We start from the raw sequence: 57,671 nt of genomic DNA, 5'->3' as shown, positions 1-57,671 counted from the left end.
AACGTGCCCGACCGCGACTACGTCGAGGAATTCGCCCGCCGCGTCTCCGACGCGATCCAGCTCCCGTATTCGCACGAGGGGCAGACGCTGCAACTGTCGGTGCGCATCGGCGCCGTGCTGTTTCCCGACCGGGCCAACGGCTGCGACCAGCTGCTCCACCACGTGGACGAGGCGCTGGCCCAGGCGGGCCGCAATCGCGGGTACAGCTTCGCCTTCTATGAACGGCGCGCGGCCGGCAACCGGCCCGACACTCTCAGGCTGGAATCCGACCTGCACAGCGGCATCCGCAACGGCGAGTTCTCGCTGCACTACCAGCCCATCGTCGAGGCGCGCAACGGCGAGGTGACGGGGATCGAGGCCCTGATGCGCTGGCATCATCCGGTCCTGGGCGCCGTCTCGCCGGAAATATTCATCTCGCTGGCCGAGTCGGCCGGCCTGATCAACTTCCTGGGCGGCTGGGCCCTGAAGAACGCCTGCATGCAGCTCATGCAGTGGGACGCGCGCGGCATCCACCTGCAATACGCCAGCGTCAACGTCTCGGCCCAGCAGTTCCGCGACAAGCGTTTCCCGGCGGCGGTGCGCGAGGCCTTCAAGCTGACGGGGCTGGCGCCCCGGCGCATCGTGCTCGAAATCACCGAAAGCGTGCTGATGGAGGATCCGGCCCACGCCAAGACCCTGCTCGAGGAATTGACCGATCTTGGCGTGCGCTTCGCCGTGGACGACTTCGGCACCGGCTATTCCAGCCTGGCCTACCTGCAGAGCTTTCCGCTGGCCGCGCTGAAGATCGACCGGCGTTTCATCAGCAACCTGCCTTCCTCGCGCAACGACCAGGCCATCGTCGATGCCATCGTGGGCCTGGCCGGCACGCTGGGCCTGGACCTGGTGGCCGAGGGCGTCGAAACCCAGGCCCAGCGCGACCTGCTGGTGGCCAGCGGCTGCGAATTGATCCAGGGCTGGCTGGTCTGCAAGGCCCTGCCCATCAACGAACTGGCGCACAAGTTCGAAACCGGCGAGCTGCGGCCGCTGGCGAGTTGACGCCGGAACACGGATTTTTCATGCCGGACATCCAACAACGCCATGCGTTGACCCGCAAGCTATGGTCGCGCATCAACGAGCGCGGCGACTTTCCGCTGCTGTCCGACTCCCTGCGCGCCACCATCTCGGCCATGAAGGGGGACGACCACGACATCACGGCGCTGGCCCAGATCGTGCTGTCGGACTTCACGCTGACGCAGCGCGTCATCCGCCTGGCCAACTCGGCCATGTACATGGCCTTCGGCGGCAACATCACCACGGTGTCCCGCGCGCTGGTCGTGCTGGGCATCGAGGCCGTGGGACACCTGGTGCTGGGGCTCAAGCTGGTCGACCATTTCCAGCAGTCGCACCTGCAACTGCAGCGGCTGGACGCCAAGCTGGAGCTGAACCGGGCGATGCTGGCCGGCTGCGTGGCGCGCCGGGTGTGCGAGGTGCGCGAGCTGCTGACCAGCGAGGAGGCCGTGGTCTGCACGCTGATGCGCCAGCTCGGCAAGCTGCTGTGCATCTTCTATCTCGAGAGCGAGTGGACCCAGATCCGCGAACATGCCCTGGAATACCGCCGCACCGAGGATGAGGTGTCGGCCGAGGTGCTGGGCATCAGCTTCGAGGAACTGGCCGAGGACGCCGCCGAGCGCTGGGGGCTGCCGGCGGTGATCCGGCGCGGCATGGAGCCCTTCGACCTGGCCGGCCTGCCGGCCGACCAGGACATCGTGCTGGACCACGACCCATGGCTGTGCGCGGTGGCCAGCTTCTCGGTGCAGATGTCGCGCAGCATGACCATCGCCGGTGGCGACGTCGAGCTGCGCGAGCGCCGGATGCGCGAGACGGTGCAGCGCTATGCGCGCGCGCTGGCGGTCGAGCCCGAGCCGCTGTACGAGATCATGGAGGAACTGACCCGCGAGCGGGCCAGCCAGCGCTTCATCCAGGAAATCGACGACCTGCACGCCGAATCGACCCAGGGCGGCTCGCACAACGCCGAGCGCACGCTGCGCGAGGGCATGCGCGACCTGCGCTCGCTGCCGTCCGAGCACCACCTGGGGCCGGTGCTGGCCATGGCGTCCGAGGCCATGCTGGCCGGCATGCAGTTCTCGCGCACCATCGTTTTCGTGCGGGATCCCCGTCGCCATACCTTCGAGGCGCGGCTGGGATTCGGCCGCGGCATCGAACAACTGCTCCCCCAATTGCGCTTCAATGAGATATTCTCGGTAGACGTCTTCCACCTGGCCATCACCAATTCAGTGGGAATCTTCATCGAGAACGCCTGCGATCCCAAGTTCAGCGTCCACATCCCGCGCTGGTTCCGCGAGGCCGTGCCCGATTCGCACGCCTTCGTGCTGCTGCCCGTGCGCGCCGACAAGGACACCGTGGCGCTGATCTACGGCGACTGGAACAGCGCACAGCTGGCTCGCAAGATCCTGCCCGAGGAAATGGCCGCCCTGAACGAGCTGGCGCGGGAATTGGGCCGATTCTTCGGCCATGCCCGTACGGCGGCTCGCGAAGCGCCTTGAACGGCGGCCGCAGCATCGTGCATCGCCAGTTGATCGAACTGGCACGGAGAAAGGTGTTGTCGGCCCAGGCGGCCGAAGAAGGGCTGCGGTTGGCGGCGGTGCTGCCCGACGGGCCGGCCTGGCGGCGCTTCCTCGAATACGTATGCGCCTATGGCGGCGCGCTGGCTTGCGCCGCCGGCATCATTTTCCTGGTGGCCTTCAATTGGCAGGAATGGCCGCCCATCGCCAAGTTCGCCCTGTTGCAGGCCTTGCTGGCGGCGTCCGCCGCGGTGGCCTGGCGCCTGGGTACGGCGCGCCCGGCGGGCCGGGTGGCGCTGCTGTTCGCGATGATCCTTTGCGGCGCGCTGCTGGCCTATCTCGGCCAGCACTATCAGACGGGGGCCGACAGCTACCAGTTGTTCCTGGCATGGGGATTCCTCATCCTGCCCTGGGTGGCCGCCTCGCGGTCGGCCGCGGCGTGGGCGCTGCTGCTGGTGCTGGCCAACCTGGCCGTCCAGCTCTACGTGGGGCGCTTCTCTCCTTTCCTGCTGGCTGCGCTGGACGGCGGATGGCCGCATCCCTGGCTGTTCTGGCTGGACCTGGCCGCCGTCGCGGCGGCCGAAGGGCTGGGCGGCCGGCTTGCCGACGGTGGCCGGCTGCGTTTCCTGCCCCGGCTGGCCGGCGTGCTGGCGCTAGCCATCATCGTCAGCGCGCTGGTCGGCGCCATCCTGGACCAGGCGCGCGGCGGAGGCATCCTGGCCTGGACCACGTTGGCCGCGATGGTGCTGGTCCTGGCCGGCGGTTTCCTGTTCTACCAATGGCGCCGGGACCTGCCCATGCTGACCCTGTGCTGCCTGGCGGCGATCGCGGTGGCGACGGCGGGGCTCGCGCGCCTGCTGGCTGAAGGCGATCCGGGGGAGCTCTCGCTGCTCGTCATCGGCGGCTTCCTGATCGCGGCTTCGGCGGGCGCCGCCGTCTGGCTGCGGCGCCTGCAGGCCCGGTGGGCGGGAGAATCCGCATGAACGGCCTGCCGCAGGTCTGGGACGCGTTGCGCCGGCAGGGGCTGGCCGAAGGCGACGTCCCGCCCGCGATGCCGGACGAAGCCGCGACGCCCTGGCATGTGCGCCTGATGCTGGGCGTATGCGGCTGGCTGGGCGGCCTGCTGCTGCTGGTGTTCGCGGGATTGGTCATGCCGGATCCCTTCGATTCGCACAGCCTGGTGGTGGTGGGCGCGCTGTTGCTGATCGTCGCGCGCATGCTGCTGCACGGCCAGCCGCCCGAACTGCGCGAGCAGTTCGCGCTCAGTCTTTGCCTGGCGGGCTACGGTGCCGTCGCTGTCGCGGGCGCGGCCTGGTTGTCCGTATGGGGGACTTTCCTGGCGGCAGCGGGACTGGGGCTGGTCCTGGCGGTCGTCATGCCGAATGCGATCGCCCGCTGTTTCGGCGTCCTGGCCTTGCTGCTGGCGGGCGAGGGGTGTTTGCGCGAGCTGGGCTGGCCCAGTCCCGTGCCGGCCATCGCGGCCTGGACCTGCGCGGCGGCCTGGCTGGAAGAGACCCGGTGGGCGCATCGCCTGGGACAGAGCCAGGCACCGCTGGCCTGGGGCGCGACGCTGGCGCTATGGGGGCTGGGCCTGGCCGGCGCGCTGCTGCCCGGCATGGACCTGTCGGTGCCGCCCGCCTGGCGTGGCCTGGCCTGGGCGGCGTATCTGCTGGCGGCGCTGCCGCTGGCCTGGGTCGCCTGGCGCCTGTCGGCCCGCGCGCGCCCGGCCGTCCGCGGCTGGGCCGCCGGCACCGCGTGCGTTCTGGTGCTGGTCGGGGCCTGGGTCCCGGGCGCGGCCTTCGGCCTGATGACCGCGCTGCTGGGCCATGCCCGTGCCCGTACCCCGCTCTGGGTGGGCGGGCTGCTGGTGGCGCTGTGGAGCATGGGGTGGTTCTACTACGCGCAGGCCTGGTCCCTGCCGCGCAAGGCAGCCGTGCTGCTGGCGCTGGGGGGCGTGCTGCTCCTGGCCTGGCGCGGCATCGTCCGGCTGGGCGCGCCCGAGGCCGGCCATGAGTGAACGCATGGTCCGCTGGCTGATCGCCGCCGGGCTGGTCCTGGTGCTGGGCCTGGTCAATGCCTCGATCTGGCGCAACGAATCGCTGCTGGCCCGGGGGACGCTGGTGTCGCTGGAACTGGCGCCGGTCGACCCCCGGTCGCTGATGCAAGGCGACTACATGGCGCTGGACTGGGCCGTGGCGCGCGAACTGCGCCAGCGCCTGGGCCAGGGACTGCCCGCCTCGGGAAGCCTCGTGGTCCGGCGCGAGGCCGGTTCCAGCCGCGCCGGACTGGCCAGGCTGGACGACGGCACGCCGCTGGCCGAGCGCGAAAGCCGGTTGGCCTATACCGTGCGGGACGGGCGGGTCAGGATCGTTACCGACGCCTATTTCTTCCAGGAAGGGCACGCCGCGGACTACGAGCGCGCCCGCTACGGCGCGCTGCGCGTGGGCGAGGACGGCCGCGCGCTGCTGGTCGGCCTGCAGGATGCCGACCTGGGCTGGCTGGGCCCTCGCGGCAAGCAGCCGTAAGGGTCCGCCGCCCGGCAGCGTCAGTCTTCCTGGTTCTTGGCCTGGTTGACGTTGGTGCCGGCGGGCACGCTCTGGGTCAGCCAGACGTTGCCGCCGACCGTCGAGCCCCGGCCGATGGTGATGCGGCCCAGGATGGTCGCGCCGGCGTAGATGACCACGTCGTCCTCCACGATGGGGTGGCGGGCGATGCCCTTGGTCAGCTTGCCGTCGGGATCGGCGGGAAAGCGCTTGGCGCCCAGCGTGACGGCCTGGTACAGGCGGACGCGTTCGCCGATGATCGTGGTTTCGCCGATCACCACGCCCGTGCCGTGGTCGATGAAGAAGCTGGCGCCGATCTGCGCGGCCGGGTGGATGTCGATACCGGTGGCCGAGTGGGCGATGTCCGAGATCAGCCGCGCCAGGAAGGGGGCGCCCAGCTTGTGGATGGCATGGGCCAGCCGGTAGTGGATGATGGCCTTGATGCCGGGATAGGACAGCAGGATTTCGGAAATGCTGGTGGCCGCCGGGTCGCCCTGGTAGGCCGCGTGCAGATCGCTGACCAGGACGGCGCGGATGGCCGGCAGCTGCGCGGCGAAGCGGCGGGTGAGCTCGACCGCCTTGCCCTGCAGGTTCTGCTTGTCGTGGGTGTCCGGCGCTTCCGAGAAGTACAGCGCGCGGCGAACCTGTTCACAGAGCAGATTGAGCGTGGCGTTCAGCGTGTTGCCGACGAAATAGTCGATGCTGTCGTCGGTCAGCTTGCAGCGGCCGTAATGCGTGGGGAAGAGCGCGGCCGACAGGCCGTCCAGCACGGTGACCAGGGCCTCGCGCGAGGGCAGCTCGCGCACCCGGTCCAGGTAGCGGATCTTGTGCTCGATCTCGCGCGAGGTGCGCAGCTGCTCGACGATGTCGGCCAGGTGCCATTCGGGAGCGATGTCCGGGGACGGCGTGTGCGGTAGGTTCATGACGGAAAAATGGGTTGCGTGGGCAATGCCTCCAAGCATAGTCGAAGCGGCTTTCCCCGCTAGGGGAAACCCTTTCGACTCGTCTGGTATGGCTCGAAACGGTAGAATATCGCCCCAAGTCGCCCGCGCATGGGGCTCGCGCCGGCCCGCGCCGCAGGAGTCCACGCACAAACGCGACACCTAAAGGGACACTCAAATGAACCGCATTCTCAGTCAATCGCTGGTGGCAGCGGCCGCCCTCGGCGCCGCTGCGTTCGCCCAGGCCGCCGAAGTCAAGATCGGCCTGGCGGCCGCCCTGTCCGGCGGTGCCGGCCAGTACGGCGCCGCCATCCGCAACGGCTTCCAATTGGCCGCCGACGAACTCAACGCCGCCGGCGGCGTCAACGGCAACACCATCAAGCTGGTCATCGAAGACGAACAGGGCAAGAAGGAAGAGGCCATCAACGTCTTTAAGAAACTGGTGTTCCAGGACAAGGTCGTGCTGATCTTCGGCCCGACGCTGTCCAACTCGGCCCAGGCCGCCGACCCGATCGCGCAGGCCGCCAAGACCCCGGTGTTCGGCACCTCCAACACCGCGGACGGCATCACCTCCATCGGCAACTACGTCTTCCGCAACTCGGTCACCGAGGCCGACGTGCTGCCCGAGACCATCCGCGTCGCCGCCAAGCACAACGGCATCAAGAAGGTCGCGGTGTTCTACGGCAACGACGACGTCTTCACCAAGAGCGGCTACGACAACTTCAAGAAGGCCCTGGAAGACCTGAAGATCCCGGTCACCACGACCGAGACCTTCGCCAAGGGCGACGTCGACTTCAAGGCCCAGCTGACCAAGATCAAGGCCACCAACCCCGACGCCGTGGTGCTGTCGGCGCTGATCGCCGAAGGCGGTCCCATCATGGTGCAGGCGCGCCAGCTGGGCCTGAACGTGCCCTTCATCGGCGGCAACGGCATGAACTCGGTCAAGGTGTTCGACCTGGCCAAGGAGCGGGCCGACGGCCTGTGGGTCGGCAGCCCCTGGTCCATCGAGAACGGCACCCCCGAGAACACCAAGTTCATCGCCGCCTACAAGGCGAAGTACAATGTGGCCCCCGACCAGTTCGCCGCCCAGGCCTACGACGCGATGCACATCGTGGCCGAAGCCCTGAAGAAGGTGAAACTCTCGGGCAAGCTGCAGGCCGACCGCGACGCCCTCCAGGCGGCGCTGCCCGCGGTGAAGATCACCGGCGCGACCGGAGCCTTCCAGTTCCGCCAGGCCAAGGGCGCCGCCGGCAAGCCCGGCGGCTACGATGCGGTCCAGACCCCCATCGTGATGGTCACCCGCGGCGGCCGCTACGTCATCGAGAAATAAGCGGCACCCGCGGAACCCGCCGGCCTTGCGCCGGCGATCCGAAAGGGCGCGGGACTCCCGCGCCCTTTGTAATAGCAAAGTAGGGCTCGTGCCCATTTTCCATTGGTAATCTTGCTGCTTCGCTCCTGTATCCGGCCCTGGCAAAAAGTAGGCCGCCCGATCCAGGGCGCCGAGGATCCGGCTCCGCCGGTCCTCCAGCGCCGCCCCCTGGGGGGCGCGCGAAGCGCGTAGGGGGGGGCATGTTTCAACAGCAACTCGTCAACGCACTATCGCTGGGGTGCGTTTACGCTCTGTTCGCGCTCGGTTTCACGCTGGTATTCGGCGTGCTGGGCGTCATCAATCTTTCGCACGGCGCGGTGTTCATGGTGGGCGCCTACGTGGCGCTGCAACTGATCACCCAGTTCGATCTGCCCCTGTGGGCCGGCCTGGCCGCGGCGGCGGCGGGCAGCGGCATCGTCGGCATCCTGATCGACGTGCTCGTCCTGAAGCGCCTGCGCAAGCGCAACGCGCCCCACCTGATACCCATGATCGCCACCATAGGCGTGGCCATCGCGCTCAACAGCGGCATGCAGGGCATCTACGGCGCCGCCAACATGCGCTTCCCGGCGGGCCTGGTGCCCGACGATGCCATCGAGATCGCCGGGCTGCACATGACCGTGATCGAGTTGGTCATCATCTTCCTGTCGTTCGCGCTGATGGCCGCGCTGATGGTCGTCATGAAGCGCACCCAGCTGGGCAGGGGGCTGCGCGCCATCGCCGAGTCGCCCAAGGCGGCCTCGCTGCTGGGCATCAACGTCGAGGGGCTGTTCATGCTGACCTCCTTCGCCGCGGCCGCCCTGGGCGGCGTGGCCGGCGTGCTGATCGGCCTCTATTCCAACGCGGTGTTCCCGCTGATGGGCCAGCCCATGCTGCACAAGGGCATCGCCGTCATCATCCTGGGTGGCATGGGCGACATCCGCGGCGCCATGATAGGCGGCCTGTTCCTGGGCTTCGCGGAAGTGCTGTCGGTGGCCTACATCGGTTCGACCATGCGCGACGCGGTGGCCTTCGGCCTCCTGTTCCTGATCCTGCTCGTCCGGCCGCAGGGCCTGTTCGGCAAGGTGCTGGAACGCAAGGCATAAGGACGCAGACAAGAAATGGAATGGTTCGATAACTTCTGGTCGATCTACAGCAACCTGGTGCTGACCCTGGGCACCAACGCCTTGCTGGCGCTGTCGATCTACCTGACGCTTTCCTGCGGCATGCTGGCCATGGCCAATGCCGCCTTCATGGGGATAGGCGCCTATACCGCGTCCATCCTGACGATGAACTTCGAGATGTCCTTCCCCGTGGCGCTGCTGGGCGGCATGGCCGCGCCCATGCTGGTGGCCTTCGTCATCGGCAAGCCCACGCTGCGCCTGTCCGGGGTCTATCTGGCCATGGCCACGCTGGGTTTCGGCGAGGTGGTCCGGGTCGTGATCCTGAACACGGAATCGTGGACGGGCGGCGCGCTGGGCCTGAACGGCATCCCGCAACTGACGCAGTGGTGGCACATCGCGCTGGCCGTGGCGCTGGCGCTGGCGGTCCTGTTCCGGCTGCTGCGCTCGAAGGTCGGCCGCGCGTTCGAGGCCATCAAGGAGGACGAGACCGCCGCCGGGCTGATGGGCATCGACGTCAACAACACCAAGATGCTGGCCTTCGTCCTGGGCGCGCTGCTGGCGGGCCTCGCGGGCGCGCTCAATGCCCACCTGACCTTCTTCATCGGCCCCAACGAATATGGTTTCGACCGGGGCGTCGAGATCCTGACCATGACCATCCTGGGCGGCATAGGCAGCCTGGCCGGGCCGGTGGCCGGCGCCGTGATCCTGACGCTGCTGCCCGAGACGCTGCGCGCGTTCAACGATTTCCGCCTCGTCATCAACGGCGTGATCCTGGTCCTGATCGTGCTGTTCCTGCCCAAGGGCATCTGGGATCCGGCGCTGCTGCGCAGCTGGTTCCGCCGGCGGAGCCACTGACATGCTGAAACTGCAATCCATCTCCAAGAGCTTCGGCGGCCTGCACGTGCTGCAGGACGTCAACATCGAGGTGCCGCAGGGGACGATCTTCGGCTTGATCGGCCCCAATGGCGCGGGCAAGACGACGGTGTTCAACCTGATCACCGGCCTGCTCGAGCCCACGGGCGGCTCGCTCACCTTCGACGGCCAGGATCTCGTGGGCGCCAAGCCGCACCAGATCACCCGGCGCGGCATCGCCCGCACGTTCCAGAACATCCGCATCTTCAAGGAAATGTCGCTGCTCGAGAACGTGGTGGTCGGCATGCACCGCCACCTGGACTACGGCCCCGCCGGCCTGCTGCTGGCACTGCCCGGCTTCCGTGCCCAGGAGCGCCGCGCGCGCGAACGGGCGCTCGAGCTGCTGTCCTGGGTCAAGCTCGAGCACAAGGCGCACCAGACCGCGGACAACCTGTCCTACGGCGACCAGCGCAAACTGGAGCTGGCGCGCGCGCTGGCGACCGAGCCCAGGCTGCTGCTGTTGGACGAGCCCGTGGCGGGCATGAACACCGGCGAGAAAGTGGACCTGATGGCCGAGATCGAGAACATCAAGGCGCGGGGCTACACCATCTTCATGATCGAGCACGACATGCGCTTCGTGATGGGCCTGTGCGACCGCATCGCGGTGCTGAACTTCGGGCGTATCATCGCCGAGGGCCTGCCCGAGGAAATCCGCAGCAACCCGATGGTGATCGAGGCCTACCTGGGCCGCGAGGACGACGTGGCGGACGAGGTGCACGCATGAACCCGCTGCTGAAAGTCGACGGCCTGAAGGTTTCCTACGGCCACATCGCCGCGGTCAAGGGCATCGATCTCGAATTGCGCGAGGGCGAGATCACGACGCTGGTCGGTGCCAACGGCGCCGGCAAGTCCACCACGCTGCTGGCGCTGTCGGGCCTGATCCCCAAGGAAGCGGGCACGGTCACGTTCCAGGGCGAGGACATCTCGCGCATGGCGCCGCACCGCATCGTCTCCAAGGGCATCGTGCAGGTCGCCGAGGGGCGCGCCATCCTGACCACGATGACCGTGCGCGAGAACCTCGAGCTGGGCGCCTACACCCGGCGCGACAAGGGCGGGATCGGCGCCGACCTGGACCGCGTGTTCGAACTCTTTCCCCGGCTGAAGGAACGCCTGAACGGCATGGCGGGCAACCTGTCCGGCGGCGAGCAGCAGATGCTGGCGATCGGGCGGGCGCTGATGGCCAAGCCGCGCCTGCTGCTGCTGGACGAACCGTCCATGGGGCTGGCGCCCATCATCGTGCAGGAGATCTTCCGCATCCTGCGCGAGATCAACCGGCAGGGGCTGACGATCTTCCTGGTCGAGCAGAACGTGCGGCAGGCGCTGAAGATCGCCCATCGCGGCTACGTGCTCGAGACGGGCGGCATCGCCTTGTCCGGCTCCGGCAAGGAACTGCTGGGCGACCGCCGCCTGGTGGAAGCCTACCTGGGCGGCTAGCCCCGTGATGCCGTGAAGCTGCCCCTGCCTCCGATGAAGTCGCTGCGAGCCTTCGAGGCTGCGGCGCGGTTGATGAGCTTCACGGCGGCGGCCGACGAACTCTGCGTCACGCAGGTGGCGGTCAGCCGCCAGGTCCGCGGCCTGGAGGATTTCCTGGGCGTCGAACTGTTCGACCGGCGCGGGCAGTCGATCGCGCTGACCAAGGCGGGCAGCCGCTACTATCCCGCGGTGCGCCGGGCGTTGAACGACCTGGCGTTCGCGACCTCCCAGCTCAGCCGGCGCGGACAGCCCCAGGTGCTGTCCATCCTGGCCTACAACACCTTCGCGCAGTGCTGGCTGATTCCCATGCTGCCGGCCTTCCACGAACAGCATCCCACGGTGGAGATCCGGCTGTCGGCGTCCTCGGCCCTGGTCGATTTCAACCACCAGGATTTCGACGCAGCCATCCGTTTCGGGGTGCCCGACATCCCGGGAATCGAAGTCGACATGCTGGCGCCGATCGAACTCGTGCCGGTCATGAGCCCGGAACTGTTGGGCAAGGCCGGCGGTTCGCCGGGCATATCGGCCATGCTCGAGCTGCCGCTGCTGCATTCGCTGGCCCGTCCGGGGGACTGGGAGGGCTGGTTCCGTCACGCGGGGCTGGCCAGCGACCATGCCGGCCGGGGCCACAAGTTCGAGAGTTCGCTGATGGCCTACGAGGCGGCGATACGCGGCCTGGGCGTGGCGCTGGGCGTCCGCATCCTGGTCGAGGGCTACCTGGCCTCGGGGCAGCTCGTCGCGCCGTTCGACGCCTCTTATCGGCCCGCGGGCGGCTATTTTCTCGTGCATCCCAAGGACCGCGCCCCCACCGCCGCATTCCGGGCCTTCCGCAGGTGGCTGCTGACCGAGCTGGGCTCGCGCGCCGACGACGTGATGGATGAGGCGCCCGTGCCGCCCAACCCTACAAAATAGTTGGCCTGATCCGCCCGAAAAGTCATTTCCCCGCCGCCTCGCGAGTGCGCAGAATGCAAGGCACGACTTTGCGCAGGAGGAATCGACGATGGCTGAATTGGCGGACCTGGGTATCGCATCCATGCGGTCCCGATGTTCCGAGGCCGAATGGGAGGCCCGGGTCGATCTGGCGGCGTGCTACCGCCTGATCGAGTTCTACGGCATGGCCGACATGGCCGCCAACCACATCTCGGCCCGGGTGCCCGGCGAGGAAAACGCGTTCCTGATCAACGCCTACGGGTTGTTGTACGAGGAAATCACCGCGTCCAGCCTGATCAAGATCAACGCCGACGGCGAGATCCTGAGCGCGCCCGATTTCGGCCCGGACCTGAAGTACGGCGTGAACCGCGCGGGCTTCGTCATCCACAGCGCGATCCACCAGGCCCGGCACGAACTGTCGTGCGTCATCCACACGCACACCTGGCCCGGCATGGCCGTGTCGGCGCTCGAATGCGGCCTGCTGCCGCTGGCGCAGACCTCCATGCGCTTCGTCAACATCAGCTACCACGACTATCAGGGCGTGGTGCTGGACGAGGCCGAGCAGGCCTCGCTGGTGGCCGACCTGGGCGGAAACAACGCCATGATCCTGAGGAACCATGGATTGCTGACCGTCGGGCGCACGATACCCGAGGCGTTCAACGCCATGCACCGCCTGGAGCTGTCCTGCAAGCTGCAACTGGCGGCCATGGCCTGCAACAGTCCGCTGAACCCCGTTCCCCGGGATGTCCTGGACAAGACCTACATGAACTACCAGCCGCAGACCCGGCGGCCGTACGGCGTCATGGAATGGCCCGCGCTGCTGCGCAAGCTGGACCGGATCGATCCGAGCTACCGGCTGTAGCCCGCATCGAGGCCAGACAGAATCAAGACAACGGAGACAACATGACTTTCCTGGCATCCCCCTGGCGCGTGCGCCTTGGCGCCGCGTGCGTGGCGGTCGCGGGTCCGCTGCTGGCCGGACCGGCCCTGGCGGCTTCCTTTCCCGAGCGGCCGCTCAAGCTCGTCGTTCCCTTTCCGCCTGGCGGGGGGACGGACCTGGTCGGGCGCATCGTCGCCGAGAAGATGGGCGAGTATTTCGGCAAGCCGGTCATCGTCGAGAACCGGCCGGGCGGCGGCACGGTGATCGGCACCGACTACGTCGCCAAGAGTCCGCCCGACGGCTATGCCATCGTGATGGGTACGTTCGCCTACGCGGTCAATCCCAGCCTGCAGGAGAAGCTGCCGTATTCCAACGAGACCTCGCTGGTTTCCGCGGGCATGGTAGCCAAGGCGCCGAACGTGCTGGTGGTGAATCCCGAGCGCCCCTACAGGACGGTCGCGGAGCTGATCGCCTACGCGAAGGCCAACCCCGGGAAGATCAACTACGGGTCCAACGGCAACGGGACCTCCGCGCACCTGGCGGGCGCGCTGTTCGCGACGCTTTCCGGAACGGAGCTGACGCACGTGCCCTACAAGGGAGCGGCGCCCGCGTTGAACGATCTGATCGGCGGGCAGATCGACGTCATCTTCTCGACCATTCCCGGTGCCCTGAGCTACATCAAGGCGGGCAAGCTGCGGGCGCTGGCCGTGACCTCGGCCGACCGGTCGGCGGTGCTGCCGGACCTGCCCACCGTGGCCCAGGCCGGGGTGGCGGGGTACGATGCCCAGGCCTGGTACGGCTTTCTCGTGCCGGCCGGTACGCCGGCGCCTGTCATCGACAGCCTGAACCGGGCGATCAACCATGCGGCCGAGACGCCGACGTTTCAGCGCCTGGTGAAAGAGGAGGGCCTGATCAAGGTGACGGGCGATCCCGCGTCGATGGACCGCTACGTGCGCGCCGAGGAGAAGCGCTGGCGCAAGATCATCCGGGACGCCGGCCTGCAACCGAACTGAGCAAAGCACGATATCCTCCGCTCTTTGGCGCCCCGGCTGATCCGGGGCGCGCATCAGCCAGGAGATCGCTTCGTGCAAGCAAGGCATTCCCCGCCGACCCGGATCGCACTGCCGGTCGGCTTCATCGTCGTGCTGGGCATGCTGGCCGGCCTGCCGCCCCTGTCCATCGACATCAGCCTGCCGGGGCTGCCGGCCATCGGCACTGAACTCGGCGCCACCGACTCGCAGATGCAGGCCACGCTGGGCGCCTTCATGCTGACCTTCGGATTCGGCCAACTGGCCTGGGGACCCTTGTCCGATCGCCACGGGCGCCTGCGTGTCATCCTGCTCGGCCTGGCCGTGTACGTGGTGGCGGCCATCGCCTGCACGCTGGCCGCGGACGGCGCGGCGCTGATCGGCTGGCGGGCGGTCCAGGGCTTCGGCGCGTCGGCCGCGTCGGTGGCCGGCATCGCGCTGGTCCGCGACGTCTTTCCCCAGCCGCAGCAGCGGGCCACCATCCAGTCCTTCATCGTCGCGGTGCTGAGCCTGGCGCCCATCGTCGCGCCGCTGATCGGGGCGTTCGTCATTCATGCGGTCGGTTGGCGCGGACTGTTCGCGGTGCTGGCCGGGGCGGGGCTGCTGCTGGCCGTCATCGTCGGGGTCCGCCTGCGGGCGGGCCGCTTGCGCGCGCTCCGGGGCGTGCAGCCCGCCGGGCCCGAGTCGGCAGGTTCCGGGGCCGGACAGCCGCCGCGCGAAGGAGGCGGGCGCCCGGCGGGCTATCGCGGCTTTCTTGCGCTGCCGCACGCGCGCGCCTTGTCGTGCGCGCTGGGCGTGGTGTTCTGCGGCATGTTCGTCTTCATCAGCGGTTCGCCTTTCGTGCTGATCGACGGCATGGGCGTGTCCAGTTCGGTCTACGCCATCGCATTCGCGCTGGCCTCGGCCGCGGTGCTGGCGGGATCGCTGACGACCGCGCGTCTGTCGCAGCGGGGCGTACCGCCCCAGCGCGTCCTGTACGCGGGCGTGCGCGGGGCGGCCTGCGCCGGACTGGCCGCGCTGGCGGTCGGACTCGCGCTGCGCGGCGCGCACGGGCAATGGTGGGAGATCGCCGTCTTCGTCGTGGCGATGGCCGCCAGCCTTTTCTTCGGCGGCTTCATCATGCCGACCATCTTCGCGCTGGGCTTGCAGGATGCCGGAGCGATGGCGGGCGTGGGTGCCGCGGTGCTGGGGGCATCGCAGATGCTGGGAGGCGCGCTGGGCAGCACGGCGGTGGGCGTGCTGCCGGTCGCGCCCGTCGTCGCGGTGGGAGCGCTGGCCGCGCTGTGCGGCGTGGCGATATGGATCATCGCGCGTGCGACCTTCGGCCGGACGTCGTCGTGACGATCATGCACGATGCGATGACGTGACATGGCGCGTGGTGCCGGCGCAAAAATTTTTGTCGTTGGCATCTAAAAGGGTTGACATTGTTTTGAGCACCATTAACACTTCGGGCCTCGACTTTTAGAGATTGATATGGTTAAGAAATCGCAACCCGTTAAGGCAGCTGCCAAGCCGGCAGCCAAGAAGCCGGCCGCGAAGGTCGCCAAGAAAGCCGCTCCGGCCAAGTCGGCCGGCGTGCTGGCGAAGCTCGAAGCCGCCGCCGTGCGTCTGGGCGATGCCGCCAAGAAGGCGCTCGAGCGTTCGGAGAAGGCCCGCAAGGACGCCGCTCAGCGCGTGAGCCTTTACGAGAAGGCCGTCAAGGCCGCCGTGAAGGAAGCCAAGGCTGTCGTGGCCGCAGGCGACAAGAAGCCTGCTGCCAAGAAAGCCAAGGCCGCCGCTCCGGCCAAGAAGGCGGCTGCCAAGCCCGCCGCCAAGGCCGCCAAGCCCGCGGTGAAGCCCGCCGCCAAGCCCGCCGCCAAGCCGGCTGCCAAGCCTGCCGCGAAGAAGCCCGCCGCCAAGCGCGTGGCGAAGAAGGCTGTTGCTCCGGTTGCCGCTCCGGCCGCCGCCGAGCAGTCGGCCGCTTCGGCTCCCGCCGCCGCCTGACAGGCTGCCGGATGAAAAATGCCGCCCCTCGGGGCGGCATTTTTTTTGCCTGAGACTACGTCAGAACGGATAGTGCCGGGGCGTGGTCTGGACGGTGATCCATCGCAATTCGGTGAATTCGTGGATGCCCGCCTTGCCGCCGAAGCGGCCGTAGCCGCTGGCCTTGACGCCGCCGAACGGCATCTGCGCCTCGTCGTGCACGGTGGGGCCGTTGATGTGGCAGATGCCGCTCTCGATGCGCTTGGCCACTTCCATCGCCCGCGCGATGTCGCGGCTGAACACGGCCGACGATAGTCCGTACTCGCTGTCGTTGGCCACGCGTATCGCTTCCTCGGTGCCGCTGACACGGACGATGCACACCACCGGGCCGAAGGATTCCTCGCTGTAGATTTCCATCGCCGGGGTCACCTTGTCGAGCACGGTGGCCGCCATGACGTTGCCGTCGATGCCGCCGCCGGCGATGAGTCTGGCGCCCTTGGACACGGCATCGTCGATCAGCCGCCGGATGCGCTGGATGGCCTCCGGCGTCACGACCGCGCCCAGCACGACGTCCTCGCGGCGCGGGTCGCCCGCGGGCAGCGAGGCGGCCTTGGCGGCGAATCTGGCGGCGAAGGCGTCGGCGATGGCGTCGTCGACGACCAGGCGTTCGGTGGACATGCAGATCTGGCCCTGGTTCATGAAGGCGCCGAAGGCCGCCGCCGCGACCGCGGCATCGAGATCGGCGTCGTCCAGCACCAGCAGCGGCGCCTTGCCGCCCAGTTCCAGCAGGACCGGCTTCAGGTGGCGGGCGGCGCTCTGCGCGATGATGCGGCCGACACGGGTCGAGCCGGTGAAGTTGACCCGGCGGATCGCCGGATGGGCGATCAGCGCCTCGACCACCGCGGGGGCGTCGTCGGGCGCGTTGGCGACGACGTTGACGGTGCCGGCCGGCAGGCCTGCGTCGCACAGGGTCCGGGCGATCAGGTGGTGGGTGGCGGGGCAGAGCTCGGACACCTTGAATACGACCGTGTTGCCGCAGGCCAGCGGCATGGCGATCGAGCGCGTGCCCAGGATGATGGGCGCGTTCCAGGGCGCGATGCCCAGCACCACGCCCACCGGCTGGCGCACGGCCATGGCCAGGCTGCCCGGCACGTCGGAGGGGATCACCTCGCCGGCGATCTGCGTCGTCATGGCGGCGGCCTCGCGCAGGATGCCGGCGGCCAGGTGCGCATTGAATCCGGCCCAGCCGCGCGTGGCGCCGGTTTCGGCGATCATGCGGGCGATGAATTCCGGCGTGCGCTCGTCCAGCAGATCGGCAGCGCGGTTCAGCAGGCGCCGCCGCTCGTTCGGGCCCAGCGCAGCCCAGGCGGGAAAGGCGGCCGCGGCGGCATCGGCGGCGGCGCGGGCATCGGCCACGGTGGCCGCCGCGGCGCGCGTGCTGTCGGCGCCGGTGACCGGGTCGCGCCGCAGGAACGTGGCGCCGCCGGTGGCGTCGCGGTCTTCGTTGTCGATCAGGAGCTTGATGTCGAACATGGGTATGACTCCAGTAATGGCGGCCCTGCGGCCGCCTTGATTCGTATCAGGCGGTTGCCATGCCGAGGTAGGCTTTCTGCACGGCCGGATCGTTCATCAGCGCGCCGGCTTCGCCTTCGCCGGCGATGGCGCCGTTCTCGATCAGGTAGCCGCGCTGGGCGATCGCCAGGCTCAGGCGGGCATTCTGCTCGACCAGCAGGATGCCGACCCCGTCCTGCCGGATGGCGGCCAGGGATTTGAACAGCTCGGCGCTCATCAAGGGGGACAGGCCCAGCGACGGTTCGTCCAGCAGCAGGATCTCCGGCCGCGACATCAGCGCCCGGCCGATGGCGACCATCTGCTGCTCGCCGCCGCTCATGGTGCGCGCGGTCTGGCCCAGGCGTTCCCCCAGCCGGGGGAACAGGGTCAGCACGCGTTCCAGCGTCGCGGCCTCGCTTTCCCGGGCGCGGCGCGCATAGGCGCCCAGCCGCAGGTTCTCGCGCACGGTCAGTTCGCCGAAGATGCCCCGTCCCTCGGGGACCAGGGCGATACCCAGCTCGACGATGCGATGGGCGGGCGTGGCGGCGATGTCCTGTCCCGACAGGCGCACGACGGCCTGGCCGTCGTGCGGGACGAGGCCGGCCACGGCCTTGAGCAGCGTGCTCTTGCCGGCGCCGTTGGCGCCCAGCATGACGACGATCTCGCCCGGCTTGACCGACAGCGCCACCTGGCGCAGCGCCGTGTGCTTGCCGTAGGCGACCGACAGGTTGGCGACTTCAAGCACTGGCGTCTCCCAGGTAGGCGCGGATCACTTCCGGATCCGACAGGACGGCGGCGGGCGTGCCTTCGGCGATCTTGGCGCCGGCGTTCATCACGACGCAGCGATCGCACAGCGAGTGCACGGCGTCCATGACGTGCTCGACCAGGATGATGCTCACGCCTTCGTCCTTGAGCGAGCGGACGAGGGCGATGCCTTCGAGCAGCTCGGACGGATTCAGCCCGGCCAGCCATTCGTCCAGCAGCAGCAGGCGGGGCGACAGGGCCAGGGCGCGCGCCAGTTCCAGCCGCTTCTGATCGATGTAGGTCAGTTCGCCGGCCAGCGTGCGGGCATGGCGCGCCAGGCCGACGCGCGCCAGCAGTTCGCCGGCCCTGGCGGTGGCCTGCGCGCCCCACGTCGGCTCGCGCGAGAAGGCCAGGCCCGCCACCACGTTCTCGGTCGCGTCCATGTCGGCCAGCACCCGTACCAGCTGGAAGGTCCGCGCGACGCCCGCGTGCGCCACCTTGTGGGGCGCCTGGCCGGCGATGGGCCGGCCCGCGAGTTCGATGTCGCCGGCATCCGGGGCCAGCGCGCCCGAGATCAGGTTCATGACCGTGGTCTTGCCCGAGCCGTTGGGCCCCAGCAGGCCGACGATCTCGCCTGCCTCGACCGAGAAGCTCAGGTCGTTGACCGCCGTCAGGCCGCCGAAGGTTTTCCGCAGCTGGGAAATGCGCAGGCTGTTCATGATGCCTCCCTGGCGGCGGGGGCCGTCGGCCGGTCGGCCTTGCGCAGCCGCCGGGCGAGGCCGACGACGCCGTTGGGCAGCAGGTAGACGATGATCATGAAGACGGCGCCGAGCAGGATGCTGTAGTGATTGGGGAAGTTCGCGCCCAGGTATTCGAACAGCAGCGCGAGGGGGATGACGCCCAGCAGCGGACCGTACAGCCGCTGCACGCCGCCCAGCAGCGCCATGATCAGCACCTGGAACGACATCACGGGATTGAACGCGATGGCCGGATCGATGTAGGTCCAGCGCGGCGCCATGATCGCGCCCGACAGCGTCATGAACACGGCGCTGAGGGCGAACAGCAGCACCTTGGCGCGGGTGGTGTCGATGCCGCAGTGGCGGGCCACCGTTTCGTCCGCGCCGATGATGCGCAGCGCGAAGCCCAGGCGCGAGCGGCCCAGCAGCAGCGTGGCCAGGAACAGGACCGCGCCCAGGGCCAGCAATTGCCAGTAGATCTGTTCCTGGCTGATGTCCAGGAATACATAGCGGCCGATGGAATTCGACACGTTCACCTCGTACCAGGTGACCAGCTGGCGGATCAGTTCGGTCAGCCCGAAGGTGAAGATGACGAAATAGACGCCGGCCAGCCTGAGCGTGGACAGGCCGACGACGATGGCGACCACCAGGCCGACCAGGGCGGCGGCCGCCAGCACGGCCGGCCAGGGCAGGGCCTCGCCCAGGACCGCCACGGTGTAGGCGCCGATGCCGAAGAAGGCGACCGTGGCCAGCGACACGTAGCGGGTGGGGCCCGAGAACATCGCCCAGGCGGTGGCCAGCACCGCGTAGTTCAGGATGTTGATGGCCAGCGACAGGCCATAGCCGTCGGCCACCAGGGGCACGCCTGCCAGCACGGCCAGCACGGCGGCGCCGGCGATCAGCGGAATGCGCAGCGGGGCGTTCATCGCGCGGCCCTCCCGAACAGGCCGGTGGGACGCACCAGCAGCACCAGCAGGAACACGCCGTAGGTCACGGCGATCGTCAGCCCGGGGTCGACGTAGGTGGCGATGAAGGATTCCGCCAGGCCCAGCAGCAGGCCCGCGACCAGCGCGCCCAGGACGTTGCCCACGCCGCCCATGATGATCACGATCAGGGCCTTCATGGTGAAGATCACGCCCATGTTGGCGTTGAAGGTCAGGAACATGCTGACCAGCACGCCGCCGCCGGCCGCCAGCGCGCCGCCGGCGGCGAAGGCCAGGGCCGAGGCCCAGCGCACGTCGATGGCGACCAGGCGCGCGGCCACCGGGTCCACCGCCACCGCCCGGATGGCGGTGCCCAGGCGGGTACGGGTCAGCGCCAGATAGAAGCCGATGCCGAGCACGGCGGCGAAGCCCAGGGCCAGCAGCCGGTTCAGGGCCAGCACCGAATCCAGGATGCGCACGGGTTCGTTCAAATAGGAATAGCTGTAGTAGTTGCCGCCGAAGCTGACCTGCATCACGCCCTGCACGATGAACAGCAGACCGAAGGTGGCCAGGATGCTGTCCACCTCCAGCGCGGCGCGCGTGCGGGTTCGCTTGACCAGCGGCGTCAGCAGGAAGCGGTAGACCAGCCAGTTCAGGGCGAAGGCGACGGGGACGATCAGCAGCAGGCCCCACAGCGGGGTGACCTGGAGGCCGGTCATCAGCAGGTAGGCGCAGAAGGCCGCGGCGACGAGAAACTCGCCATAGGCCAGATTCATGATGCGCGAGACGCCATACTGCAGGGTGAGTCCCATGGCGACGAGCGCGTACATGCCTCCCAGCGTGATGCCGGAGAAGAGTGCATCGATGAACATACGGGATTCCTGTCGCGCGCCGCCCGGCATGCGGCCGGGCGGCGCGGGTTGAGGGTCAGCGCGCGGCGGCGCCGGCCTGCCAGGCGGACTTGGGGAAGACCAGCTTGGCGGCGCCGGCGTGGCTGGCCGGCTCGATGCCGACGAACTCGCCGTTCTGCCATTGGCCCAGCGTCAGCATGTTGGGCACCATGTGGTTCTTCAGGTTGATGCGGCCCAGGATGGTGTCGAACTCCTCGCTGGCGATCTTGGCCGACACGGCCTTGCGGTCCAGGGTTCCGGCCTTCTCGATGGCCTGCTGCAGCACCTGCAGTCCGGCGTAGGTGACCAGACTGGCCCAGCGGTCCGGCTCGGCGCCGGTCACTTCCTTGTGGCGCTGGATGTAGGCCTTGACGGCGGGGCTGTTGGCGTCGATGCCGCCCAGGCTGGCCACGCCCTCGACGTTCGCCCCGAAGCGGTTTTTGTACAGCGGGAAGGCGGTGCCCACGCCGGTGTAGAACACCTTGGGATTGAAGCCCAGCACCCGCGCCTGGTCCGTGATGGCCATGGTGTCGGGCGGATAGCTGAACGCGATGAAGACGTCGGGGTTCAGCTTCTTGGCCTCGTTCACGATGGGCGCCAGGTCCTGCGTGCCCACCGGATAGGTCTTGGCGTAGGCCAGCTTGAAGCCCGTCTTCTGGAACGCCGCGCGCGCCGCGGTGGCCAGTTCGATGCCGAAGCCGTCCGCGATGGAGACCATCGCGATGGAGTCGCCGATCTTGCCCGCCTTGCGCAGGCTGGCCAGCTGGTCGACCAGGGCCTCGGCGTATTGCGAGCCGGTGCCCAGCAGCCAGTAGCTGTTGGGCCAGCGCTTGGCGAATTCGGGCGCGCGTTCCGTGACCGCCGAGCCCGCCAGCAGCGGATAGCCGTAGCGGTGGAAGGTGGGCGCGACGGCCAGGTTCATCGCGGTGGACCACGGTGGCAGCAGGAAGTCGACCTTGTCCTGGGTGATCAGGCGCTCGACCGCGCGCACGGCGTCTTCCGAACTGGAGCGGTCGTCGTATTCGACGACCTTGATGGGCAGGCGCTTGGCGCCGACCTTCAGGCCGCCGGCCTGGTTGACCTCATGGACCCAGAGCTTGTAGTTGGGAATGGTCGTGATGCCCGCGCCGCCCGCGTTCACGCCGGTCTTGGAGATGGCGTAGCCGATGGTGACGGCGTCCTGGGCCTGGGCCGGCAGGGCGAGCGAGAACGCCGACAAGGCGGTGGCCGCACCCAGCAGGCGCAGTGATTTCAGGGACGAGGTGAGCATGGTGTGTCTCCCGGTAATTTTGTAACAATCGCGGAGTTTTGTTGTAGCGACGTACAAATTCTGGCTAGACGGCTCGGCCATGTAAAGTTGCAGGCATTGATGAAATCGGACGATTACTTGTACTTTTCTACCTGCCTTCCCGAGGACCCGCATGGTGGCTTATCCGCATTCCCTACCCGACTCGCACCCGGACATCGGCGAGACGCCGCTGGCCACCCTGATGGAAAGCGAGTCCATGGTGCCCGCGCTGGCCGCGCGCGAATGGGTGATCGATGCCGCCCGCCGGCAGGGACGCAGCCACGCCCTGCTGCTGACGGCGGGGAAGGGCGTGGCCACGCTGCGCCACGGGCAACTGGCGCTGCGCGCGCCGTGCCTGGCCTGGCTGCCGCCGGGCATGGCGCAGTCCATACGCCTGGAGGCCGGCGGCGCCGGCTACATGCTGTCGGCCGCCGAGGAACTGGTGTCGCGCGCCTCGGCCGCCAGCCAGCATGCGGCGGCCTTGCGCAATGTGGCCGACCGCCTGCTGCACATCGGGCCGGACGAGATGGCGGCAGGGCGGGACATGCTGCGTCCGGTGTTCGAAGCCGTCAGCCATGAGCTGCGCCAGGCGGCCAAGGGCGCAGCGGGCATCGCTGTCGCCTATCTCTCCATCGTCCTGACGCATCTCTGGCGCATGAGCGACATCGATCCCGAGGCGCCCACCGGGGATCGGCCCGGCTCGGTCGTGTTCCAGCGTTTCCTGCGAGTCGTGGAGATGCACTTTCGCGAGCATTGGCCCATCTCCCGCTACGCCCGTACCCTGGGCGTGACCGAACGCCGGCTGCACGCCGCGTCCATGCGCAGCGCCGGCTGCGGCCCGCTGGCCGTGGTGCACGAGCGCCTGTTGCAGGAAGCCCGGGTACGCCTGCAGCAGTCGCCGCTGCCCGTGGCCCAGGTCGCCTACGGCCTGGGGTTCCGCGACACTGCGCACTTCAACCGCTTCTTCAGGCGCCACATGGGGGTTCCCCCCGGCAGCTATCGCCGCCGGGTGCTGGAGGAAGCCGGTCGCGAGGACCTGACTTACTCGGCCTGGCCGTAGAGGTCTCTCCTACAGGCAAAGCCGGATCCACCGCATCCTGGGGGAAGATCGAAAGCTATACTTTTGCCGTTTAGCCTTGGGTGTGAATGTCGTGAAGGTTTTCGTCGGTCGGGATTTGTCGTGGGGGGCGCTGGCCGGGGCGCTGGGGCTGATGTTCCTGGTGTCCAGCGCGCTGCGCGGGCCCTTGCCCGAAGGCCCGTTCAGCGAACGGGTGCCGGTATTGGCGCAGTACGCCGGTTCTTTCCTGGCGGCGGCGCTGATGGGGGGCTTCATCGTGCTGGTCATGTGGGGCTTCCGGCGCTTGCGCTCGCAGCCCTACGAGACGCCCCGGCGCGACCTCGCGCTGGCTATCCTGCTGATGGCCATCGTGACGTTCCGCCCCGCGCATGCCGAGGCGGCCGCGCCGGTTGCCCCGGTCGTCGGCGTGGCGCACTACGCGCCGTAGGCGGTGCGCCCCTTGGCCAGGTAGGGCGCCAGCGCGAACAGGTCGACGTTGCCGCCCGAGACGATGATGCCCACGCGCTTGCCGCGCGCATTCACCTTGCCGGACAGTAGCGCGGCCGCGCCCAGGGCGCCGGTGGGTTCGAGCACGAACTTCATCCGCTCCATCAGGAAGAACATCGCGCGCAGCAGTTCGTCGTCGGTCACCGTCAGCATGTCGTGGACGTGGGCCTGTATGAGCGGGAAGGTGTACCGGCCCGCCGACTGCGTGCGCGCGCCGTCGGCGATGGTGTCGGGGTTGTCCACCGATTGCAGCGTGCCGCTGCGGAACGACCGGGTGACGTCGTCGCCGGCGGCCGGCTCCACGCCTATGACCCGGATGCCCGGGGCGCAGGCGTTGGCCGCGATGGCGGATCCCGACAGCAGTCCGCCGCCGCCGCATGGCACCAGCAGGTAGTCCAGGGGACCGGTCTCGCGCAGCAGCTCCAACGCGGCGGTGCCTTGGCCGGCGATGACGTCCGGATGGTCGAAGGGCGGGATGGTGGTCAGCCCGTCGCGGCCTGCGAGTTCGGCCGCGATGTCCTCGCGCCGCTGCGTGGCGCGGTCGTACGGCACCACGCGGGCGCCATAGCCGCGCGTGGCCTCGAGCTTGACCTGGGGGGCGTCGGTCGGCATGACGATGGTGGCCGGTATGCCCAGCAGCCGGCCCGCCAGCGCGACGGCCTGGGCATGGTTGCCCGACGAATAGGCCACCACGCCGCGCCGGCGGGCATCGTCGGGCAAGCGGGCCAGCGCATGGTAGGCGCCGCGGAACTTGAAGGCGCCCATGCGTTGGAAATTCTCGCACTTGAAGAAGACCGAGGCCCCGGTGCGGGTGTCGACCGTATGCGAGGTCAGCACGGGCGTGCGGTGGGCGTGGCCGGCAAGCAGCGCGGCGGCCGCTTCGATGGCGGGGAAGGCGACGGACATGGGGTTTTTCCACCTGGGTGCCGGCCGGAGGCGGCCGAGAGGCCAAGCATATACGAAGCGGATGGGCCGGGGCGCGGCCGATCGGGAATCCCCATGCGGCCCCTTTTTCGCCGGTTTCTTGGGGTATCCCCCGATGTTGACGCGAAGCCGGGGGCCAGGCGAAAATGCCGGCTGACATGTCTATGGCATGTCCCTCCAAAGGGGAGTAGTTCGAGAGTCCAACAGGCTCTTTCGTACGATCGTCAATACGTGGAAGCTCGCTTCCTCCGGTCGTGCGGATCACCGCCCGGTGATTGAACAAGACCTTTGCAGCCTGGCCTCAGGTCCTGCATGGGTACTCCCGTCCCCAGTCATTCCTGTTGCCAGCAGAGGCCGTCAACTTCTCTGGAGAACCAACTCGTGGAATGGCTTTCGGCTTTCGCCGCAGAAACTTTCACCACCCAATTCCTGTTCGCGCTGGCGTCCATCGTCGTCATCGACATCGTGCTGGCGGGCGACAACGCCATCGTCATCGCGCTGGCCGCGCGCAACCTGCCCCCCGCCTTGCAGAAGAAGGCCATCATCTGGGGCACGGTCGGCGCCATCGTGGTCCGTACGCTGATGACGCTGGCCGTGGTCTGGCTGCTCAAGATCCCCGGCCTCATGCTGGTCGGCGGCCTGGCGCTGCTGTGGATCGCGTACCGCCTGCTGACCGCCGAAGAGGACGAACACGGCCATGGCTCGGTCAACACCAGCTTCGCCGCCGCCATCAAGACCATCGTGATCGCCGATGCGGTCATGGGCGTGGACAACGTGCTGGCGGTGGCCGGCGCGGCGCACGGCAGTTTCCTGCTGGTGGTGCTGGGCCTGCTGATCAGCGTGCCCATCATGGTCTGGGGCAGCCGCCTCATCCTGCGTCTGATGGAGCGTTATCCGGCCATCATCTACATCGGCGCCGGCGTGCTGGTCGTGACCGCGGCCAAGATGGTGATGGGCGAGCCCCTGGTCAAGCCCTGGTTCCAGGCCCACGCCTGGGTGCAGTGGCTGGTCTATCCGCTGGCGCTGGTCGCTATCCTGGGCGGTGCCCGCATGGTGGTCAACAACCGCGGGAAGGGCAGCCAGCCCGAATCCAACGCGGCGTAAGGCTACGCTCCCGCCGGCGCGAGGGGAATTCCCCCTCTCGCGGCAGGGGCGAACTGAGTTAAGCTTGCGGCTTTCCCGGGGTGGACACACCGCCCACAGCAGAACGGCGCCCGGTTCCGGCTGGACGCCGTTCTTTACGTAGGAAGGCCGCGGGCCGCCTGATCGAGTGCGCATGACGACGAATTACTCCCTGACCCTGACGCCCCGGCCCGGGATGTGGAACTGGCGGCACCTCGCCCTGCGGGGAGCGCTGGTCCTGCTGACCACGTCGCTGCTGATGCTGGACGACTGGATCCAGCAATGGTTCACGGTCGCCAACCAGGCCGATTTCGAGCTGAACTATTTCGCGGCGCTGCTGGCCTTCAACCTGGGGCTGTGGCTGTCGGGCAGCCGGGTGTTCGTGACGTGCATTCTGTTGCTGCTGGGCGGCATGGAGCTGGTGCAGCTCAGCCACATTTCCTACGCCGGCCGGCCGCTCGATCCCGTCGTGCTGGCCAGCCTGTTCTCCGAGTTCGGAGACGTCCGGGAAGTGGCGCTGGCCGATTTCGGCGACCATGTCCACGTGCTGTTCGCGGTGCTGATTCCGTATCTGGCCGCGTGGTGGCTGTTCATGACTTACATGCGGTCCGACGTCCGGCGCTGGCAGCGCGCGCTGGGAGTCATGCTGGTGGCCGCGGGCCTGCTGTCCAAGCCTTATCGCGCCACCTACCGCGATCTCAATTCCTTCCTGCCGGGCCCCACCCGCAGCGGCCTGCACAATTCGCTCAACACCTTCAGCTTTTTCCTGGTGCACAACGTCCTGCGCGGATCGCTGCACGCGGCGCCGGCTCCGGTGGCGGCCGCGACCCGGCCCGAGGTCGTGCCATTCCCCTCGCAGGCGCAGCACGTCTGGTTGTTCGTGGCCGATTCGCTGCGCAGCGAACACCTGGGCATCATGGGCTACGAGCGGGACACGACGCCCAACCTGGCGCGGCGCATGGAGCAGGGGCTGGTGGCGCGCCATGGCGTGGCGGCGGCCGTTTCCACCGCGGCCAGCATGCCGCTGATCATGAATGCCGTGCGCGAACCCGGCCAGCTGGACCAGATCCGGAGTCTGTCCACGAATCTGTTCAAGTTCGCCAAGGAGGCGGGCTTCACGACCTACTGGATTTCGTCCCAGGAGTCCAAGCTGCTCAACGACGTGGGCAGCCGCTACGTCGACGTGTCCATCACCCGCGAGGACGAGCCCGCCCGCTTCCGCGCGCAGGGCGACGAGGCGATCCTGTCGCTGCTGCAGGAGCAGAAGTGGCCGCAGAAGACCTTCGTCGTGGTCCTGCTGCGTTCGACCCACGCCCCCTACGAGGCCAACTATGCTCATGCACGCGACCGCTACGCGCGCTGGCCGGACAGCCATGACCAGCCGCGCGCGGTGCGCCAGCGCAACGCCTACGATAATTCCGTGCTGTATCTGGACGCGCTGCTGGACCGCATGCTGGGCGAATTCGACAGGCTTGCGGGCCAGCGCCACGTGGTGATCACCGGCGATCACGGGCAGTTGCTGGGCGCCCGGGGCATGTGGGGACACAACGTGCTCGAACCCGAGGTAGCCGACGTGCCGGTGCTGTCGTGGAGCCGCGAGGCGCCCCAGGCCGCATCCGAACCCATGCGGCGGGCGGGCTGGATCAGCCACTTCGAAATGTCGCGTTGGCTGGCGAACCAGCTAGGGCACGATGTGCGCTCGCCGTCGGCCATCGACGGCGTGTACTACGTGCAGGGCAAGAACCTGTACGGGGCCAACACCTTCCGCGAGGTGCACGAAGGCGCCTCGCTGGAATTCTCCGATGTCCTGCCGGTGGGCCACAGCCTGCCGGTCCGCCCTTACAATCCGGTCCGCTCGCTCGTCGCACGTTGAGTGCGCGCGCTTACGGACCCACGCATGCCTTCCTCGCAGGAAAAGTCTTCTCCCTTTGAACTGATGACCGGCCGCAACGCGCTGCGTTCGCTGGCCCTGGCCGGCGGCGTGGCGCTCCACGCCATCAATGTCTACGTCGTCACCACCATCATGCCCACCATCGTGCACAGCATCGGTGGGCTGGCCTACTACGCCTGGAGCACGACGCTGTTCGTGGTGGCGTCCATTCTCGGTTCGGCCTTGTCCTACCGGCTGATCGATCGGATGGGACCGCGCCGTGCCTACCTGGGCGCGCTGGCGCTGTTCTGCCTGGGTTCGCTGATCTGCGCCACCGCGCCGGCCATGTGGTGGCTGCTTGCCGGGCGCACCGTCCAGGGACTTGCCGGCGGCGTGCTGCTGGCCTTGTCCTATGCGCTGATACGGATGGTGTACGAATCGCGCCTGTGGCCGCGTGCGCTGGCCTTCGTCTCGGCGATGTGGGGCGTGGCGACGCTGTCGGGACCGGCCCTGGGCGGGCTGTTCGCCTCGCTGGGATGGTGGCGGCCGGCCTTTCTGTCGCTGCTGCCGGTGGCCGCCGCGCTGGCGGCCATCGTCTACAAGCTGGTGCCGGCCACCGCGCCCGCCTCGTCGTCGGCCGCGGGCGTGCCCTGGGGCAAGCTGGCGCTGCTGGCGTGCTCGGTGCTGGTGGTCTCGGTGGGCAGCCTGTCGCACGAACTGGCCTGGAACGCCGCCGGTGTGGCGGTGGGGCTGGCGCTGGTGGCGTGGATGGGGCGCCTGGACGTGAAGGCGTCGTCGCGGCTCATGCCCACGGGCGCCTACTCGACCCGGACGGTACTGGGCGCCTGCTACCTGACGATGGCCATGCTCATCATCGGCCTGACCTGCGAGATCTTCGTTCCGTATTTCCTGCAGACCCTGCATGGCCAGACGCCGCTGGTGGCGGGCTACCTGACGGCGGTCATGGCGGGCGGCTGGACGCTGGCTTCGCTGATGTTCTCGGGGTACACCGGCGGGGCCGTCGTGCGCCTGGTGCGCTGCGGGCCGGTGGTGACCACGGCGGGCCTGGCGGCGCTGGCCGTACTGGTACCGCCGGGCGAGTCGGGCCAGGTGGCATTCGCCGCGCTGTGCCTGGCGCTGGCCGGCGTCGGCTTTGGCATAGGCATGTGCTGGTCGCACCTGGTCACGCGCGTGTTCCGCTCGGCCCCGGCGGGCCAGGAGAACCTGGCCTCGGGCGCGGTGACCACCCTGCAACTCTATGCGATCGCGCTGGGATCGGCGGTGGCGGGCATGGTGGCCAACGCCGCCGGCCTGGCCGACCCTGGCGGCATCGAAGGCGCCCGTACCGCGGCCGCCTGGCTGTTCGGCCTGTTCGCGCTGGCGCCGGCCCTGGCGGCCTGGAGCGCCTGGCGCTCATAGAGCGGCGCCTGCCGGCGCGCCGCTCAGGCGGCCGTCAGCGCATCGTGGGGGCTTCGCCTCCCAGCGCGTCGACCACGTCGGCGATCAGCTTGGCCAGTTCGCCGGACATCAGCGTGAAATCGGCGTCGAAGCGTTCGGCGTCGTTCTGCGCCAGGGCGTCGGCGTTTTCCTTGAGCACGTCCAGCGGCGCGATGCGCTTGATGGCCAGCGATTCGCTCAGCACGAACGAGATGCGGTCGGCCCAGGTCATCGCGAGGCGGGTGCACTGCTTGCCGGCCTCGATGTGGCGGCGCACGTCCTCGGCTTCGATGGATTGCCGCACGTAGCGCACCGTGGCCCGGCCCTCGCCGGTGGAGCGCAGTTCGGTGTCCTGGTCGATCGTGAAGTTGGCGGGCGCTTCGCCGCCGGCCAGCCATTCGGTCATGGCGGCCGCGGGCGAGGTCTGCACGTGCAGGTTGGCCAGCGGGAACTTGTCGATGGCCCGGTTCAGAAGCTGCAGCAGTTCGTCGCAGCGCGCTGCCGAGGAGGCGTCGATGCACAGCCAGCCGTTGCGCGTGTCTATCCATGCGCGGGTGTCGCGCAGGATGCTGAAGGCGCGCGGCAGCAGCGTTTCCTTGACGTTCTCCTTGATCTCCTTCATCTGCTTGCGGCCGGGCTTGAAGCCTTGCTGCTCTTCGATTTCCTGGGCCTTGGCCTTGGCCACCTGGTTGATGACGGTGGTCGGGAGCAGTTTCTTCTCGGTGCGCAGCGTGATCAGCAACTGGCCGTTCACGCCGTGGGCCAGCAGGCTGCCGTTCTCCAGCGGGGGCGCCCATCCCTGCGTCTGCAGTTCCAGGCTGGAGCCGGGGCCGAAGACCTGGGGCCTGAGCAGTTCATCGAGCCCTTCGGCCGTCATGGGCCAGGGGGCGGGAAGGCGATAGATCTGTAGATTCTTGAACCACATGGCGGGCCGCGCAAAAGGGTCGATTCTATACGACGCGGCCGTCGCCCTTCGTTACCCCAGGTCCAGCGAGTCATCCTTCTTGGATTCGCGCGGCACGTCGGGCGACAACTGCCAGAAGATCCATGCCGATGCCGCCGTGAGCAGGCCGATGCAGATGAAGGTGGCGTGGAAGGCCGCCAGCGCGTCCTGGGGGGCGCCGTGGTCCACGAAGTGGCTGAAGGCCGAGAGGATGCCGCCGGCCACCGTCACGCTCAGGCTGATCGCCAGCATCTGCATCATGGACAGGATGCTGTTGCCGCTGCTGGCGCCTTGTTGCCCCAGGTCCTTCAGCGTCAGCGTGTTCATGGCGGTGAACTGCAGCGAGTTCACCGCGCCGAAGAAGGCCATCAGCACCACCTGGGCCCAGACCGGATGCGAGGCGTCGACCAGCGAAAACGAAGCGATGGTCAGGCCGACCAGCACCGTGTTGACCACCAGGACGTGGCGATAGCCATAGCGGGTGATCAGCGAGGTCGCCAGGCGCTTGCTGAGCATGCCGGCCGCGGCCACGGGCAGCATCATCAGGCCCGAGTGCGTGGGCGAATAGCCCAGGCTGACCTGCAGCAGCAGCGGCAGCAGGAAGGGCATGCCGCTGCTGCCCAGCCGCGCGAACAGGTTGCCCAGCAGGCCTATCGTGAACGTGTGGATGCGGAACAGGGCGGGCGAGAACAGCGGGGCGGCCTGCTTGCCCGCGCGCAGCCAGTAGGTGACGATGCTGATCAGGCCGAACACCAGCATGAGCACGACGGTTGCGTGCCCCGTGGCGCGGCCCGAGAACCCGTCCAGGGATAACGAGATGGCCGCCATGCCGAAGGCCAGCAGGCCGTAGCCCACGCCGTCGAAGGCGGCCCGCTGCGTTTCGCGTTTGTCGATCATGAAGGTGCGCGTGGCGATCGCGCCCGCCACGCCGACCGGAATGTTGATCAGGAACACCCAGTGCCAGGAGAACTGCTCGGACAGCCAGCCGCCCAGCACCGGGCCGATCATGGGTCCGACCATGGCCGGTATGGCGACGAAGCTCAGCGCGGGCAGCAGCCGTTCCTGCGGGAAGCTGCGCAGGATGACCAGCCGGCCCACCGGCATCAGCATCGCGCCGCCGGCCCCCTGGACCACGCGCGAGGCGACGAGCTGGCTCAGGTTCTGGGAGACCGCGCACAGCACGGAGCCCAGCGTGAACAGGACGATGGCCGAGAAATACACCTTGCGCGTGCCGAAGCGGTCGGCCAGCCAGCCCGAGGCGGGTATCAGCACGGCCATGGTCAGCGCGTAGGAAATCACCACCGACTGCATGCGCAGCGGGCTTTCGCCCAGGCTGGCCGCCATCGCCGGCAGCGCCGTGTTGACGATGGTGGTGTCCAGCGTCTGCATGAAGAGGCCGATGGCGACGAGCCAAAGGGTGACGTTCAGCGTTTTTCTGTGGTCCACGGTCGGCGAGCAGGGGGGCGGGCGGTGCCATAGGATAGCTTGATTCATGCCCGCGGCTTGGACTAAGGTGGTCTGGCCGGCTCCCGGAGCCGCGACGGTTCCGGGCATGGCCTTTGCTGGCCGGCACCCCAGGCAACCAGGAGACGACGATGTCGGAACACGTGTACAAGCAGCTCGAATTGGTCGGGTCCTCGACGAAGTCCAGCGACGACGCGATCCGCAACGCGATCGACCGCGCGGCCCGGACGATGCGCCATCTGGCGTGGTTCGAGGTCACCCAGGTGCGGGGCCACATCGAGGACGGCAAGATCGCGCACTGGCAGGTCGCCCTGAAGGTGGGAGTGCGCCTGGAAGACTCGAAGTAGGGCCCGCGGCAAGGGCGGCGGCGGGGGGCCGCCGCGCCCGCGCCCGGATGGCGCGCCCAGGTGGGCGCTGGCTACAGTGCTTGAGAATTGTTATCATTATTGGTCTTAATCAACTCAAGCATGCAGTGCCGCGCACCGCCGTATGGACAAACAGTCGGATCGCTTCCTGGAGCAGAAGCGTCGCTCATTCTGGTTGAAGCATCTGCATCAATGGCACTGGATCAGCTCGGCGATCTGTCTCGTCGGCATGCTGCTGTTCGCCGCCACCGGCATCACGCTCAACCACGCGTCCCAGATCGAGGCGCATCCGCGCGTCGTTTCCAAGGAAGCGCGGGTGCCGGCCGAACTGGTCCGCGCGCTGGCCCCCGAGGGCGGGGCCGACAAGGCGCCCTTGCCGCCGGCGCTGCGGCAATGGCTGCAAGACCAGTTCTCGGTCGCGATCGGCGACCAGCTGGCCGAATGGTCGCCCGACGAGATCTACGTTTCCCTGCCGCGTCCCGGCGGCGATGCCTGGCTGAGCGTCGAACTGCCCGACGGCGCGGTGAAGTACGAGAGCACCGACCGCGGGTGGATCTCGTATTTCAACGACCTGCACAAGGGCCGCAACACGGGCGAGGCCTGGAAGTGGTTCCTGGACGTCTTCGCGGTCGCCTGTCTGGTGTTCTGCGTGACCGGTTTCTTCCTGCTGCAGATCCATTCCCGCAACCGGCCCGTCACCTGGCCCATGGTGGCGCTGGGCGTCGCCGTGCCGCTGTTCCTGGCATTCGTATTCATTCATTGAAGAGGTTCTGGCTATGCGTACATTGATCCCGGTGGCCGTCACCGGCCTGATGGTCGGTCAGGCCCAGGCCGCCGACCTGGCGGTAAGGATCGAAATCCCCCGGCTGAACGTGGCCGAGTACCACCGCCCGTACGTGGCGGTGTGGGTGGAGGGGCCGGACCAGAAGGTCGCCGCCAACCTGGCCGTCTGGTACGACGTCAAGCTCAAGAACGACGAAGGCACGAAGTGGCTCAAGGACATGCGCCAGTGGTGGCGCCGCAGCGGCCGCGAACTGACCATGCCCGCCGACGGCATCAGCGGCGCCACGCGGCCGGTGGGCGAGCACCAGTTGGTGTTCAGCGACGGCAAGGCTCCGCTGGGCAAGCTGGCCGAAGGCAAGTACGAACTGGTGGTCGAGGCCGCGCGCGAGGTCGGCGGCCGCGAATTGTTGCGCATCCCGTTCCAGTGGCCGCCGCGGGCGCCCGAGAAGGGCGAGGCGCGCGGCCAGCACGAGCTGGGCCGCGTCGCGCTGGAAACCAAACCCTGATTCCCTGGCAACTCTTTCCTAGCAACCCCTTCCGAGGAAAAGAACATGAAGATGTCTCTCAAGTGGGCCGCGCTGGCCCTGGCGTTCAGCCTGCCCCTGTCGGCCCAGGCGCACCGCATGTGGATGCTGCCCTCGGCCACGGTGCTGTCGGGCGCGGATCCCTGGGTGACGGTGGACGCCGCGGTGTCCAACGATCTTTTCTATTTCGAGCACTTTCCGCTGCAACTGAACAACCTGTCGGTGACCGCTCCCGACGGTGCCGCCGCCAAGGCCGAGAACCAGTCCACCGGCCGCTACCGCAGCACCTTCGACGTGCGCCTGACCCAGACCGGCACCTACAAGATGGCGGTGGTCAACCACGGCGTGTTCGCGTCGTACAAGGAAAACGGCAAAAACAAGCGCTGGCGCGGCACGGCGGAGAAGTTCGCGCAAGAGGTGCCGGCCGACGCGCAGGACCTTCGCGTTACCCAGTCCAACAGCCGCCTCGAGACCTTCGTCACGGTGGGCAAGCCGACCGACACGGTGCTCAAGCCCACCGGCGTGGGGCTGGAACTGGCTCCCATCACTCATCCGAACGATTTGTTCGCCAAGGAAGAAGCCAGTTTCCGGCTGCTGCTGGATGGCAAGCCCGCGGCCGGCATCGAGGTGTCCGTCGTGCCGGGCGGGATCCGCTATCGCGACCAGCTGCATGAAATGAAGACGCGCACCGACGCCGACGGCAAGTTCACGGTGACCTGGCCCGAGCCCGGCATGTACTGGCTGGAAGCCGAGACCAAGGACGACAAGACCACCTTCGACAAGGCGAAGGAGCGTCGGTCCAGCTATATCGCGACGTTCGAGGTGCTGCCTGAATAGGTTGCCCCCCCCTACGCCCTTCGGGCGCCCCCCAGGGGGCGAAACCGGCGGACTGGCGGAGCCAGATCCGCGGTTTCCTGGGTCTGGTGCCGGGGTACGTGAGGCGCGCGTTCTGGTTCCCTTGACGGTGTCGGAGCGGGCGCGGCGGGGGCATGGGGTGGCGGCCCGGGTGGTTTCCATGGGCGGGCCGACGATGGGGACGAGCTGGGCGGTCAGGCTGGTCGATGACGGTGGGGTGCCGCCGGATCTGGACGCTCGGGTGCGGGCGACGCTGGATGGGGTCGTCGACGAGATGAGCAACTGGCGGGACGATACGGATCTGAGTCGTTTCAATGCCGCGCCGGCGGGTAGTTGGCACGCCTTGCCCGATGCCTTGTTCGTGGTGCTGGAGCAGGCCCTGAGCGTGGCTCGCGAAAGCGGCGGGGCCTACGATCCGACCGTCGGGCCGCTGGTGGATCTTTGGGGGTTCGGGCCACAAGGACCGCGCGGCCGGCCGTCGGCGGACGAGGTCCAGGCCGTGCGCGGTCGGGTGGGCTGGGACCGGATCGAGCTGGACGTGGCGGGCCGCAGGGCGCGGCAGCCGGGCGGGGCCTATGTGGACTTGTCCGGCATCGCCAAGGGGTATGCCGTCGATGCCGTGGCCCGCTGCCTGCGGCGCGCCGGCGTGGCCGGCTATCTGGTGGAGATCGGCGGCGAACTGGTCGGGCACGGCGTGAAGCCGGACGGCACGCCCTGGTGGGTGGAGCTGGACCGGGCCTGGGACGCGGACGGCGCCTCGGGCGTGCCGACCACGCTGGTGGCCCTGGAAGGGCTGGCGATCGCCACCTCGGGAGACTACCGGCGCCATGCCCGCGACGGACAGGGGATGTACAGCCACACGATGGACCCGCGCACGGGCGCGCCCATCGGCAACGGCGTCGTCTCGGTCACGGTCCTGCATCCCGAGTGCATGGCGGCCGACGCGCTGGCGACTGCGCTGACGGTGATGGGGCCGGACGAGGGGCTGCGCTGGGCGGCGCGCCGCGGACTGGCGGCGCATTTCGTGCAGCGCACCGCCCAGGGATACCAGGAAACGATGACGCCCAACTTCGCGGCGATGATGGAATGAGCGACGAATCTCGCGCGGCATCCGCGCGCCGGGCCGGGGTGGCGGTACTGTTGCTGCTGGCGGCGCTGGTCCTGGTGGCCGCGGTGCTGCCGCTGTCGCCGGCGGCGCACCGGGCCGCGGCGGGGTCGCTGGTGGTGGCCTGCTATCTTGCTTTCTGCCTGTGGACGGCGTGGTCGCGCCGCGCGGCGCTTGCGCCGGTCCGCGGCGCGATCGCGGCCGATGCGCTGCTGGTGGCCTATGCCAGCCAGACCGGTTTTGCCGAACAGATCGCACGCCGCAGCGCGCAGGCGCTCCAGGCCGCGGGGCTGCCCGTGCATCTGGCCGATCTGGCGGAGATGGGCGGTTCGGCCCTGCAAGGTTTTCGCCAGGCCTTGTTCGTGGTCAGCACCACGGGCGAGGGCGATGCCCCCGACAGCGTCGCCGGCTTCGCGCGCAGGACGCTGGCGGGCGACCTGCCCCTGACGGGCCTGAGCTACGGCGTGCTGGCGTTGGGCGACAGCAGCTACCAGCGCTATTGCGCCTTCGGCCAGTCGCTGGCGAACTGGCTGCACCGGCAGGGGGCCGAGCCCCTGTTCGATCCCATCCTGGTGGACGACGGCGACGAGGGCGCGCTGCGCCACTGGCAGCATTACCTGAACGTGCTGGGGGCGAGCGCGGAAATGGAAGACTGGGCGGCGCCCAGCTACCAGCCCTGGACGCTGGCCGAGCGCCGCCTGCTGAACGACGGCAGCCCCGGCGATCCCGCGTATCACCTGGCCCTGACGGCCGATGCGCCGGCCGGCGGCTGGGAGGCCGGCGACATCGCCGAGATCGGACCGCGCAATGCGCCCGGCGAGGTCGCGTCGCTGCTGGCGGCGCTGGGCCTGGACGGCGCCACGCGGGTGGACGGCGGGCAATCGCTGGGCGATGCGCTGGCGGCCCGGGTGCTGCCCCATGACGAGGCCGGGCGCGCCGCGCTGCGCGGCATGCCGGCTCCGGCGCTGCTGGAGGCGCTGCCGCGCATCCCCCATCGCGAATACTCGATCGCCTCGCTGCCGGCCGACGGCCGGCTGGAACTCCTGGTGCGACAGATGCGCTATCCCGATGGCCGGCTGGGCCTGGGGTCGGGATGGCTGACCCGGCACGTCTCGCAAGGCGGGCAGGTGGACGTACGGCTGCGGCGCAACAGCGGTTTTCATCCGCCCGCGCCCGAGCGGCCATTGATCCTGATCGGCAACGGCACCGGCATGGCGGGCCTGCGCGCCCACCTGAAGGCGCGCGCCGCGGCGGGCGCGCCTCGCAACTGGCTGTTGTTCGGGGAACGCACGCCGCAGCACGACTTCTTCCACCATGACGAGATCCAGGCCTGGCGCGAGCAGGGTGTGCTGGAACGGCTGGACCTGGCGTTCTCGCGCGCGGCCGGCTGGCCGCGCTACGTGCAGGACTGCTTGCCCGCCGCGGCCGGCGAACTGCGGGCCTGGGTGGACGCTGGCGCAGCGATCTACGTCTGCGGCAGCCTGCAGGGCATGGCGGCGGGTGTCGCGGCCGAACTCGAACGCATCCTGGGCCGCGATCGCCTGGACGAACTGGCCGGCCAGGGCCGTTATCGGCGAGACGTGTACTGATCAGGCCGCGTCGCCGCTGCGCCGGTGTCCGCTGACCTCGGCGCCGGCATCGCGCCGCAGCCGCACGAAGCTCAGCAGGCTGCTCAGGGCCAGCAGGCCCACGACCAGGAAGGTGATGCGGAAGTCCGTGACGTCGTACGTCGGGCCGCCGGTGTCGCGCGCGGCGGCGGTCAGGTGCAGCACCACGGCCCCGACCGCGATGCCCAGGCCCATGGACATCTGCTGGGTGGTGCTGAACAAGGTGTTGGCGCTGCTCATCTGCGGGTGGGGAACCTCGGCGAAGGCCATGGAGGTCAGGCCGGTGAACTGCATCGAGCGCGTCAGGCCGCACACCAGCATGATCGCCACCACCAGCGGCACGGGCGTGTCGGCGGACAGCACGGCGCACAGCGCGATGGATGCGGCCGCCAGCGCGCCGTTGAAGACCAGCACGTTGCGGAAGCCGAAGCGGCGCAGCGCCTGCGTCGTGCCCAGCTTCATGCCCAGGTTGCCCAGCATGCTGGCCAGGTACAGCATGCCGGCCTCGAAGGCGTTCAGGCCGAAACCGACCTGGAACAGCAGCGGCAGCAGGAAGGGCATGGCGCTGATCGCCGTGCGGGCGATCGTGCCGCCGATCATGACGGTGCGGAACGACGGCACGGCCATGATCGTGGGATCGATCAGCGGATGCGGGTGGCGGCGCAGGTGGGCGGCCAGCGCCACGCCCAGCGCGATGCTGGCGGCCACGAGCAGGGCGCCCAGTTGCCAACGCCCGCCGTAGCCCAGCAGTTCGACCCCGACCATCAGGAAGCTGAGCGCCAGGCCGCTCAGGGCGAAGCCCGCCACGTCCAGGGGCCGTCGCGGCTGCGGGGCCGATTCGGGGATGTAGGCGCGGATCAGGAAGATGCCGGCCACGCCCACGGGCACGTTCAGCAGGAAGATCCACTGCCAGCTCAGGTAGGTGGCCAGGAAGCCGCCCAGCGGGGGGCCGATCACGGGCGCGATCAGGCCCGGCCAGACGATGAAGGCCATGGCTCGCACCAGGTCTTCCTTGCCGGTATTGCGCAGCACCGCCAGCCGTCCCACCGGCACCATCATCGCGCCCGCCATGCCCTGGAATACCCGCGCGGCGGTGAACTGCGCGACGGTGGTGCTGAGCGCGCACAGGATGGAGGCCAGCGTGAAGGCGGCGACCGCCCAGGCGAAGACGCGGCGGGTGCCCAGCCGGTCGGCGACCCAGCCGCTGATGGGGATGAACACGGCCAGGGTCACCAGGTAGGACGTCATGCCTATGCTGAGGTTGACCGGGTTGGTGCGGAAGGTGGCGGCCATCTGCGGCAGCGCGGTCGCGATCACCGTGCCGTCCAGCGTTTCCATGAAGAAGGCGGCGGCGACGATGAGCCAGATGATGTTGGGCTTGGCGGTGGAGGCGGTCATGGGCGGCACGTGGAGTGAGGCCGGATCGGGCCCGGGCAGTATATGCCGCGCGCCGCGATATTTGGCCAGGGCCGGATATCGGATCGTCCAAATAACCTAGAATCATAAAAACATCGAATCAGGGACGTTTGCGTACGAGCATGGATGCATTGACCGAGAAGGATGTGCGCCGCAATGCGCTGGTGCTCAGTTGTGCGCAGTCGCTGGGCGGGGCCAACCCCGCCATCGTCATTTCGCTGGGGGGCCTGGTCGGGCAGATGCTGGCCACGGACAAGTCGCTGGCGACGCTGCCCGTCAGCCTGTACAACCTCGGCCTGGCGCTGGGAACGATCCCGGCGGCCATGCTGATGCGCCGGCTGGGGCGCCGCGCCGCCTATATGCTGGGCGCGGTGATCGGCGGCGTGGCCGGGCTGCTGGCGGCCTACAGCATCACCACCGGCATGTTCGCGCTGTTCTGCGTCGCCACCGCCATCGCCGGCACCTACGGATCGTGCGTGCAGAGCTATCGCTTCGGGGCGACCGACGGGGCCGACGCGAATTTCAAGGCGCGGGCGATTTCCTGGGTCATGGTCGGCGGACTCGTGGGCGCGGTCATCGGACCCCAGACCGTGATCTGGACGCGCGATGCGATCGGCGGCATTCCCTTCGCCGGCAGTTTCGTCGGCCAGGCCGTGCTGGCGCTGGCGGCGCTGCCGGTGCTGCTCCTGCTGCGCGGATCGGTGCGTCCCGCCGCCGAGCAGGGCGGGGGGCGGCCGCTGCGCGAGATCGCGTCCTCGGGCCGCTTCGTGGTGGCGGTGGTCGCCGGCATCGTCTCGTACGGGATGATGAGCTTCGTCATGACGGCGGCGCCCATCGCGATGGTGGCCTGCGGCCACACGGTGGGCGAGGCGGCGCTGGGCATCCAGTGGCACGTGCTCGCGATGTATGGGCCGAGCTTCGTCACCGGCAGGCTGATCACGCGCTTCGGTAAGGAGTGGGTGACGATGGCCGGCCTGCTGCTCATGGCGGTGTCCGGCGCGGTCGCGCTGCATGGCCTGAGCGTGGGGCATTTCTGGCTGTCGCTGGTGTTCCTGGGCGTGGGCTGGAACTTCGGCTTCATCGGCGCCACCGCCATGGTCACCGACTGCTACCGGCCCGAGGAACGGACCAAGGTCCAGGCTCTTAACGATTTCCTGGTGTTCGGCTCGGTGGCCATCGCGTCGTTTTCGTCGGGCCGGCTGCTGAACGCGTCGGGATGGGAAACCATCAATTGGCTGCTGTATCCGGCCGTGGCGATCGTGCTCATACCGTTGCTGTGGCAGGCGGGCCGCACCCGTCGCGCGGCCGCCTGACCCCGGCGTTCCGTTCCGCGTTCAGTTGGGGCGGCCGAACAGCTCGGCCCGCCCGAACATCTTCGCCGTTTCGCGCGCCGAGGGCGAGCCCAGGTCGGGATTCGCGCCGCCGTCGAGCAGTGCCCGCACCACTTCCTCTTCTCCCTTGAACACGGCGCCCGCCAGCGGGCTCTGCCCCCGGTCGTTGACGCGGTTGGGATCGCCGCCGTGTTCCAGCAGCGCCCTGACCGTGGCGGCATGGCCGTGATAGGCGGCCAGCATGATCAGGCTGTCTCCCTTCTGGTTGGTCAGGTCCGCCGGCGCGCCGGCCGCGAGGTAGGCGGCCAGCGTTTCCGTTTCCCCTTCGCGGGCGAGATCGAACAGCTTGCTGGCCAGGGCCAGCACGGCATCGTTGGGCTGGTAGGAATCGCTAGAGCTCATGGTGTTTCTCTTTTGGTGATCAAAGACTTCCACGCGGCGCGCGGGAAGAATGTCGTTACAAAACCCGGCGCAACGCCGGACGTGCGCGGCGCACCATGGCATGCATATTGCCCTTGTCCCCGGCAAGGGATGCCCATCCCGGGAGGGACGCCGCGTCGGACATGTACATCTTACTCACAGCGGTAATTTTTATCGGCGAGGATGGACATTATCCGGCGCGGCACCCGCCCGCCGCACGAGGAAGATCCCTGCGCATGTGAAGTCCGACCCACTCATCAGCTGCCCCTGGGGAAGCGTCTTTTGCCGGAGAAACATCTTGCTGCCGAGAGTCATGCTAGTAACGTCGGAGGCCCTGCCGCTCGCCAAGACCGGCGGCCTGGGCGACGCGGTGAGCGGCCTGGCGCGGGCCCTGCGCGACGCCCACGTCGACGCGACCATCTTCATGCCCGCCTATGAAAGCGCGCTGCATGCCGCCAGCGACCTGGAGAAAGTGGCCGATCTGCCCGGGTTGGTCGGCGGCGATGCCGAGGTCTGGGCGGGATGGGTGGCCGATGCCGAGATACCGGTCCTGCTGTTGCGCAACGATGCCCTGTACGTGCGCCCGGGCAACCCCTACCTGGATGCGGACGGGAGAGAGTTCCCCGACAATGGAATCCGCTTTGCCGCGCTGGCCCAGGCGGCCAAGCGGATTTCGGTGGGCGAGACGCCGATCCGGGTGCCGCACGTGGTGCACGCCCACGATTGGCACGCGGCACTGACGCCGTTGTACCTGCACGCCGCCGGCATCAAGCGGCCGAAGACCGTGTTGACCATCCACAACCTGGCGTTCCAGGGCAACTTCCCGCTGCACCTGGCGGAGGATCTCGGCATTCCGCCCGCCTATCGCGGCAGCGACGGCGTGGAATTCTGGGGCAACCTGAACTTCATGAAGGCGGGGCTGCGCTACGCCGACAAGATCACCACGGTCAGCGCCACCTACGCGCGCGAGATCCTGACGCCGGCGTTCGGCCACGGACTGGAGGGCGTGCTGGGTTTGCGCGCCCATGAGCTGCACGCCATCCCCAACGGCATCGACACCGAGGTCTGGGACCCGGGCTGCGATCCCTACCTGCCCGAGCATTTCTCCGCCCTGGACATGCGCGGCAAGATCCGCAACAAGCTGGAAATGCAGCGCGCGTTCGGTCTGCCCACCGACCCCGAGGCGCCGCTGCTCGCCATGGGCAGCCGCCTGACCTCGCAGAAGATGGCGGATCTGGCGATCAAGGTGTTCCCCCTGCTGCTGGCGGCGCATCCGCGCCTGCAGATCGCCGTGCTCGGCTGCGGCGAACGCGCGCTGGAAGCGTCGCTGCAGGAACTGGCTTCGCATCATCCCCGCAACCTGGGCGTGCACATCGGCTACGACGAACGGCGCGGACATCTGCTGCATGCCGGCGCCGACATGCTGTTGCACGGCAGCCGTTTCGAGCCCTTCGGCCTGACCCCGCTCTACTCCATGCTGTACGGAACCGTGCCCATCGCGTCCCGCGTCGGCGGGCTGGCCGACAGCATCGCCGGCCTGGCGCCGGAGCCGGATGCCGAGGTCGGCTCGGCCACCGGCATCCTGTTCGATGGGGACAGGCCCGCCGATATGCTGGCGGCCGTCGAGCGCGCGCTGCAGACCTTTGCCCAGCCCCAGCGATGGTCGGCCCTGCAGAAGAACGGGATGACCCGCCATTTCGGCTGGGAAGCCTCCGCCGCTCACTATGTGGAGCTGTACCGCATGCTCGCGCCGGTCGCTCCCGTGGGCGCGCCCATGGTCGCCCGCCGTCCGGAGACGGCCAGCGCCACGGTCGAGGCCAGCGTACGGAAACGGGCCTGATGGCGGCGCGACGCCGACCGCCGCTGCGTATCTACCACGCCAGGGTGTCGGCCCTGGGGCCGGTGCTGGACGGTGCGGGCGTCCTGGCCGCGCCCTGGCGCGGGTGGCTGGAGTCGGCCGCCGCGCTGGGATTCGGACAAGTGCTGGCCGATGCGCGCGACGCGGGCGACGAGGCCGCGTGCCAGGCGCTGGCGCGCGCCGCGTCCCGGCGCCGGCTGGAGCTTTATCTGGATTGCCCGCCCGCCGGCGAGGGGGAAGGCGCGGTCGATTGGGCGGCGCGCGGCCTGGTGTGGCGTGACCTGGGTGCCCGGGGCCTGCTGATCAGGGACCTGGCGACACCCGCTTCGTTGCCGCAGCGGCTGGCGCCGCTGCGCGAGCGCGAGGACGGCCTGGATCTGCTGGCGTGGACGCCCGGCCTGTCGCGCGCGGTGGTGGGCGGCTTGCGCGGCCTGGGTTTTTCCCATGTGTTCTCGTCACTGGCCTGGTGGGATTTCCGCAGCGCCTGGTTCATGGACGAATGGCATGCGCTGGCGGATACCGGCTGCGCCGTACTGGCCTTTCCCTCGGATCCGTATGGAGCCGGCGCGGCGGGCGTGGGCGTGCCGGATCCCGAGGTGCGGCGACGCGCCTCGATCCGCGCGCTCTGGGCGGCCGCCACCTGCGGCGCGGGCTGGCTGGTGCCCATGGGGTACGAACGGCACGGCCTGGACGGTGCACCGCACGATCAACTGGATCTGGGCGCGGACCTTCAGGCTGCGAACCGCTGGCTGGCGCGGGCGCCGGCCGACGGCGTGGCCTTGTCGCCGCTGGGCGGCGCCGACGCGCCCATCGCCATGATGCTGCGCCGCGCCGACGGGCAACGAGGCCGCCGTGGCAGCCATCTGCTGTTGTTCAATCCCGATCTGCTGGCCGCGTCGGCGGTGGACTGGCCCATGATCCAGTCGCGCCTGCCGGACCGCGTGCAGCGGCCGGCCGAAGGCAAGGTGCCCGCCGCGCTGGGGCCCGGCGCCGCGCAGGTCGTGGAGTTGGAGCCCGCGCCCCCCGTGCTGGCCGTGCTGCCGCGCCGCCGGTCGCTGACCGCGGCCATGGGCGCGTCCCGCGTGGCCATCGAGGCGGTCGAGCCCGCCATCGAGCACGGCCGGTTCGCGGTCAAGCGCACGCCGGGCGAGGCGCTGTCGGTGCGCGCCGACATCTTCATGGACGGCCACGACAAGCTGGCCGCCGACCTGCTCTGGCGCGCCGCCGACGAGGAGGCCTGGATCCGGGTGCCCATGGTCCATCTGGGCAACGACCGCTGGGAGGCCGTCTGCCGCTTCGAACGCGTGGGCATGGGCTGCTACGCGATCGAGGCCTGGCGCGACACCTACGCCACCTACCTGGACGAATTGCGCAAGAAAACGGATGCGGGCGTGGACGTGGCGGTGGAAGTCGAGGAGGTTCGCGGCTGGATCGCGAAGGTGCTGGGCCGCGCGTCCCAGGCCGGGCACGAGGTTCGGGCCCGGGCCGAGGAAGCCGCTCGGGGCCTGGCGGACCTGCGCGGCGACGCCTGCCTGGCCTGGATACGTTCGCCCGAGGCCGCCGCCTTGATCCAGGCGCTGGAGCCACGCGAATTCGCGTCGCGCTCGGCGGAATTCCCGGTCCGGGTGGAGCGCCGGACCGCCCAGTTCGGGAGCTGGTACGAGTGCTTCCCGCGTTCGCAAAGCGGCGACGCGCATCGTCACGGCACCTTCGCCGACGTGGCGGCTCGCCTGCCCGCGATACGGGACATGGGCTTCGACGTCCTGTACTTCCCACCCATCCATCCCATCGGCCGCCGCAACCGCAAGGGCCGCAACAACAATCTCGTGGCCGAACCCGGCGACCCGGGCAGCCCATACGCGATCGGCTCGGAAGAGGGCGGACACGACGCGATACATCCCGAACTGGGGACGCTGGACGATTTCTGCGCGCTGGTGGGCGAGGCGGCCCGGCACGGGCTGGAGATCGCCCTGGATTTCGCCATCCAGTGCTCGCCCGACCATCCCTGGCTGGCTCGGCATCCCGAGTGGTTCGCGTGGCGCGCCGACGGCTCGCTGCGCTATGCCGAAAATCCGCCCAAGAAATACGAGGACATCGTCAACGTCGATTTCTACGCGCGCGCCGCAAACGGGCGCGACGCCGCCTCGGGCCTGTGGCTGGCGCTGCTGGACGTGGTGCTGTTCTGGGCCGGGGAGGGGGTGCGGATCTTCCGCGTGGACAATCCGCACACCAAGCCGCTGCCGTTCTGGGAATGGCTGATCGCCCAGGTGCACGCGCGCCATCCCGACGTGGTGTTTCTGTCGGAAGCCTTCACCCGGCCCAAGATGATGTACCGGCTGGCCAAGCTGGGTTTCTCGCAGTCCTACACCTATTTCACGTGGCGCGAGACGCGGCGCGAATTGACCGACTACGTGGAGGAAATCTCGCGGCCGCCTGTATCCGATTTTTTCCGGCCCAATTTCTTCGTCAACACGCCCGACATCAATCCGCGCCACCTGCAGGATTCGGGCCGTCCGGGCTTCCTGATCCGCGCCGCGCTGGCGACCACGCTGTCCGGCTCGTGGGGCATGTACAGTGGCTTCGAGCTGTGCGAGGGCACGCCGGTGCCCGGCAAGGAGGAGTATCTCGATTCCGAGAAGTACGAGATCCGGGCCTGGGATTGGGACCGCCCGGGCAACATCGTGGCCGAGATCGGCGTCCTGAACCGGATACGGCGCGACAACCCGGCGTTGCATATCCATACAGGCACCGGTTTTTTGAACACCGATAATGACCGGGTGCTGGCCTATACCAGGGCGACGCCGGAGCGCGACAACGTGGTGCTGGTGGTGGTGAACCTCGACCCCCGCGGCGCGCAGGGCGCCAACATCGAACTTCCGCTGTGGGAGTTCGGCTTGCCGGACGACGGCACGCTGCATGCCGAAGACCTGCTGCGCGGGTATCGCTTCGATTGGCGCGGAAAGATGCAGCACGTGTGGCTCGAACCTGGCGGCCCCTACGCGATATGGCGTATATCCCGACGATTCTAGGAGCCCTGCCACCCGGGGATCCATCGGCAGGCGAGGACGCATGAACAACAAGCGCGAGACATCCGTGAATGCCGTCAACCGGGGCGATCCGCTCTGGTACAAGGACGCGGTCATCTACCAGTTGCACATCAAGTCCTTCTTCGATGCCAACAACGATGGCATCGGGGATTTCGCCGGACTGCTGGCCAAGCTCGACTACATCGCGCAACTGGGCGTGGACACGATCTGGCTGTTGCCGTTCTATCCCTCGCCCCGGCGCGACGACGGCTACGACATCGCCGAGTACCGGGGCGTGCATCCGGACTACGGGGAATTGGCCGACGTGCGGCGTTTCATCGCCGCGGCCCACGAGCGCGGCATGCGCGTGATCACCGAACTGGTGGTCAATCACACGTCGGACCAGCATCCATGGTTCCAGCGCGCACGCCACGCCAAGCCGGGATCGGCCGCGCGCAATTTCTACGTATGGTCCGACAACGACCAGGCCTACGCCGGCACGCGCATCATCTTCATCGATACCGAGAAATCGAACTGGACCTGGGACCCGGTGGCGGGCGCCTATTTCTGGCACCGTTTCTATTCCCACCAGCCCGATCTGAACTATGACAATCCGCGCGTGCTCAAGGCCATCCTGAGCGTGATGCATTTCTGGCTGGACCTGGGGGTGGACGGGCTGCGCCTGGACGCCGTGCCCTATCTGGTCGAGCGCGAGGGCACCAACAACGAGAACCTGCCCGAGACCCACGCCATCCTGAAGCGCATCCGGCAGGACCTGGAGGCCTCCTACGACGACCGCATGCTGCTGGCCGAGGCCAACCAATGGCCCGAGGACGCGCAGGAATACTTCGGACAGGGCGACGAGTGCCACATGTCCTTCCACTTCCCGCTGATGCCGCGCATGTACATGGCCATCGCCAGGGAGGACCGCTTTCCCATCACCGACATCATGCAGCAGACGCCGGACATACCCGGCAATTGCCAGTGGGCGATCTTCCTGCGCAACCACGACGAACTGACGCTGGAGATGGTGACCAGCAGCGAGCGCGACTACCTGTGGGAGGTGTATGCCGCCGACCGGCGGGCGCGGCTCAACCTGGGCATACGCCGCCGGCTCGCGCCGTTGATGGAGCGCGACCGGCGCCGCATCGAGCTGATGCACAGCCTGCTGCTGACCATGCCGGGCACGCCCGTCATCTATTACGGCGACGAGATCGGCATGGGCGACAACATCCACCTGGGCGACCGCGACGGCGTGCGCACGCCCATGCAATGGTCGCCCGACCGCAACGGCGGTTTCTCGCGCGCCGACCCCGAGCGCCTGGTGCTGCCGCCGCTCATGGGCAACCTGTACGGCTACGAGGCGGTCAACGTCGAGGCCCAGTCCGGCGATGCCCACTCGCTGCTGAACTGGATGCGCCGCATGCTGGGCAAGCGGCGCCAGTATCGCGTGTTCGGGCGCGGCAGCCTGCGCTTTCTGTATCCGGGCAACCGCAAGATCCTGGCGTATCTGCGCGAGCACGAGGAAACCACCATCCTGTGCGTGGCCAACCTGTCGCACACGCCCCAGGCGGTGGAACTGGACCTGGCGGAGTTCGACGGCCGGGTGCCGGTCGAGCTGACGGGGGGCACGGCGTTCCCCGCCGTCGGCCGCCTGACCTACCTGCTGACCTTGCCGCCCTATGGCTTCTACTGGTTCGAACTGAGCGCCTCGGCGACGCCGCCGAACTGGCATCTGGCCACCGCCGACCAGTTGCGCGAGTTCCGGACCCTGGTGCTGCGCGGCAAGACGGGCTATGACCTGACGGCCGAATCGCGCCGCACGCTGGAACACGACGTGCTGCCGGAATACCTGGCGCTGCGGCGCTGGTTCGCCTCGAAGCACGAGCGCATCGTCTCGGGCCGTGTGGTCTACGGCGTGCGGCTGCCCGCCGGGGACGAACTGTATCTGACGGAAATCGAGGCCGACCTGGGCGAGCGGCGCGAACGCTACGTCGTGCCGCTGGGGCTGATCTGGGAGGAAACCCTGCCGCAGTTGCAGCAGCAGCTGGCCCTGGCGCGTGTGCGGCGCGGGCCCATGGTGGGCATGGTGACCGATGCCTTCAGCCTGCAGAGTTTCGCCGTCGCGGTGTTCGACAGCCTGCGCAACGGCATCGAGCTGGATTCGCGCATCGCCGCCTCCGATGGCGGGAGCGCCCGCATCCGGTTCCTGCCTGAACCCGGCCTGGAATCGGTGGCGGTCGATGCCGACACGCCCATCCAGTGGTTGTCGGCCGAGCAGTCCAACAGTTCGCTGGTGGCCGGGACCGCGGCCGTGCTGAAGATCGTGCGCCGGGTCACGGCGGGCACGCATCCTGAAAGCGAGATGACGCGGCACCTGACGAAGCTGGGTTTTCGCAACACGGCGGCGCTGCTGGGAGAAGTGGTGCGGGTGGACGAGGACGGTACGCCACACACGCTGATGCTGGCCCAGCAATACGTGGACAACCAGGGCGATGCATGGAACTGGACGCTGGAGTACCTGCACCGGACCCTGGACGATGCCGCGCTGACCGCCGAGAGCGCCGAGGACTATGGCCAGGAATTGCGCGGCTACGCCACGCTGGCCGCGGCCGTGGGCCGGCGGCTGGGCGAACTGCACGCCGCGCTGGCGCTGCCTTCGAACGACCCAGCCTTCGCGCCGGTCGAGGCCTCGCGCGACGACGTCGCGCGCTGGGTCGACGATACGCGGCAAAGCCTGGACCAGGCGCTGGCCATTCTCGCCACGCGCAAGGACTGGGGCGAGCTGGCGGCCGACACCGCGCTGCTGCTGGACAACCGCGGCCTGCTCGAGGCCGCCATCGACCGGCTGGGCCGGTCCGTCAGGAACGCCTGGCTGACCCGGGTGCACGGGGACTTCCACCTGGGGCAGGTGCTGGTGGCGCAGAACGATGCCTACATCATCGACTTCGAGGGCGAGCCGGCGCGCACCATGGACGAGCGGCGGCGCAAGCGCAATCCGCTGCGCGACGTGGCGGGCCTGCTGCGCTCGTTCGACTACGCCTCGGCGGTGGTGGCGCGGGCGCCGGATGCCACGGTGCCGGCCGCCGGCGCCAACCCCATCGCCGGTCCGTCCGTCGACGCCGTGGCGCAGCGCCGCGACGTCCTGCTCGAACGGTTCCGCGTCGAAGCCTCGGGCGCGTTCCTGGAGGCTTATCGCGAGGCCGCGGCCTCGGCCCCGCGGCCCTGGGTGGACAGCAAGGACGAGGAAGCGCTGCTGGCGCTGTTCCTGATCGAGAAGGCGGCCTACGAGGTGAGCTACGAAGCGGCCAACCGGCCGGCGTGGATAGGGGTGCCGCTGCGTGGCCTGGTCACGCTGGCGGGCCGTATCGAACCGGCCATACGGAGGGAAGAGGACCTTGACGGACAACAGCCGTGACGGCGGGATCGGGCCCGCGGATATCGACGCACTGACGGCGGGCAGGCATGCCGACCCTTTTTCGGTGCTGGGGCCGCAGCGACGCGACGGCCGGCTGTGGCTGCGCGCCTTTCTGCCCGGTGCCGCGACCGTGCAGGCCGTCTCGGACACGGGGGAGGTCGTGGATCTGAAGCCGCTGCGCGCCGGGGTGTTCGAGGCCCGGGCCGAGCCCGGCTTCCTGTCCGGCCGCCCGGGCTACCGGCTGCGCATCCAGTGGCCCGGCGCGTTCCAGGAAACCGAGGACCCCTACGCCTTCGGCCTCATCCTGGGCGATGAGGATCTTGCGCGGCTGGCGCGAGGCGGCCACGACGGCCTCGCGGCCTGCCTGGGCGCGCATTGCACCGCGATGGATGGCGTGCCGGGCGTGCGCTTCGCGGTGTGGGCGCCCAATGCCCGCCGGGTATCGGTGGTTGGCAGCTTCAACGCCTGGGACGGCCGCCGCCACCCCATGCGCCTGCGCCATGCCGCGGGCGTATGGGAGCTGTTCGTGCCCCGCCTGTCGCATGGCGAGTCCTACAAGTACGAACTGCTGGGGCCCGATGGCGGATTGCTGCCGCAGAAAGCCGATCCCTGCGCCTTCCAGGCCGAACCGGCGCCGGGCTCGGCATCGGTGATCGCCGATCCCGAGCCCTACGCATGGACGGACCAGGCCTGGATGGCCAGCCGCGCGGCGCGCCACGCGGCCGATGCGCCCATCTCGGTCTACGAGGTGCATGCCGGTTCCTGGCTCAGGAAAGAGGACGGCGGGACCTGGAGCTGGCACGAACTGGCCGACCGCCTGATTCCCTACGTGACCGGGATGGGCTTCACGCATCTCGAACTGCTGCCCATCATGGAATATCCCTTCGGCGGCTCGTGGGGCTACCAGCCGCTGGGCATGTTCGCACCCACGGCGCGCCATGGCTCGCCGCGCGATTTCGCCGCGTTCATCGACCGCTGCCACGCGGCGGGCCTGGGCGTGATCCTGGACTGGGTGCCCGCGCATTTCCCCACCGATCCCCATGGGCTGGCGCATTTCGACGGCACGGCGCTGTACGAATACCAGGACCCGCGCGAAGGCTTCCACCAGGACTGGAACACCAACATCTACAACCTGGGCCGCAACGAGGTCTGCAACTTCATGCGGGCCAGCGCGCTGCACTGGCTGGACCGCTATCACGTGGACGGGTTGCGGGTGGATGCGGTCGCCTCCATGCTGTATCGGGACTACAGCCGCCGCGCCGGGGAGTGGGTGCCGAATATCCACGGCGGAAGGGAGAACCTGGAGGCCATCGCGTTCCTGCGCGATCTGAACGGCAGCGTGCGGCGCCTTTTCCCCGATGCGATGATGATCGCCGAGGAATCCACCGCCTGGCCGGGCGTGACCGCGCCGCCGGAAGCGGGCGGGCTGGGATTCCACTACAAGTGGAACATGGGCTGGATGCACGACACGCTGCGCTACATGGAGCGGGATCCCGTCCACCGGCACTATCACCACCACGACCTGACCTTCGGCATGGTGTATGCCTATTCGGAGCAATTCGTGCTGCCGCTCTCGCACGACGAGGTGGTCCACGGCAAGGGCTCGCTGATCGGCAAGATGCCGGGCGACCGCTGGCAGCGTTTTGCCAACCTGCGTGCCTATTTCGGGGTCATGTGGAGCCATCCCGGCAGGAAGCTGTTGTTCATGGGCGGGGAACTGGCCCAGGAACGCGAGTGGAACCACGACGCGCAACTGGCCTGGGACTCCCTGGCCGATCCGCTGCATGCCGGCGTGCAGCGGCTGGTGGGCGACCTGAACCGGACTTACGCCGGCACGCCCGCGCTGCATCGGCTGGACGGCGATCCGGCGGGATTCCGCTGGGTGATCGGGGACGACGACCGCAACAGCGTGTTCGCCTACCTGCGCATGGACGGAGAACGCTGCGTGCTGGCGGTGTGCAACATGACGCCGGTCCCGCGCGGCGACTACCGGCTGGGTGTGCCGCGGGGCGGGCGCTGGCGCGAGATCGTCAATACCGACGCGGCCGACTACGGCGGCTCGGGCGTGGGCAACGCCGGCGCGGTCCAGGCACGGCAGCAGGGCGCGCACGGCCTGACCCATTCGCTGGTGCTGACGCTGCCGCCGCTGGCCACCTTGCTGCTCGAACCCGAATGATCATGGGCGCCATCGCCGACCGACTGCTGCCCGGCCGCCCGTACCCCCTGGGGGCGCACTGCGACGGGATGGGCGTGAACTTCGCCGTGTTCTCGGCGCACGCGCACCGTATCGACCTGTGTCTGTTCGACGAATCGGGGCGCAAGGAAATCGCGCGCATGGCGTTGCCCGAATGCACCGACGAAGTCTGGCACGGCTACCTGCCGCGCGCCGGTCCCGGACAGGTCTACGGCTACCGGGCCTTCGGGCCGTACGAACCGCAGCATGGCCACCGTTTCAATCCGCACAAGCTGCTGATCGATCCGTATGCGCGCAAGCTGGCCGGCTCGCTGCGCTGGACCGACGCGCTGAACGGCTTCCGGCGCGAGGAACGCGGCATGGACCGCCGCGACAGCGCCGCCGCGGTACCCAAGTGCGTGGTCGTGGACGATGCCTTCGACTGGCACGGCGACCAGCGGCCGGAATGGCCGTGGGGCCAGACGGTGATCTACGAGGCCCACGTGCGGGGGATGTCGATCTCGCGCGAGGACATGCGGCCCATCGAGCGGGGGACCTTCCGCGCGCTGACCGATCCCGCGCTGATCGACCACCTGCTGTCGCTGGGCGTGACCTCGCTCGAACTGCTGCCCATCCATGCCCACGTCAACGACCGTTTCCTGGTCGAACGCGGCCTGCGCAACTACTGGGGCTACAGCAGTCTGTCCTTTTTCGCTCCCGAACCCTGCTACCTGTCGCGCAACGAGCTGCACGAGATCCGGACCGCCGTGCGCAACCTGCACGCGGCCGGCATCGAGGTGATCCTGGACGTCGTCTACAACCATACCTGCGAGGCCGGCGAGACCGGGCCGACGCTGTCGTGGCGCGGGCTGGACAATGCCAGCTACTACCGGCTGGTGCCGGGCGACGAGCGCCACTACATCAACGACACGGGCTGCGGCAATACGCTGAACCTGTCGCATCCACGGGTGGTGCAGATGGTCATGGATTCGCTGCGCTACTGGGCCGAGGCCTTCCGCGTGGACGGCTTTCGCTTCGACCTGGGCGTGACATTGGGCCGCGAGGCCGGCGGCTTCGATCCCGGGGCGGGCTTTTTCGACGCGCTGCTGCAGGATCCGCTGCTCTCCAGGCTCAAGCTGATTTCCGAACCCTGGGACATCGGACCCGACGGCTATCACGTCGGCCACCACCCGCCGGGATTCGCCGAATGGAACGACCGCTTCCGCGACACCGTGCGCCGCTTCTGGCGCGGCGACGAGGGCGTGCGCCCGGAACTGGCCACGCGGCTGGCGGGCTCGGGCGACCTGTTCAACCGTCGCCATCGCCGCACCTGGGCCTCGGTGAATTTCGTCACCGCGCACGACGGCTTCACGCTGGCGGACCTGGTCAGCTATGCGCACAAGCACAACGAGGCCAATGGCGAGGAGGGGCGCGACGGCAGCAACGAGAACCTGAGCAGCAACTGGGGCGTCGAGGGGCCGACCCTGGACCCGGACGTACTCGCGACGCGGGCCGCGGCGGCACGGGCCATGCTGGCGACCTTGTTCTGTTCGCACGGAACCCCCATGCTGCTGGGCGGCGACGAGTTCGGGCGCACCCAGTTCGGCAACAACAACGCCTATTGCCAGGACAACGAGATATCGTGGTTCGATTGGCGCCTGGCCGCCTCGGACGAGGGCCGGGCGATGACCGCCTTCGTCGCGCGGCTGGCCGCGCTGCGGCACGAGTATCCATCGCTGCGCAGCGAACGCTACCTGGCGGACTATCACTTCGTCGAGGAAGGGCTGGCCGAGATCGGCTGGTTCGACGAGCAGGGGGAGCGGGTCGGCAGCGAGGCATGGAACGACCCGTACCGGCGCGCGCTGGTACTGCGCCGGGCCGCCCGGCACGATGGCCGCGTCGAGGTCACGCTGCTGCTGGTCAACGGCCATGACCATGCCGTCCCGTTTTCCCTGCCGGCGCCCGTCGTGCGCTGGCGCATGCTGGTCGACAGCAGCCGGCCGGAGGCGCCCGAGGCCGAAATGGTGGAGGTGTCGCTGGAGCTGGCGCCGCGCAGCGTGGTGTTGCTGGGTTGCAGGATGAACGTGCCATGAAGAAGGCTCCGCTGGCCGAGAAGTTCGGCGCACGCCTGCTGGGAACGGACCGCACCCGCTTTCGCCTGTGGGCGCCGGGGCAGCAGGCGGTGTCGGTGGAACTGGATCCCGGCACCGCGCAAGCGTCCCTGGTCCCCATGTCGGCCAGGCGGGAAGGCTGGTTCGAGGCCGAGGTGGCGCGCGGCGCCGGCACGCGCTACCGGTATCGCCTGGCGGACGGCACCTCGGTCCCGGATCCCGCCTCGCGCATGCAGGATGGCGACGTGCACGACGCCAGCGTGGTGGTCGATCCGGCCGCCTACCGGTGGCGCAACACGCGCTGGCGGGGCCGGCCCTGGAGCGAGGCGGTCATCTACGAGCTGCACGTGGGCGCCATGGGAGGCTTCGACGGCGTGCGCGGCCATCTGCCGCGCCTGGCCGAGCTGGGCGTGACCGCCATCGAACTGATGCCCATCGCCGATTTTCCCGGCGACCGGAACTGGGGCTACGACGGCGTGCTGCCCTATGCGCCGGACCGCGCCTACGGCACGCCCGAGTCGCTCAAGACCTTGATCGACGAAGCCCACGGCCTGGGACTCATGGTGTTCCTGGACGTGGTCTACAACCACTTCGGTCCCGACGGCAACTACCTGCATGCCTGCGCGCCGTCCTTCTTCCGCGACGACGTGCACACGCCGTGGGGGCCGGCCATCGACTTTCGCCGCAAGCCGGTGCGGGAGTTTTTCACCGGCAACGCGGCGTACTGGCTGCACGAATACCGCTTCGACGGCCTGCGGTTCGATGCGGTGCATGCGATCGCCGAGCAGGATTGGCTGGAGGAGATGGCGCACGCCATCCGGCAGGCGACCGACCGCCAGCGCCACGTGCACCTGGTCATCGAACACGACGGCAACGCCGTGTCGCTGCTGGAACACGAGTTCGACGCGCAGTGGAACGACGACGGCCACCACGTCCTGCACCGGCTGCTGACGGGCGAGAACCAGGGCTACTACCGCGACTACGACGACCGGCCGGCGGCGCGGCTGGCGCGCTGCCTGGCCGAGGGCTTCGTCTACCAGGGCGAGGCATCGGCCCATCGAGGCGGCCGGCACCGGGGCCGGCCATCGGCCCACCTGCCGCCCACCAGTTTCGTATTGTTCCTCCAGAACCACGACCAGATCGGCAACCGGGCGCTGGGCGAGCGCCTGCGGACCCTGGTGGGCGCGCGCACGCAGGCCCTGCGCGCGGCGGTGGCACTGGTGCTGCTGGCTCCCCAGATCCCGTTGATCTTCATGGGCGAGGAGTACGGCGTGAAAACGCCGTTCCTGTATTTCACCTGCCATGGGCCGGAACTGGCCGGAGCGGTGCGGGAAGGGCGGCGCAAGGAGTTCGAGAGCTTCCCCGCCTTCGCCGACGAGGCCGCGCGGGCCGCCATTCCGGATCCGAACGAGGCATCGACCTTCGAGGCATCCCGGCACGGCCTGTTCCGCGAGACGGGGGATTGGTACGCGTACTATCGGGCGCTGCTGCGCTGTCGCCGCGAAGCGCTGATGCCCAGCCTGGATGCGACGCGATCCCTGTGGGCGCGCGCGCTGGGCGACAGTGGCGTGGAGGCGCGCTGGAGCCTGGGCGACGGACGCGCACTGGCGATCGCCGCCAATTTCGGCGACGACGCGGTGGCGGCGACGACGCCCGGCGCAACCTTCGCCCTGCTGTTCGAGAGCCGCCCGGGGCTGGCACGCGGCTTGCGGCAGGGTGTGCTCGATCCCATGTGTACCCTTGCCTGGACGGAGGCGCAGATTTCATGAGCGGAGCCGATCACGACCTCGAACGGCTGGCCGGCGCGGCCGGCGTGGCCGTGCGCTGGCGCGATGCCATGGGCCGCGAACAGGCCGTGGCGCCGGAGGTGCTGCGCACGCTGCTGGCCGAACTGGGGTTCGAGGTGGACACGCCCGCGTGCGTCGCCGATTGCCTGGCGCAGCTTGCGCGCGAAGGCGCGCAAGGACTGCCCGCGTTGAAGACCGCGTTGCCCGGCGAGCCCATCGAACTGCCATGGGCCGGCGACATGGACGAGTTGCCTTTCCAGTTGCTGTGGGAGGATGGGGGGCGGATGAGCGGCATCGCCCGGCGCGGCGCCAGCGGCGCGCTGGTCCTGCCGGGCGTGGACCGGCCGGGCTACCACACCCTGCAATTGGGCACGGCCTCGTGCACGCTGGCCGTTGCGCCCGACCGCTGCTTCGCCATCGACGATGCGCTGCATGGCGCGCCGGTCCGCCTCTGGTCGCTGGGGGTCCAGCTTTACGGCCTGCGCCGCGACGCCGAGGCATCGGTTGCCGCGGGCAGCGCGGGGTTCGGCGACTTCACCGCGTTGCGCCTGTTGGCCGAACAGGCGGCCGCGCGGGGCGCCGCCGCCGTGGCCGTGAGCCCGGTGCATGCGATGTTCAGCGCCGATCCGGCGCGCTACAGCCCCTATGCTCCTTCCAGCAGGCTGTTCCTGAACGTGCTGTACGCCGATCCGGCCGCCTTGTTCGGGCCGCAGGCGCTGGCCGCCGTCTCGGCGCAAGGATTGGGCGACGAGCTGTCGCGGCTGGCGGGGCTGCCCCTGATCGACTGGCCCGCCGCCGCCCAGGCCAAGCTGGCCGTGCTGCGGGCCTTGTTCGACGGTTTTCCGCGCAATGCGCCGCCGCGCGTCCACGAGGATTTCCTGGCCTTCGAGCGGGAAGGCGGCGAGCCGCTGCGCTCGCACGCGCGCTTCGAGGCCATCCACGCCTGGCGCGCGGCACAGACACAGGATCGGTCGGGCTGGCGGCATTGGCCCGCGGCCTTTCGTTCGCCCGCCAGTCCGGAGGTCGCGCGCTTTGCCGCGCAGCACGGGCGCGAGGTGAGCTTCCACGTCTTTCTCCAATGGCTGGCCGCGCGCGGACTGGGAGACGTCCAGGCCGCCGCCCGCCGGGCCGGCATGCCGGTCGGCCTGATCTCGGACCTGGCGGTCGGCACGGATCCTTCCGGCAGCCATGCCTGGGCCCGGCAGGAGGAAGTGCTGGCCGGGCTGTCGCCCGGCGCGCCGCCGGACATCTTCAATCCCCATGGCCAGGCCTGGGGACTGACGGCATTCTCGCCGCGCGCGCTGGCCGCCAATGGCTATCGCGCGTTCATCGAACTCCTGCGGGCCAGCCTGGCGCACGCCGGCGGCGTGCGCATCGACCATGCCCTGGGCCTGGCGCGCATGTGGCTCGTGCCGGAGGGGGCCTCGCCGGCGGAAGGGGCCTACGTGCGCTACCCCTTCCGGGACATGATGAGGCTGATCGCGCTGGAGTCGTGGCGCCATCGCGCCATCGTGATCGGCGAGAACCTGGGCACCGTGCCCGAGGGCTTCAACGAGCAGATCGCGCGCGCCGGCATGCTGGGCATGGACGTGCTGTGGTTCACCCGGGAAGGGGGCTGGCCGGGCGCGCCGTTCAAGGCGCCCGGCGACTGGTCGCGGCAGGCGCTGGCCACCACCACCACACACGACCTGCCGACGGTGACGGGATGGTGGCGCGGCACCGACATCCATTGGCGCGCGGAACTGGGCCTGCTGGCCGACGGCCGCGACAGCGAGACCGAAGAAGCGGAGCGCGGACAGGGCCGCGCCCGGCTGTGGGAGGACCTGGGCCGCGCCGGCCTGGTGGATCCGGGCGGGCCGGTTCCGCCGGACGCGCCGGTGACCGCGGTGCTCGACTTCGTGGCGCGGACGCCGGCGCCGCTGCTGGTCGTGCCGCTGGAGGACATGCTCGGTCTCGAGGAACAGCCCAATCTGCCGGGCACCATCGATACCCATCCCAACTGGCGCCGCCGCATGCCGCTGCCGGTGGAGTCGCTGTTCGAGGAACCCGGCGCGGCCGGCCGCGCCGCCTTGCTGGCCAGGACCAGGGGGCGGCCATGAACGCAGCCGCGGCCTCCACGCGGGCGGGCATCGTCGCCCCCACCGTGCCGCGCGCCACGGCGCGCCTGCAGTTCCATGCCGGCTTTCCTTTCGAGGCCGCGGCCGCGCAGGTCGATTATTTCCACGCGCTCGGCGTCAGCCACCTGTACGCCTCGCCGGTCACGCGCGCGCGGCCGGGTTCCATGCACGGCTACGACACCGTGGACTATGGCTGCGTGAGTCCGGAACTGGGCGGCGAGGACGGTTTGCGCGAGCTGGTGGCACGGCTGCGCGGGCACGGCATGGGGCTGATCGTGGACATCGTTCCCAATCACATGGGCGTGGGGCGGGACAACGCCTGGTGGTGGAGCGTGCTCAAGCTCGGGCGGGCCAGCCCCTATGCCGAATTCTTCGACATCGACTGGGAGCCCGCCGACCCGGCGCTTTGCGGCAAGGTGCTGGCTCCCTTCCTGGGCGACCAGTACGGCCAGGTCCTGGCCAGCGGTCACCTGTCGGTGCAGCCCGACGAGGAAACGGGCGAACCCGTCATCGCCTATTTCGACGCGCGCTTCCCGGTCACCCCCGACTGCGCGGCCGACATCGCGGCCCGGCCGCTCGACGCCTACGATGCCGCGCGTCCCGAGGGCAGGGCGCGCCTGCATGCGCTGCTCGAGCGCCAGCACTACCGGCTGGCGTGGTGGCGCACGGCGGCCGAGGAAATCAACTGGCGGCGCTTCTTCGAGGTCAGCGACCTGATAGGCGTACGCGCGGAAAGGGAGGACACGCGCGCGGCCATCCATGCGCTGCCGTTCCGCCTGTACGCCGAAGGCCTGATCGATGGCGTACGCGTCGACCACATCGACGGCCTGGCCGATCCCGAGGCCTATTGCCGCTACCTGCGCGAGAATCTGGCCGCCCTCGACGCCGACAGGCCGCCGGGCTGCCCGCGCGACGCGCCCTACATCGTGGTCGAGAAGATCCTGGCCGCCGACGAGCCGCTGCCCGCGAGCTGGCGCGTGCACGGAACCACCGGCTACGACTTCATGAACGACGCCGGCGCGCTGCTGCACCATCCGGCAGGCGAAGCCCGGCTGACGGCGCAATGGGAGGCCGTCTCGGGCGAGGCTCGCGGCTTTCGCGCGCTGGTGCTGGATGTGCGGCGCCGGCTGCTCGCGCAAAGCTTCGCGGGCGAGTGCGACGCGCTGGTCCGGATACTGCACCGCATCGCGCGCGCCGATCTCGCCACCCGTGACTGGGGCGCGCCGGCCATCCGCCGGGTGCTGACCGAGCTGTTGGTGCATTTCCCCGTGTACCGGACCTACGTGGGGGGAGAGACGCCGCTGGCCGCCGACGAGGTGGCCATGGGCATCGCCTGCAAAGGGGCGCGGCAGGCCCTGCGGCGGGCCGACCATGGGCTGCTGGAATTGCTGGCGCAATGGCTGGGGCAGGTCCCGGATGCGCCGGCCACGCCGGCGCTGCGGGCCTGGCGCAGGGAGGCCGTGCGCCGCTTCCAGCAACTGACGGCGCCGCTGGCGGCCAAGTCCGTGGAGGACACCGGGTTCTATCGCTACGGACGGCTGCTGTCGCGCAACGAGGTCGGCTCCGATCCCGGCGTGTTCTCGCTGGATGCCGAGAGCTTCCACCGCAAGGTGCTGGCG

The 57,671-nt window shown here is 69.0% G+C and carries 47 protein-coding genes (2 of these 47 cut by a window edge); 35 read left to right on the top strand and 12 right to left on the bottom strand.

The window, feature by feature from the left end; all coding sequences use genetic code 11:
• The 5 genes in view from EV675_RS21745 to EV675_RS21725 are tightly spaced (at most 20 nt apart) and all read left to right on the top strand, a layout consistent with a single transcriptional unit that may run on beyond the window.
• On the top strand, positions 1–1,035 hold the 3' portion of the coding sequence (locus tag EV675_RS21745; RefSeq protein ID WP_165404702.1) for a putative bifunctional diguanylate cyclase/phosphodiesterase. The gene continues 624 nt to the left of window position 1, outside the view; 1,035 of the gene's 1,659 nt are visible here — the last part of the coding sequence; its start codon lies beyond the left edge, outside the window; it ends in the stop codon at positions 1,033–1,035.
• Between the two features lie 20 nt (positions 1,036–1,055).
• The gene (locus tag EV675_RS21740) at positions 1,056–2,543 is read left to right on the top strand and encodes an HDOD domain-containing protein (RefSeq protein WP_130359696.1); all 1,488 of its coding nucleotides are present in this window, start codon (positions 1,056–1,058) and stop codon (positions 2,541–2,543) included.
• Positions 2,540–3,544 (top strand): DUF2157 domain-containing protein, encoded by a 1,005-nt coding sequence (locus EV675_RS21735; protein WP_165404701.1) that lies wholly within the window; start codon positions 2,540–2,542, stop codon positions 3,542–3,544. Before EV675_RS21740 ends, EV675_RS21735 begins: the two co-directional genes overlap by 4 nt.
• A complete protein-coding gene (locus tag EV675_RS21730) occupies positions 3,541–4,578 on the top strand; it encodes a DUF4401 domain-containing protein (protein WP_130359692.1) in 1,038 nt (345 codons plus the stop codon). The genes EV675_RS21735 and EV675_RS21730 overlap by 4 nt, the downstream gene beginning before the upstream one ends.
• Entirely contained in the window at positions 4,571–5,086 is a 516-nt protein-coding gene (locus EV675_RS21725) for a GDYXXLXY domain-containing protein (RefSeq protein WP_165404700.1), read from the top strand. Before EV675_RS21730 ends, EV675_RS21725 begins: the two co-directional genes overlap by 8 nt.
• 20 nt (positions 5,087–5,106) lie before the next feature.
• On the opposite strand, the gene epsC is transcribed toward EV675_RS21725, so the two are convergent.
• Positions 5,107–6,027 carry a serine O-acetyltransferase EpsC gene (gene epsC / locus EV675_RS21720; RefSeq protein WP_130359690.1) on the bottom strand — a complete coding sequence of 307 codons (921 nt, stop codon included), beginning with the start codon at positions 6,025–6,027 and terminating at the stop codon, positions 5,107–5,109.
• 196 nt (positions 6,028–6,223) lie between these two features.
• Here epsC and EV675_RS21715 point away from each other — a divergent pair, with 196 nt between their 5' ends.
• The 10 genes from EV675_RS21715 (at position 6,224) to EV675_RS29765 (ending at position 15,720) form a co-directional block, all read left to right on the top strand.
• Positions 6,224–7,375: an ABC transporter substrate-binding protein gene (locus EV675_RS21715; protein ID WP_130359688.1), complete on the top strand. Its 1,152-nt coding sequence runs from the start codon at positions 6,224–6,226 to the stop codon at positions 7,373–7,375.
• A gap of 239 nt (positions 7,376–7,614) precedes the next feature.
• Entirely contained in the window at positions 7,615–8,496 is an 882-nt protein-coding gene (locus tag EV675_RS21710) for a branched-chain amino acid ABC transporter permease (protein ID WP_130359686.1), read from the top strand.
• 15 nt (positions 8,497–8,511) lie between these two features.
• Entirely contained in the window at positions 8,512–9,369 is an 858-nt protein-coding gene (locus tag EV675_RS21705; protein WP_130359684.1) for a branched-chain amino acid ABC transporter permease, read from the top strand.
• 1 nt (position 9,370) lies between these two features.
• Positions 9,371–10,150: an ABC transporter ATP-binding protein gene (locus EV675_RS21700; protein WP_130359682.1), complete on the top strand. Its 780-nt coding sequence runs from the start codon at positions 9,371–9,373 to the stop codon at positions 10,148–10,150.
• Positions 10,147–10,860 (top strand): ABC transporter ATP-binding protein, encoded by a 714-nt coding sequence (locus tag EV675_RS21695; RefSeq protein WP_130359680.1) that lies wholly within the window; start codon positions 10,147–10,149, stop codon positions 10,858–10,860. Before EV675_RS21700 ends, EV675_RS21695 begins: the two co-directional genes overlap by 4 nt.
• Before the next feature lie 12 nt (positions 10,861–10,872).
• Positions 10,873–11,811, top strand: a complete 939-nt coding sequence (gcvA, locus tag EV675_RS21690) for a transcriptional regulator GcvA (protein ID WP_130359678.1) — start codon at positions 10,873–10,875, stop codon at positions 11,809–11,811.
• A gap of 88 nt (positions 11,812–11,899) precedes the next feature.
• On the top strand, positions 11,900–12,691 hold the full coding sequence (locus tag EV675_RS21685; RefSeq protein ID WP_242621533.1) for a class II aldolase/adducin family protein: 792 nt from the start codon (positions 11,900–11,902) through the stop codon (positions 12,689–12,691).
• A 41-nt stretch (positions 12,692–12,732) separates the two neighbouring features.
• Positions 12,733–13,722 carry a Bug family tripartite tricarboxylate transporter substrate binding protein gene (locus tag EV675_RS21680; protein ID WP_130359676.1) on the top strand — a complete coding sequence of 330 codons (990 nt, stop codon included), beginning with the start codon at positions 12,733–12,735 and terminating at the stop codon, positions 13,720–13,722.
• 72 nt (positions 13,723–13,794) lie between these two features.
• Entirely contained in the window at positions 13,795–15,078 is a 1,284-nt protein-coding gene (locus EV675_RS21675) for an MFS transporter (protein WP_130359674.1), read from the top strand.
• Between the two features lie 132 nt (positions 15,079–15,210).
• Positions 15,211–15,720, top strand: a complete 510-nt coding sequence (locus EV675_RS29765) for a hypothetical protein (protein WP_165404699.1) — start codon at positions 15,211–15,213, stop codon at positions 15,718–15,720.
• Between the two features lie 60 nt (positions 15,721–15,780).
• Here the strand turns inward: EV675_RS29765 and EV675_RS21665 are convergent, their stop codons facing one another.
• Genes EV675_RS21665 through EV675_RS21640 form a run of 6 tightly spaced genes read right to left on the bottom strand, consistent with a single transcriptional unit; the run spans position 15,781 to position 21,814 of the window.
• Positions 15,781–17,232, bottom strand: coding sequence for an aldehyde dehydrogenase (locus EV675_RS21665; protein WP_130359670.1), 1,452 nt, complete (start codon positions 17,230–17,232; stop codon positions 15,781–15,783).
• 46 nt (positions 17,233–17,278) lie between these two features.
• Positions 17,279–17,995, bottom strand: a complete 717-nt coding sequence (locus tag EV675_RS21660) for an ABC transporter ATP-binding protein (protein ID WP_130359668.1) — start codon at positions 17,993–17,995, stop codon at positions 17,279–17,281.
• Positions 17,988–18,713: an ABC transporter ATP-binding protein gene (locus tag EV675_RS21655; protein WP_130359666.1), complete on the bottom strand. Its 726-nt coding sequence runs from the start codon at positions 18,711–18,713 to the stop codon at positions 17,988–17,990. Before EV675_RS21655 ends, EV675_RS21660 begins: the two co-directional genes overlap by 8 nt.
• Complete coding sequence (locus EV675_RS21650; protein WP_130359664.1) at positions 18,710–19,657, bottom strand: branched-chain amino acid ABC transporter permease; 948 nt, start codon at positions 19,655–19,657, stop codon at positions 18,710–18,712. Before EV675_RS21650 ends, EV675_RS21655 begins: the two co-directional genes overlap by 4 nt.
• Positions 19,654–20,526, bottom strand: coding sequence for a branched-chain amino acid ABC transporter permease (locus EV675_RS21645; RefSeq protein WP_130359662.1), 873 nt, complete (start codon positions 20,524–20,526; stop codon positions 19,654–19,656). The genes EV675_RS21650 and EV675_RS21645 overlap by 4 nt, the downstream gene beginning before the upstream one ends.
• Positions 20,527–20,581: 55 nt before the next feature.
• On the bottom strand, positions 20,582–21,814 hold the full coding sequence (locus EV675_RS21640) for an amino acid ABC transporter substrate-binding protein (protein WP_130359660.1): 1,233 nt from the start codon (positions 21,812–21,814) through the stop codon (positions 20,582–20,584).
• Between the two features lie 151 nt (positions 21,815–21,965).
• On the opposite strand from EV675_RS21640, the gene EV675_RS21635 reads away from it, so the two are divergent.
• The gene (locus EV675_RS21635; protein WP_130359658.1) at positions 21,966–22,892 is read left to right on the top strand and encodes an AraC family transcriptional regulator; all 927 of its coding nucleotides are present in this window, start codon (positions 21,966–21,968) and stop codon (positions 22,890–22,892) included.
• Positions 22,893–22,983: 91 nt separating this feature from the next.
• On the top strand, positions 22,984–23,337 hold the full coding sequence (locus EV675_RS21630) for a hypothetical protein (protein WP_130359656.1): 354 nt from the start codon (positions 22,984–22,986) through the stop codon (positions 23,335–23,337).
• Here the strand turns inward: EV675_RS21630 and EV675_RS21625 are convergent.
• On the bottom strand, positions 23,325–24,302 hold the full coding sequence (locus tag EV675_RS21625; RefSeq protein ID WP_130359654.1) for a threo-3-hydroxy-L-aspartate ammonia-lyase: 978 nt from the start codon (positions 24,300–24,302) through the stop codon (positions 23,325–23,327). The two genes, EV675_RS21630 and EV675_RS21625, sit on opposite strands and share 13 nt — an antisense overlap.
• Before the next feature lie 399 nt (positions 24,303–24,701).
• Between EV675_RS21625 and EV675_RS21620 the strand changes: the two genes are divergently transcribed.
• The 3 genes from EV675_RS21620 (at position 24,702) to EV675_RS21610 (ending at position 28,731) form a co-directional block, all read left to right on the top strand.
• A complete protein-coding gene (locus EV675_RS21620) occupies positions 24,702–25,424 on the top strand; it encodes a TerC family protein (protein ID WP_130359652.1) in 723 nt (240 codons plus the stop codon).
• A 172-nt stretch (positions 25,425–25,596) separates the two neighbouring features.
• Positions 25,597–27,315, top strand: coding sequence for a sulfatase-like hydrolase/transferase (locus tag EV675_RS21615; protein ID WP_130359650.1), 1,719 nt, complete (start codon positions 25,597–25,599; stop codon positions 27,313–27,315).
• Between the two features lie 24 nt (positions 27,316–27,339).
• Positions 27,340–28,731, top strand: a complete 1,392-nt coding sequence (locus tag EV675_RS21610; RefSeq protein ID WP_130359648.1) for an MFS transporter — start codon at positions 27,340–27,342, stop codon at positions 28,729–28,731.
• A 34-nt stretch (positions 28,732–28,765) separates the two neighbouring features.
• Here EV675_RS21610 and EV675_RS21605 read toward each other — a convergent pair whose 3' ends face one another.
• Both EV675_RS21605 and mdtD read right to left on the bottom strand, forming a co-directional pair.
• Positions 28,766–29,674: a recombination-associated protein RdgC gene (locus tag EV675_RS21605; RefSeq protein ID WP_124688805.1), complete on the bottom strand. Its 909-nt coding sequence runs from the start codon at positions 29,672–29,674 to the stop codon at positions 28,766–28,768.
• Positions 29,675–29,725: 51 nt separating this feature from the next.
• Entirely contained in the window at positions 29,726–31,186 is a 1,461-nt protein-coding gene (gene mdtD, locus EV675_RS21600) for a multidrug transporter subunit MdtD (protein WP_130359646.1), read from the bottom strand.
• Between the two features lie 101 nt (positions 31,187–31,287).
• Here mdtD and EV675_RS21595 point away from each other — a divergent pair, with 101 nt between their 5' ends.
• From EV675_RS21595 to EV675_RS21570, 6 genes are all read left to right on the top strand, one after another.
• The gene (locus EV675_RS21595; protein WP_130359644.1) at positions 31,288–31,503 is read left to right on the top strand and encodes a dodecin; all 216 of its coding nucleotides are present in this window, start codon (positions 31,288–31,290) and stop codon (positions 31,501–31,503) included.
• A 142-nt stretch (positions 31,504–31,645) separates the two neighbouring features.
• Positions 31,646–32,284 (top strand): PepSY-associated TM helix domain-containing protein, encoded by a 639-nt coding sequence (locus tag EV675_RS21590; RefSeq protein ID WP_130359642.1) that lies wholly within the window; start codon positions 31,646–31,648, stop codon positions 32,282–32,284.
• A 13-nt stretch (positions 32,285–32,297) separates the two neighbouring features.
• Positions 32,298–32,810, top strand: a complete 513-nt coding sequence (locus tag EV675_RS21585; protein WP_130359640.1) for a DUF2271 domain-containing protein — start codon at positions 32,298–32,300, stop codon at positions 32,808–32,810.
• Positions 32,811–32,861: 51 nt separating this feature from the next.
• Complete coding sequence (locus EV675_RS21580; RefSeq protein ID WP_423213236.1) at positions 32,862–33,665, top strand: DUF4198 domain-containing protein; 804 nt, start codon at positions 32,862–32,864, stop codon at positions 33,663–33,665.
• A 178-nt stretch (positions 33,666–33,843) separates the two neighbouring features.
• A complete protein-coding gene (locus EV675_RS21575) occupies positions 33,844–34,773 on the top strand; it encodes an FAD:protein FMN transferase (RefSeq protein WP_130359636.1) in 930 nt (309 codons plus the stop codon).
• Entirely contained in the window at positions 34,770–36,377 is a 1,608-nt protein-coding gene (locus tag EV675_RS21570; protein WP_130359634.1) for a sulfite reductase subunit alpha, read from the top strand. Before EV675_RS21575 ends, EV675_RS21570 begins: the two co-directional genes overlap by 4 nt.
• Here EV675_RS21570 and EV675_RS21565 read toward each other — a convergent pair whose 3' ends face one another.
• Positions 36,378–37,793: an MFS transporter gene (locus EV675_RS21565; protein WP_130359632.1), complete on the bottom strand. Its 1,416-nt coding sequence runs from the start codon at positions 37,791–37,793 to the stop codon at positions 36,378–36,380.
• A gap of 140 nt (positions 37,794–37,933) precedes the next feature.
• On the opposite strand from EV675_RS21565, the gene EV675_RS21560 reads away from it, so the two are divergent.
• Positions 37,934–39,124: an MFS transporter gene (locus EV675_RS21560; protein WP_130359630.1), complete on the top strand. Its 1,191-nt coding sequence runs from the start codon at positions 37,934–37,936 to the stop codon at positions 39,122–39,124.
• A gap of 21 nt (positions 39,125–39,145) precedes the next feature.
• On the opposite strand, the gene EV675_RS21555 is transcribed toward EV675_RS21560, so the two are convergent.
• Entirely contained in the window at positions 39,146–39,544 is a 399-nt protein-coding gene (locus EV675_RS21555; protein ID WP_130359628.1) for an ankyrin repeat domain-containing protein, read from the bottom strand.
• A 331-nt stretch (positions 39,545–39,875) separates the two neighbouring features.
• Here EV675_RS21555 and glgA point away from each other — a divergent pair, with 331 nt between their 5' ends.
• The 8 genes in view from glgA to treY are tightly spaced (at most 40 nt apart) and all read left to right on the top strand, a layout consistent with a single transcriptional unit that may run on beyond the window.
• Complete coding sequence (gene glgA, locus EV675_RS30090) at positions 39,876–41,402, top strand: glycogen synthase GlgA (protein WP_165404698.1); 1,527 nt, start codon at positions 39,876–39,878, stop codon at positions 41,400–41,402.
• On the top strand, positions 41,402–44,449 hold the full coding sequence (locus EV675_RS21545) for an alpha-1,4-glucan--maltose-1-phosphate maltosyltransferase (RefSeq protein WP_242621532.1): 3,048 nt from the start codon (positions 41,402–41,404) through the stop codon (positions 44,447–44,449). Before glgA ends, EV675_RS21545 begins: the two co-directional genes overlap by 1 nt.
• Positions 44,450–44,489: 40 nt before the next feature.
• The gene (treS, locus tag EV675_RS21540) at positions 44,490–47,864 is read left to right on the top strand and encodes a maltose alpha-D-glucosyltransferase (RefSeq protein WP_130359622.1); all 3,375 of its coding nucleotides are present in this window, start codon (positions 44,490–44,492) and stop codon (positions 47,862–47,864) included.
• The gene (gene glgB / locus EV675_RS21535; RefSeq protein WP_130359620.1) at positions 47,845–50,040 is read left to right on the top strand and encodes a 1,4-alpha-glucan branching protein GlgB; all 2,196 of its coding nucleotides are present in this window, start codon (positions 47,845–47,847) and stop codon (positions 50,038–50,040) included. Before treS ends, glgB begins: the two co-directional genes overlap by 20 nt.
• A complete protein-coding gene (glgX, locus tag EV675_RS21530) occupies positions 50,040–52,130 on the top strand; it encodes a glycogen debranching protein GlgX (protein ID WP_130360296.1) in 2,091 nt (696 codons plus the stop codon). Before glgB ends, glgX begins: the two co-directional genes overlap by 1 nt.
• The gene (gene treZ / locus EV675_RS21525) at positions 52,127–53,917 is read left to right on the top strand and encodes a malto-oligosyltrehalose trehalohydrolase (RefSeq protein WP_130359618.1); all 1,791 of its coding nucleotides are present in this window, start codon (positions 52,127–52,129) and stop codon (positions 53,915–53,917) included. Before glgX ends, treZ begins: the two co-directional genes overlap by 4 nt.
• Complete coding sequence (gene malQ / locus EV675_RS21520; RefSeq protein ID WP_130359616.1) at positions 53,914–56,034, top strand: 4-alpha-glucanotransferase; 2,121 nt, start codon at positions 53,914–53,916, stop codon at positions 56,032–56,034. Before treZ ends, malQ begins: the two co-directional genes overlap by 4 nt.
• On the top strand, positions 56,031–57,671 hold the 5' portion of the coding sequence (gene treY / locus EV675_RS21515) for a malto-oligosyltrehalose synthase (protein ID WP_130359614.1). 1,038 nt of this gene lie beyond the right edge of the window; 1,641 of the gene's 2,679 nt are visible here — the first part of the coding sequence; the start codon lies at positions 56,031–56,033; its stop codon lies beyond the right edge, outside the window. Before malQ ends, treY begins: the two co-directional genes overlap by 4 nt.

The organism is Pigmentiphaga kullae (genome assembly GCF_004216695.1).
Classification (GTDB): Bacteria; Pseudomonadota; Gammaproteobacteria; order Burkholderiales; family Burkholderiaceae_B; genus Pigmentiphaga; species Pigmentiphaga kullae.
The sequence above is the reverse complement of the archived record's forward strand: the minus strand, read 5'-3'. Positions and strand labels throughout refer to the sequence as shown.

Excerpts from the sequence above, each read along its gene's own strand:
- epsC (WP_130359690.1), bottom strand. The coding sequence starts at position 6,027 with ATGAACCTACCGCACACGCCGTCCCCGGACATCGCTCCCGAATGGCAC.
- treZ (WP_130359618.1), top strand. The coding sequence starts at position 52,127 with ATGAAGAAGGCTCCGCTGGCCGAGAAGTTCGGCGCACGCCTGCTGGGA.
- EV675_RS21700 (WP_130359682.1), top strand. The coding sequence starts at position 9,371 with ATGCTGAAACTGCAATCCATCTCCAAGAGCTTCGGCGGCCTGCACGTG.
- EV675_RS21655 (WP_130359666.1), bottom strand. The coding sequence starts at position 18,713 with ATGAACAGCCTGCGCATTTCCCAGCTGCGGAAAACCTTCGGCGGCCTG.
- EV675_RS21740 (WP_130359696.1), top strand. The coding sequence starts at position 1,056 with ATGCCGGACATCCAACAACGCCATGCGTTGACCCGCAAGCTATGGTCG.
- EV675_RS21615 (WP_130359650.1), top strand. The coding sequence starts at position 25,597 with ATGACGACGAATTACTCCCTGACCCTGACGCCCCGGCCCGGGATGTGG.
- EV675_RS21555 (WP_130359628.1), bottom strand. The coding sequence starts at position 39,544 with ATGAGCTCTAGCGATTCCTACCAGCCCAACGATGCCGTGCTGGCCCTG.
- EV675_RS21640 (WP_130359660.1), bottom strand. The coding sequence starts at position 21,814 with ATGCTCACCTCGTCCCTGAAATCACTGCGCCTGCTGGGTGCGGCCACC.
- EV675_RS21680 (WP_130359676.1), top strand. The coding sequence starts at position 12,733 with ATGACTTTCCTGGCATCCCCCTGGCGCGTGCGCCTTGGCGCCGCGTGC.
- EV675_RS21710 (WP_130359686.1), top strand. The coding sequence starts at position 7,615 with ATGTTTCAACAGCAACTCGTCAACGCACTATCGCTGGGGTGCGTTTAC.
- EV675_RS21665 (WP_130359670.1), bottom strand. The coding sequence starts at position 17,232 with ATGTTCGACATCAAGCTCCTGATCGACAACGAAGACCGCGACGCCACC.
- EV675_RS21685 (WP_242621533.1), top strand. The coding sequence starts at position 11,900 with ATGGCTGAATTGGCGGACCTGGGTATCGCATCCATGCGGTCCCGATGT.
- EV675_RS21610 (WP_130359648.1), top strand. The coding sequence starts at position 27,340 with ATGCCTTCCTCGCAGGAAAAGTCTTCTCCCTTTGAACTGATGACCGGC.
- EV675_RS21645 (WP_130359662.1), bottom strand. The coding sequence starts at position 20,526 with ATGTTCATCGATGCACTCTTCTCCGGCATCACGCTGGGAGGCATGTAC.
- EV675_RS29765 (WP_165404699.1), top strand. The coding sequence starts at position 15,211 with ATGGTTAAGAAATCGCAACCCGTTAAGGCAGCTGCCAAGCCGGCAGCC.
- mdtD (WP_130359646.1), bottom strand. The coding sequence starts at position 31,186 with ATGAATCAAGCTATCCTATGGCACCGCCCGCCCCCCTGCTCGCCGACC.
- EV675_RS21725 (WP_165404700.1), top strand. The coding sequence starts at position 4,571 with ATGAGTGAACGCATGGTCCGCTGGCTGATCGCCGCCGGGCTGGTCCTG.
- EV675_RS21695 (WP_130359680.1), top strand. The coding sequence starts at position 10,147 with ATGAACCCGCTGCTGAAAGTCGACGGCCTGAAGGTTTCCTACGGCCAC.
- EV675_RS21590 (WP_130359642.1), top strand. The coding sequence starts at position 31,646 with ATGGACAAACAGTCGGATCGCTTCCTGGAGCAGAAGCGTCGCTCATTC.
- EV675_RS21650 (WP_130359664.1), bottom strand. The coding sequence starts at position 19,657 with ATGAACGCCCCGCTGCGCATTCCGCTGATCGCCGGCGCCGCCGTGCTG.
- EV675_RS21545 (WP_242621532.1), top strand. The coding sequence starts at position 41,402 with ATGGCGGCGCGACGCCGACCGCCGCTGCGTATCTACCACGCCAGGGTG.
- EV675_RS21730 (WP_130359692.1), top strand. The coding sequence starts at position 3,541 with ATGAACGGCCTGCCGCAGGTCTGGGACGCGTTGCGCCGGCAGGGGCTG.
- EV675_RS21705 (WP_130359684.1), top strand. The coding sequence starts at position 8,512 with ATGGAATGGTTCGATAACTTCTGGTCGATCTACAGCAACCTGGTGCTG.
- EV675_RS21565 (WP_130359632.1), bottom strand. The coding sequence starts at position 37,793 with ATGACCGCCTCCACCGCCAAGCCCAACATCATCTGGCTCATCGTCGCC.
- EV675_RS21715 (WP_130359688.1), top strand. The coding sequence starts at position 6,224 with ATGAACCGCATTCTCAGTCAATCGCTGGTGGCAGCGGCCGCCCTCGGC.
- EV675_RS21580 (WP_423213236.1), top strand. The coding sequence starts at position 32,862 with ATGTCTCTCAAGTGGGCCGCGCTGGCCCTGGCGTTCAGCCTGCCCCTG.
- EV675_RS21625 (WP_130359654.1), bottom strand. The coding sequence starts at position 24,302 with ATGTCCGTCGCCTTCCCCGCCATCGAAGCGGCCGCCGCGCTGCTTGCC.
- EV675_RS21585 (WP_130359640.1), top strand. The coding sequence starts at position 32,298 with ATGCGTACATTGATCCCGGTGGCCGTCACCGGCCTGATGGTCGGTCAG.
- EV675_RS21560 (WP_130359630.1), top strand. The coding sequence starts at position 37,934 with ATGGATGCATTGACCGAGAAGGATGTGCGCCGCAATGCGCTGGTGCTC.
- EV675_RS21605 (WP_124688805.1), bottom strand. The coding sequence starts at position 29,674 with ATGTGGTTCAAGAATCTACAGATCTATCGCCTTCCCGCCCCCTGGCCC.
- EV675_RS21570 (WP_130359634.1), top strand. The coding sequence starts at position 34,770 with ATGAGCGACGAATCTCGCGCGGCATCCGCGCGCCGGGCCGGGGTGGCG.
- EV675_RS21595 (WP_130359644.1), top strand. The coding sequence starts at position 31,288 with ATGTCGGAACACGTGTACAAGCAGCTCGAATTGGTCGGGTCCTCGACG.
- EV675_RS21635 (WP_130359658.1), top strand. The coding sequence starts at position 21,966 with ATGGTGGCTTATCCGCATTCCCTACCCGACTCGCACCCGGACATCGGC.
- malQ (WP_130359616.1), top strand. The coding sequence starts at position 53,914 with ATGAGCGGAGCCGATCACGACCTCGAACGGCTGGCCGGCGCGGCCGGC.
- EV675_RS21575 (WP_130359636.1), top strand. The coding sequence starts at position 33,844 with ATGGGCGGGCCGACGATGGGGACGAGCTGGGCGGTCAGGCTGGTCGAT.
- treS (WP_130359622.1), top strand. The coding sequence starts at position 44,490 with ATGAACAACAAGCGCGAGACATCCGTGAATGCCGTCAACCGGGGCGAT.
- glgA (WP_165404698.1), top strand. The coding sequence starts at position 39,876 with ATGCTAGTAACGTCGGAGGCCCTGCCGCTCGCCAAGACCGGCGGCCTG.